This is a genomic window from Nonomuraea sp. NPDC049695, from assembly GCF_040674955.1.
GTDB classification, from domain to species: Bacteria; Actinomycetota; Actinomycetes; order Streptosporangiales; family Streptosporangiaceae; genus Nonomuraea; species Nonomuraea helvata.
Genome location: NZ_JBFANV010000053.1, coordinates 1 through 56260, shown reverse-complemented (window position 1 = coordinate 56260; position 56260 = coordinate 1). Strand labels below are relative to the sequence as shown.

General features: G+C 70.3%; 54 protein-coding genes and 2 pseudogenes (1 of these 56 cut by a window edge). 23 read left to right on the top strand and 33 right to left on the bottom strand.

The genetic code is table 11. The features are described 5' to 3' along the window. Positions 1–443: the 3' portion of an SDR family oxidoreductase gene (locus AB0J64_RS35570; protein WP_364037105.1), read on the top strand. 289 nt of this gene lie to the left of the window's left edge; only the last 443 of its 732 coding nucleotides appear in the window; the start codon falls outside the window, past its left edge; its stop codon occupies positions 441–443. Positions 444–660: 217 nt separating this feature from the next. Here AB0J64_RS35570 and AB0J64_RS35565 read toward each other — a convergent pair whose 3' ends face one another. Together AB0J64_RS35565 and AB0J64_RS35560 are read right to left on the bottom strand one after the other, a co-directional pair. Continuing rightward, positions 661–2064, bottom strand: coding sequence for an aldehyde dehydrogenase family protein (locus AB0J64_RS35565; RefSeq protein ID WP_364037102.1), 1404 nt, complete (start codon positions 2062–2064; stop codon positions 661–663). Positions 2065–2191: 127 nt separating this feature from the next. Further along, positions 2192–2812 carry a disulfide bond formation protein DsbA gene (locus tag AB0J64_RS35560; protein ID WP_364037099.1) on the bottom strand — a complete coding sequence of 207 codons (621 nt, stop codon included), beginning with the start codon at positions 2810–2812 and terminating at the stop codon, positions 2192–2194. Between the two features lie 90 nt (positions 2813–2902). On the opposite strand from AB0J64_RS35560, the gene pepN reads away from it, so the two are divergent. The 3 genes from pepN (at position 2903) to AB0J64_RS35545 (ending at position 7851) form a co-directional block, all read left to right on the top strand. Next, on the top strand, positions 2903–5467 hold the full coding sequence (pepN, locus tag AB0J64_RS35555; protein ID WP_364037096.1) for an aminopeptidase N: 2565 nt from the start codon (positions 2903–2905) through the stop codon (positions 5465–5467). Positions 5468–5572: 105 nt separating this feature from the next. Further along, complete coding sequence (locus AB0J64_RS35550; RefSeq protein WP_364037093.1) at positions 5573–6853, top strand: protein kinase; 1281 nt, start codon at positions 5573–5575, stop codon at positions 6851–6853. A 47-nt stretch (positions 6854–6900) separates the two neighbouring features. Beyond that, on the top strand, positions 6901–7851 hold the full coding sequence (locus tag AB0J64_RS35545; RefSeq protein WP_364037090.1) for a hypothetical protein: 951 nt from the start codon (positions 6901–6903) through the stop codon (positions 7849–7851). A gap of 40 nt (positions 7852–7891) precedes the next feature. Here the strand turns inward: AB0J64_RS35545 and AB0J64_RS35540 are convergent, their stop codons facing one another. Both AB0J64_RS35540 and AB0J64_RS35535 read right to left on the bottom strand, forming a co-directional pair. Continuing rightward, on the bottom strand, positions 7892–8254 hold the full coding sequence (locus AB0J64_RS35540; protein WP_364037087.1) for a DUF5130 family protein: 363 nt from the start codon (positions 8252–8254) through the stop codon (positions 7892–7894). 7 nt (positions 8255–8261) lie between these two features. Continuing rightward, on the bottom strand, positions 8262–8552 hold the full coding sequence (locus AB0J64_RS35535) for a hypothetical protein (protein WP_364037084.1): 291 nt from the start codon (positions 8550–8552) through the stop codon (positions 8262–8264). A gap of 205 nt (positions 8553–8757) precedes the next feature. Between AB0J64_RS35535 and AB0J64_RS35530 the strand changes: the two genes are divergently transcribed. Continuing rightward, positions 8758–9585, top strand: a complete 828-nt coding sequence (locus tag AB0J64_RS35530) for a nuclease-related domain-containing protein (RefSeq protein WP_364037081.1) — start codon at positions 8758–8760, stop codon at positions 9583–9585. Here the strand turns inward: AB0J64_RS35530 and AB0J64_RS35525 are convergent. Then, positions 9582–10280, bottom strand: coding sequence for a TetR/AcrR family transcriptional regulator (locus AB0J64_RS35525; RefSeq protein WP_364037078.1), 699 nt, complete (start codon positions 10278–10280; stop codon positions 9582–9584). The two genes, AB0J64_RS35530 and AB0J64_RS35525, sit on opposite strands and share 4 nt — an antisense overlap. 94 nt (positions 10281–10374) lie before the next feature. Between AB0J64_RS35525 and AB0J64_RS35520 the strand changes: the two genes are divergently transcribed. From AB0J64_RS35520 to AB0J64_RS35505, 4 genes are all read left to right on the top strand, one after another. Beyond that, a complete protein-coding gene (locus AB0J64_RS35520; RefSeq protein ID WP_364037075.1) occupies positions 10375–11157 on the top strand; it encodes a thioesterase family protein in 783 nt (260 codons plus the stop codon). Between the two features lie 115 nt (positions 11158–11272). Beyond that, positions 11273–13111, top strand: a complete 1839-nt coding sequence (gene ilvD, locus AB0J64_RS35515; RefSeq protein ID WP_364037072.1) for a dihydroxy-acid dehydratase — start codon at positions 11273–11275, stop codon at positions 13109–13111. A gap of 94 nt (positions 13112–13205) precedes the next feature. Beyond that, positions 13206–13700 carry a WYL domain-containing protein gene (locus tag AB0J64_RS35510; RefSeq protein WP_364037069.1) on the top strand — a complete coding sequence of 165 codons (495 nt, stop codon included), beginning with the start codon at positions 13206–13208 and terminating at the stop codon, positions 13698–13700. Between the two features lie 66 nt (positions 13701–13766). After that, a complete protein-coding gene (locus tag AB0J64_RS35505; RefSeq protein WP_364037066.1) occupies positions 13767–14639 on the top strand; it encodes a serine hydrolase in 873 nt (290 codons plus the stop codon). Here the strand turns inward: AB0J64_RS35505 and AB0J64_RS35500 are convergent. From AB0J64_RS35500 to AB0J64_RS35490, 3 genes are read right to left on the bottom strand one after another with little or no spacing between them, the layout of a single operon-like run. Next, complete coding sequence (locus tag AB0J64_RS35500) at positions 14636–14842, bottom strand: zinc ribbon domain-containing protein (protein WP_364037063.1); 207 nt, start codon at positions 14840–14842, stop codon at positions 14636–14638. The two genes, AB0J64_RS35505 and AB0J64_RS35500, sit on opposite strands and share 4 nt — an antisense overlap. 4 nt (positions 14843–14846) lie before the next feature. Continuing rightward, positions 14847–15647 carry a GNAT family N-acetyltransferase gene (locus AB0J64_RS35495; protein ID WP_364037060.1) on the bottom strand — a complete coding sequence of 267 codons (801 nt, stop codon included), beginning with the start codon at positions 15645–15647 and terminating at the stop codon, positions 14847–14849. A gap of 46 nt (positions 15648–15693) precedes the next feature. Next, positions 15694–16200, bottom strand: coding sequence for an HNH endonuclease (locus AB0J64_RS35490; RefSeq protein ID WP_344992955.1), 507 nt, complete (start codon positions 16198–16200; stop codon positions 15694–15696). A gap of 284 nt (positions 16201–16484) precedes the next feature. Between AB0J64_RS35490 and AB0J64_RS35485 the strand changes: the two genes are divergently transcribed. Further along, positions 16485–18542 (top strand): prolyl oligopeptidase family serine peptidase, encoded by a 2058-nt coding sequence (locus AB0J64_RS35485; RefSeq protein ID WP_364037057.1) that lies wholly within the window; start codon positions 16485–16487, stop codon positions 18540–18542. A 10-nt stretch (positions 18543–18552) separates the two neighbouring features. After that, on the top strand, positions 18553–19344 hold the full coding sequence (locus AB0J64_RS35480; RefSeq protein ID WP_364037054.1) for a helix-turn-helix transcriptional regulator: 792 nt from the start codon (positions 18553–18555) through the stop codon (positions 19342–19344). 28 nt (positions 19345–19372) lie between these two features. Here AB0J64_RS35480 and AB0J64_RS35475 read toward each other — a convergent pair whose 3' ends face one another. Next, complete coding sequence (locus AB0J64_RS35475; RefSeq protein ID WP_364037173.1) at positions 19373–19957, bottom strand: helix-turn-helix domain-containing protein; 585 nt, start codon at positions 19955–19957, stop codon at positions 19373–19375. Between the two features lie 94 nt (positions 19958–20051). Between AB0J64_RS35475 and AB0J64_RS35470 the strand changes: the two genes are divergently transcribed. Further along, complete coding sequence (locus AB0J64_RS35470) at positions 20052–21020, top strand: NADP-dependent oxidoreductase (protein WP_364037170.1); 969 nt, start codon at positions 20052–20054, stop codon at positions 21018–21020. A 22-nt stretch (positions 21021–21042) separates the two neighbouring features. Here the strand turns inward: AB0J64_RS35470 and purU are convergent, their stop codons facing one another. Continuing rightward, entirely contained in the window at positions 21043–21897 is an 855-nt protein-coding gene (gene purU / locus AB0J64_RS35465; protein WP_364037051.1) for a formyltetrahydrofolate deformylase, read from the bottom strand. A gap of 224 nt (positions 21898–22121) precedes the next feature. Here purU and AB0J64_RS35460 point away from each other — a divergent pair, with 224 nt between their 5' ends. Next, entirely contained in the window at positions 22122–23072 is a 951-nt protein-coding gene (locus tag AB0J64_RS35460; protein ID WP_364037048.1) for an inorganic phosphate transporter, read from the top strand. Between the two features lie 13 nt (positions 23073–23085). Continuing rightward, positions 23086–23718 (top strand): DUF47 family protein, encoded by a 633-nt coding sequence (locus AB0J64_RS35455; RefSeq protein WP_364037045.1) that lies wholly within the window; start codon positions 23086–23088, stop codon positions 23716–23718. A gap of 51 nt (positions 23719–23769) precedes the next feature. Here AB0J64_RS35455 and AB0J64_RS35450 read toward each other — a convergent pair whose 3' ends face one another. Beyond that, a complete protein-coding gene (locus tag AB0J64_RS35450; protein ID WP_364037042.1) occupies positions 23770–24657 on the bottom strand; it encodes a TIGR03620 family F420-dependent LLM class oxidoreductase in 888 nt (295 codons plus the stop codon). Positions 24658–24690: 33 nt separating this feature from the next. Between AB0J64_RS35450 and AB0J64_RS35445 the strand changes: the two genes are divergently transcribed. After that, a complete protein-coding gene (locus AB0J64_RS35445) occupies positions 24691–25050 on the top strand; it encodes an ArsR family transcriptional regulator (protein WP_364037039.1) in 360 nt (119 codons plus the stop codon). 22 nt (positions 25051–25072) lie between these two features. Next, on the top strand, positions 25073–25585 hold the full coding sequence (locus AB0J64_RS35440; protein WP_364037036.1) for an NUDIX domain-containing protein: 513 nt from the start codon (positions 25073–25075) through the stop codon (positions 25583–25585). Here AB0J64_RS35440 and AB0J64_RS35435 read toward each other — a convergent pair. The 8 genes from AB0J64_RS35435 to AB0J64_RS35400 all read right to left on the bottom strand — a co-directional run bounded on the left by AB0J64_RS35435 (position 25531) and on the right by AB0J64_RS35400 (position 33721). Next, complete coding sequence (locus tag AB0J64_RS35435) at positions 25531–26259, bottom strand: MBL fold metallo-hydrolase (protein ID WP_364037033.1); 729 nt, start codon at positions 26257–26259, stop codon at positions 25531–25533. The two genes, AB0J64_RS35440 and AB0J64_RS35435, sit on opposite strands and share 55 nt — an antisense overlap. 39 nt (positions 26260–26298) lie before the next feature. Then, positions 26299–27108: a hypothetical protein gene (locus tag AB0J64_RS35430; RefSeq protein ID WP_364037031.1), complete on the bottom strand. Its 810-nt coding sequence runs from the start codon at positions 27106–27108 to the stop codon at positions 26299–26301. 16 nt (positions 27109–27124) lie between these two features. Then, positions 27125–27742, bottom strand: a complete 618-nt coding sequence (locus AB0J64_RS35425; protein WP_364037028.1) for a helix-turn-helix domain-containing protein — start codon at positions 27740–27742, stop codon at positions 27125–27127. 36 nt (positions 27743–27778) lie between these two features. Then, positions 27779–28231, bottom strand: coding sequence for a hypothetical protein (locus AB0J64_RS35420; RefSeq protein WP_364037025.1), 453 nt, complete (start codon positions 28229–28231; stop codon positions 27779–27781). Positions 28232–28253: 22 nt separating this feature from the next. Next, complete coding sequence (locus tag AB0J64_RS35415) at positions 28254–29819, bottom strand: tetratricopeptide repeat protein (protein ID WP_364037022.1); 1566 nt, start codon at positions 29817–29819, stop codon at positions 28254–28256. A 322-nt stretch (positions 29820–30141) separates the two neighbouring features. Then, positions 30142–31362 (bottom strand): DMT family transporter, encoded by a 1221-nt coding sequence (locus tag AB0J64_RS35410; protein ID WP_364037019.1) that lies wholly within the window; start codon positions 31360–31362, stop codon positions 30142–30144. Positions 31363–31685: 323 nt separating this feature from the next. After that, a complete protein-coding gene (locus AB0J64_RS35405; RefSeq protein WP_364037016.1) occupies positions 31686–32174 on the bottom strand; it encodes a GNAT family N-acetyltransferase in 489 nt (162 codons plus the stop codon). After that, on the bottom strand, positions 32171–33721 hold the full coding sequence (locus tag AB0J64_RS35400; RefSeq protein WP_364037013.1) for an XRE family transcriptional regulator: 1551 nt from the start codon (positions 33719–33721) through the stop codon (positions 32171–32173). The genes AB0J64_RS35405 and AB0J64_RS35400 overlap by 4 nt, the downstream gene beginning before the upstream one ends. A 277-nt stretch (positions 33722–33998) precedes the next feature. On the opposite strand from AB0J64_RS35400, the gene AB0J64_RS35395 reads away from it, so the two are divergent. The 4 genes from AB0J64_RS35395 (at position 33999) to AB0J64_RS35380 (ending at position 37609) form a co-directional block, all read left to right on the top strand. Then, positions 33999–34283, top strand: a complete 285-nt coding sequence (locus tag AB0J64_RS35395; RefSeq protein WP_364037010.1) for a hypothetical protein — start codon at positions 33999–34001, stop codon at positions 34281–34283. 486 nt (positions 34284–34769) lie between these two features. After that, complete coding sequence (locus tag AB0J64_RS35390) at positions 34770–35693, top strand: mechanosensitive ion channel family protein (RefSeq protein WP_364037167.1); 924 nt, start codon at positions 34770–34772, stop codon at positions 35691–35693. A 9-nt stretch (positions 35694–35702) separates the two neighbouring features. Beyond that, positions 35703–36083, top strand: coding sequence for a globin (locus AB0J64_RS35385; protein ID WP_364037007.1), 381 nt, complete (start codon positions 35703–35705; stop codon positions 36081–36083). Positions 36084–36100: 17 nt separating this feature from the next. Next, positions 36101–37609, top strand: a complete 1509-nt coding sequence (locus AB0J64_RS35380) for a glycoside hydrolase family 13 protein (protein WP_364037004.1) — start codon at positions 36101–36103, stop codon at positions 37607–37609. On the opposite strand, the gene AB0J64_RS35375 is transcribed toward AB0J64_RS35380, so the two are convergent. After that, a complete protein-coding gene (locus AB0J64_RS35375) occupies positions 37604–38767 on the bottom strand; it encodes an MFS transporter (RefSeq protein WP_364037001.1) in 1164 nt (387 codons plus the stop codon). The genes AB0J64_RS35380 and AB0J64_RS35375 overlap by 6 nt on opposite strands. Then, complete coding sequence (locus AB0J64_RS35370) at positions 38764–39135, bottom strand: thioesterase family protein (protein WP_364036998.1); 372 nt, start codon at positions 39133–39135, stop codon at positions 38764–38766. Before AB0J64_RS35370 ends, AB0J64_RS35375 begins: the two co-directional genes overlap by 4 nt. 226 nt (positions 39136–39361) lie before the next feature. Between AB0J64_RS35370 and AB0J64_RS35365 the strand changes: the two genes are divergently transcribed. After that, on the top strand, positions 39362–40246 hold the full coding sequence (locus AB0J64_RS35365; protein WP_364036995.1) for a DMT family transporter: 885 nt from the start codon (positions 39362–39364) through the stop codon (positions 40244–40246). Positions 40247–40425: 179 nt separating this feature from the next. Here AB0J64_RS35365 and ettA read toward each other — a convergent pair whose 3' ends face one another. The 4 genes from ettA to AB0J64_RS35345 all read right to left on the bottom strand — a co-directional run bounded on the left by ettA (position 40426) and on the right by AB0J64_RS35345 (position 45708). Further along, complete coding sequence (gene ettA, locus AB0J64_RS35360; RefSeq protein WP_364036992.1) at positions 40426–42090, bottom strand: energy-dependent translational throttle protein EttA; 1665 nt, start codon at positions 42088–42090, stop codon at positions 40426–40428. A gap of 541 nt (positions 42091–42631) precedes the next feature. Then, a complete protein-coding gene (locus tag AB0J64_RS35355) occupies positions 42632–43927 on the bottom strand; it encodes a GGDEF domain-containing protein (RefSeq protein WP_364036989.1) in 1296 nt (431 codons plus the stop codon). Between the two features lie 440 nt (positions 43928–44367). Beyond that, positions 44368–45183, bottom strand: coding sequence for a single-stranded DNA-binding protein (locus tag AB0J64_RS35350; protein WP_364036986.1), 816 nt, complete (start codon positions 45181–45183; stop codon positions 44368–44370). Between the two features lie 63 nt (positions 45184–45246). Then, the gene (locus tag AB0J64_RS35345; RefSeq protein WP_364036983.1) at positions 45247–45708 is read right to left on the bottom strand and encodes an SAM-dependent methyltransferase; all 462 of its coding nucleotides are present in this window, start codon (positions 45706–45708) and stop codon (positions 45247–45249) included. Between AB0J64_RS35345 and AB0J64_RS35340 the strand changes: the two are divergent. Further along, a pseudogene (locus tag AB0J64_RS35340) lies at positions 45595–46225 on the top strand (transposase family protein); the annotation flags it as partial. The gene AB0J64_RS35345 and the pseudogene AB0J64_RS35340 sit on opposite strands and share 114 nt — an antisense overlap. A 58-nt stretch (positions 46226–46283) precedes the next feature. On the opposite strand, the gene AB0J64_RS35335 reads toward AB0J64_RS35340, so the two are convergent. Together AB0J64_RS35335 and AB0J64_RS35330 are read right to left on the bottom strand one after the other, a co-directional pair. Beyond that, a complete protein-coding gene (locus AB0J64_RS35335; RefSeq protein WP_364036980.1) occupies positions 46284–47717 on the bottom strand; it encodes a DEAD/DEAH box helicase in 1434 nt (477 codons plus the stop codon). A 343-nt stretch (positions 47718–48060) separates the two neighbouring features. Continuing rightward, on the bottom strand, positions 48061–48267 hold the full coding sequence (locus AB0J64_RS35330) for a cold-shock protein (protein WP_364036977.1): 207 nt from the start codon (positions 48265–48267) through the stop codon (positions 48061–48063). 205 nt (positions 48268–48472) lie between these two features. Between AB0J64_RS35330 and AB0J64_RS35325 the strand changes: the two are divergent. Beyond that, positions 48473–48601: pseudogene (locus tag AB0J64_RS35325) on the top strand (IS5/IS1182 family transposase); the annotation flags it as partial. Between the two features lie 158 nt (positions 48602–48759). Here AB0J64_RS35325 and AB0J64_RS35320 read toward each other — a convergent pair. The 6 genes from AB0J64_RS35320 to cobT form a co-directional block, all read right to left on the bottom strand. Next, the gene (locus AB0J64_RS35320) at positions 48760–50382 is read right to left on the bottom strand and encodes a GTP-binding protein (RefSeq protein ID WP_364036974.1); all 1623 of its coding nucleotides are present in this window, start codon (positions 50380–50382) and stop codon (positions 48760–48762) included. Further along, positions 50379–53012 (bottom strand): dynamin family protein, encoded by a 2634-nt coding sequence (locus AB0J64_RS35315; RefSeq protein ID WP_364036971.1) that lies wholly within the window; start codon positions 53010–53012, stop codon positions 50379–50381. Before AB0J64_RS35315 ends, AB0J64_RS35320 begins: the two co-directional genes overlap by 4 nt. Continuing rightward, positions 53009–54241 carry a uroporphyrinogen-III C-methyltransferase gene (gene cobA, locus AB0J64_RS35310; RefSeq protein WP_364036968.1) on the bottom strand — a complete coding sequence of 411 codons (1233 nt, stop codon included), beginning with the start codon at positions 54239–54241 and terminating at the stop codon, positions 53009–53011. Before cobA ends, AB0J64_RS35315 begins: the two co-directional genes overlap by 4 nt. A gap of 80 nt (positions 54242–54321) precedes the next feature. Then, positions 54322–54597: an arginase family protein gene (locus AB0J64_RS35305; protein ID WP_364036965.1), complete on the bottom strand. Its 276-nt coding sequence runs from the start codon at positions 54595–54597 to the stop codon at positions 54322–54324. A 312-nt stretch (positions 54598–54909) separates the two neighbouring features. Next, complete coding sequence (locus AB0J64_RS35300; RefSeq protein WP_364036962.1) at positions 54910–55347, bottom strand: arginase family protein; 438 nt, start codon at positions 55345–55347, stop codon at positions 54910–54912. Between the two features lie 11 nt (positions 55348–55358). Beyond that, positions 55359–56260, bottom strand: a 902-nt coding sequence (gene cobT, locus AB0J64_RS35295; protein WP_364036959.1) for a nicotinate-nucleotide--dimethylbenzimidazole phosphoribosyltransferase, incomplete at its 5' end; no start/stop codon positions are given.

Sequence of the window (56260 nt, the reverse complement as noted above, 5' to 3'; positions counted from 1 at the left end):
CGGAGGTCACGGACGAGGAATACGAGCGGGTGTTCGCGGTCAACACCCGGGCGGTCTACCTCGCCATGCAGTGGGCCGCGCGGGTGATGCGCGACGGCGGGCGCATCGTCAACATCTCCACGCTCAACACCCAGGTGCCCGCGCCTGCCCTGACGCTCTACTGCGGGAGCAAGGGGGCCGTCGAGCAGTTCACCAAGGTGGCGGCGCGGGAGCTGGGCGTGCGGGGGATCACCGTCAACGCGGTCTCGTCCGGCGCCACCGACACCGACCTGCTGCGGGGCACCAATCCGCCGGAGGCGCTGACGCAGACCGCGGCGCTCACGGCGCTGCAGCGGCTCGGGCAGCCCGACGACATCGCGGCCGTGGTCGCCTTCCTGGCCGGGCCCGACTCGCGCTGGATCACCGGCCAGAACCTGACCGCCAGCGGCGGCCTCCTCGTCTGACCGTCCCCGGGCGCGCCCCGCACCTCCGGCGCGCCCGACTCTTCGATGGCACAGCGCCCTGCGCTGCCACCGTGTCTCACCGAACGTGGCCATCGGACGACGTGTGGCCGGCGCCGGCAGGCGGGCACGGGCAGAGGGCGGTGGGCGCGGTGACAGTGGGTGCGTCCGGTCGCGGAGCCGTCATGGTGGGCGCGGCGACGGTTGCCTGCGGCGGTGGTTACAGCTGCATGGCCTTGGTTTCGAGGTACTCCTCCAGGCCTTGCTCGCCCAGCTCGCGCCCCACCCCCGACTGCTTGTAGCCGCCGAACGGCGCCAGCGGGTTGAACCGGCCGCCGTTGATGGACACCTGCCCCGTCCGCATCCGCCGCGCGACCGCGACCGCGCGGTCCTCGGCGCCCGACCAGACGGCCCCGGCCAGGCCATACTTCGTGCCGTTGGCGATCTGGACGGCGATGTCCTCGGTCGTGTACGGGATCAGCGACAGCACCGGCCCGAAGATCTCCTCCTGCTCGATCGCCATCCCGGGCTCCACCGCCGCGAACACCGTGGGCTCGACGTAGTAGCCACGCTCGTGCGGCCGCTCGGTGCCGCCCGCCACCAGCCTGGCGCCCTCCTCCTGGCCCCGGTTGATGTAGCGCACCACGCGGCCGCGCTGGGTCGCGGACACCAGCGGGCCGATCCTGGTCGACTCGTCGAACGGGTCACCGACGCGGTAACCGCGCGCCGCCTCGACCGCCAGCCCGACGGCCTCGTCGTACTGGTCGCGATGGACGATCATGCGGGTCCACGCCGAGCAGGTCTGGCCGGCGTTGACGAAGCAGTTGGCCACGCCGACCTTGACGGCCAGCGCCAGATCGGCGTCGGGGAGGATGATGTTCGCCGACTTGCCCCCGAGCTCGAGCGCGACCCGCTTGACGGACTCCGCGGCCAGCGAGGCCACTCTGCGGCCGGCGGCGGTCGAGCCGGTGAAGGAGACCATGTCCACCTCGGGGTGAGCGGCCATGGCCTCGCCGATGACCGGGCCACGCCCGCTGACCAGGTTGAACACGCCCGGGGGCAGGCCCACCTCGGCGAAGATCTCCGCCAGCGCGTACGCCGCCAGCGGCGCCACCTCGCTCGGCTTGAGCACCACGGTGCAGCCCGCGGCCAGCGCCGGGCCCACCTTGCACACGATCTGGTGCAACGGGTAGTTCCACGGCGTGATCGCCGCCACCACCCCGATCGGCTCCTTGACCACCATCGAGTTGCCGATGCGCGACTCGCGGGGATGGCTCTCGGCCAGCTGGGCGTAGGAGGACAGCACGGTGGCCGGCATGAGCGTCTGCACCTTGAGCGCGAAGCCCAGCGGCGCGCCCATGTCGGTCGCGATGGTCTTGGCGATCTCCTCGGAGCGCTGCTTCAGCAGCTCGGCGGCGGCGCCGAGGAGCTTGCCGCGCTCCGATGCGGCCATGTCGGCCCAGCCGGGGAAGGCTCTTCTGCCAGCTGCCGCGGCGGCCTCGACATCGTCGGGGGACCCTGCGGGCACCCGGTCGATGATCTCTTCCGTGGCCGGGTTGACGACCTCGATGAACTCGTCCGACGCGGAAGCGGTGCAGGAGCCGCCGATGAACAGCTGACGCATACCCACCATCCTGTCAGCACGTCAGGACGCGGCGTAAGGGCTCATCTCGATCAGAGGGTAAGTCTCTTACACCGCAAGCAGCGTTCTTCCGTCAGCGTACGATGATTGACCCGGGAAATAAGACGAGTTAGTCGAATTGCGGCCGCTTGGTCCGGCTGCGCTTCAGCTCGAAGAAGTCGTCGAAGGACGTGACGGCCAGCACGCCGTCCCAGAGCCTGCCGGCATCCTCGCCCCGGATGATCTTGGTGATCACGGGACCGAAGAAGGCGTTGGTGCCGACGCGGATGACCGGCGTGCCGACCTCCTGGCCGACGAGGCCGATGCCCTCGTTGTGCGAGGCGCGGATGGCGTCGTCCCACTCCTCGGAGTCGGCGGCGGCGGCGAGCTCCTTCTCGAGCCCGGCGGCCTCGAGCGCGCGCTCCCTGACCTCGCGCAGGCGCTCCGGCTCCTTGCTCAGGCCCTGGTTGTGGAGGAGGGTGCCGAGCTCGGTGTAGAGCGGGCCGATGACCTGCTCGCCGTGCTTGGCCGCGGCCGCGGCCACCAGGCGGACGTTGCCCATGGCACGCTTGGTCGACTCTCGGTACTCGTCGGGGATGTCCTTGTCCTCGTTCAGCACGAAGAGGGACATGATGCGCCAGCGCGGCTCAATGGGGCGCACCTTCTCGACTTCGAGAAGCCACCGTGACGTCACCCATGCGAAGGGGCAGGCAGGATCGAACCACAGGTCCACGGGAATCTTTTCAGTCACGTGGGGCCATAACCTGAGGTGGACCAAGGCATATTCCCATCACGGGTACATACCGGCAAACTTCGATGAAGTGGTGAAAAGGAGCGCAACTTGGCAGGCAACCTGACCCGGGACGAGGCTCGTGAGCGTGCCCGGCTGTTGAAGGTCGAGTCGTACGAGGTGGCACTCGACCTGACGGAGGGAGACGAGCGCTTCGAGAGCGTCACGACGGTCCGCTTCACCAGCAGCCACCCGGGCGAGTCCACCTTCATCGACCTGCACGGCGCCAACGTTCGCAAGGTCACGTTCAACGGCCAGGACCTCGACGTGTCCGCGTACGACGCCGACAAGGGGCGCTTCCCGCTCCCCGAGCTGGCCGAGTCCAACGAGTTGCGCGTGGACGCCGACTGCAGCTACATGCGCACCGGCGAGGGCCTGCACCGCTTCGTGGACCCCGTGGACAAGAAGGTCTATCTGCACAGCCAGTTCGAGACGGCCGACGCGCACCGCATGTACGCCTGTTTCGACCAGCCCGACCTCAAGGCCACGTTCCAGCTCACCGTGCTGGCCCCCGCCGACTGGGAGGTCGTCTCCAACGCCGCCGCCTCCAAGGTCGCGGAGCTGCCCGAGCAGAGCGGCAAGCACGGGACGGTGCCGGCGGCCAAGCGGTGGGAGTTCCCGCCCACCCCGGTCATCTCGACCTACATCACCGCGCTGGTGGCCGGGCCGTACCACAAGGTGACCTCGGAGCACGACGGCATCCCGCTGGGGATCTACTGCCGCGCCTCGCTGGCCGAGCATCTCGACCCCGAGAACATCCTCGAGGTCACCAGGCAGGGCTTCGACTTCTTCCACCGGGTGTTCGGGGTGCGCTACCCGTTCGGGAAGTACGACCAGTGCTTCGTGCCCGAGTTCAACGCCGGCGCCATGGAGAACGCGGGCTGTGTCACGTTCCTGGAGGACTACGTCTTCCGCTCCAGGGTCACCGACGCGGTGGTCGAGCGGCGCGCGGAGACGATCCTGCACGAGATGGCGCACATGTGGTTCGGCGACCTCGTCACCATGCGCTGGTGGGACGACCTGTGGCTGAACGAGTCGTTCGCCACCTACATGTCCGTCCTCGCCCAGGCCGAGGCCACGAGGTGGGGCAAGGGCGCGTGGACCACGTTCGCGAACGTGGAGAAGTCCTGGGCCTACCGCCAGGACCAGCTCCCCTCGACCCACCCCATCTCCGCGGACATCCCGGACATGCAGGCGGTCGAGGTCAACTTCGACGGCATCACGTACGCCAAGGGCGCCTCGGTGCTCAAGCAGCTCGTCGCGTACGTCGGGCTGGACAACTTCCTGGCCGGCGTACGTGACTACTTCGCCGAGCACGCCTGGGGCAACACCGAGCTGAAGGACCTGCTCAACGCCCTGGAGCGGACCTCCGGCCGCGACCTGTCGTCCTGGTCGAAGGAGTGGCTGGAGACGTCCTGGGTGAACACGCTGCGCCCCTCGTTCGAGGTGTCCGGCGGCCGGTTCACCAGCTTCGAGGTGCTGCAGGAGGCGCCCGCCGAGCACCCCACGCTCCGCTCGCACCGGGTCGCGATCGGCCTGTACTCGCTGGTGGACGGCGAGCTGAAGCGGACCAAGCGGGTCGAGCTGGACGTGGTCGGCGCCCGTACGAGCGTGACGCAGCTGGTCGGCGAGGAGCAGCCGGACCTGGTGCTGCTCAACGACGACGACCTGACGTACGCGAAGATCCGCCTCGACGAGCGGTCGCTGCGGACGCTGGTCGACGGCGGCATCACGGCGTTCGCCGAGTCGCTGCCGCGGGCCCTGTGCTGGTCGGCGGCCTGGGACATGACCCGCGACGGCGAGATGGCCACCCGCGACTACGTCAAGCTGGTCACCTCGGGCGCCGGCACGCTCAAGGACATCACGGTCCTTCAGGCGGTGCTGCGCCAGGCGCGCCTGGCCGTGCAGCAGTACGCCGACCCCGCCTGGGAGTCCGAGGGCCTGGCGGTGCTGGCCACGGAGCTGCGCTCGCTGCTCGGCTCCGCCGCTCCCGGCTCCGACCAGCAGCTCGCGTTCCTGCAGGCGTTCGCGCCTGTGGCCGTCTCCGACGCGGACCTCGACCTGCTGCAGCGCATCCTGGACGGCTCCGAGGTCCCCGAGGGGCTCAGCGTGGACGCCGACCTGCGCTGGACGCTCACGGGCGCGCTGGTCTCCGGCGGACGGCTGGGCGAGGCCGACATCGACGCCGAGCTGGAGCGGGACCCTACGGCGAAGGGTGAGCGTTCGGCCGCGCAGTGCCGGGCCGCGATCCCGACGGCCGAGGCCAAGGCCGCCGCCTGGGAGCGGGTCGTGGGCGGCAAGCTGGCCAACCACATCGCGCGCACGACGATCCTGGGGTTCCAGGATCCGCTCCACCCCGAGCTGCTGGAGCCGTACCGGGAGAAGTACTTCGCCGAGGTGGGGCGCATCTACCGGGAGTGGACGTTCGACCAGGCGTCGACGTTCGCGGTGGGGTGCTTCCCCGCGCTGCTGATCGAGCCCGAGACGGTGAAGGCGGCCGAGGACTACCTGGCGGCCGAGCAGCCGCCGCAGGCCCTGCGGCGGCTCATCCTGGAGGGCGCCGACGGCGTCAGCCGGGCCCTGCGCAACCGGGAGAAGGACGTCGCCTCCGCCTGACGCGCCGCTTTCATGGGTCCCCGGCGCTGACGGGGGCCCATGTGCCCGGGAGCGGGTTCAGAGAGTTGACGATGGCATCTGAGGTGCGATGTTAGCCTCGGTTACGTGCTAGGCGCCGGGACCACCCTCAATGATCGCTACGTGCTCGCCGGCCGCCTGGGCGGCGGCGGCATGGGCGAGGTTTGGCGTGCCGACGACACGGTCCTCGGGCGTGCGGTGGCGGTCAAGGTGCTCATGCCGGCGCTGAGCGAGAGCCCCACGTTCACCCAGCGCTTCCAGAACGAGGCCCGTGCCATGGCCACCCTCCGGCACCCGGGCGTGGTGGACGTCTACGACTACGGCGTCTGCGAGGTCGAGGGCCGCCAGGTGAGCTTCCTCGTCATGGAGTACATCCAGGGCGAGTCGCTCGACCGCGTCCTGCGGCGCGGCCCGCTCGGCTCCGCGGCCACCATGCGGCTGATCGCGGAGGTCGGCGACGCGCTGGCCGCGGCGCACGCGCAGGGCATCGTCCACCGTGACGTCAAGCCGGCCAACCTCATGGTCAGGCTCGACGGCAGCGTGGTGCTCACCGACTTCGGCATCGCCCACTCGGTCTCGGCCGGCCACCTGACGGCCACGGGCACGATGCTCTGCTCGGCCGGCTACTGCGCTCCGGAGATGGCCACGGCCAGCGACGTGACGCCCGCGGTCGACGTCTACGCCCTCGGGGTGGTGGCGTACGAGTGCCTGACGGGGCAGCTCCCGTTCCAGGGCGATACGCCCGTACAGATCATCTTCAAGCACCTCAACTCCCCCGTGCCGCGCCTGCCCGACGACGTGCCTCCCGGGCCGCGTCAGGTGGTGTCGCGGGCGCTGGAGAAGACGCCCGACCGGCGCTGGATGACGGCCACGCTGATGGCGGAGGCCGCGCGCAGGGCGCTGGCCGCCCCGGACACGCCGCCCACGCCGCGCACCCGCCGCGCGATGCGGGCGGTGCTCACCATGGCCGCGGCCGTGGTCGTGTCGGCGGCCGTGGCGGGCTCGGTCTGGCTGCGGCCCGCCCAGCCGACGACCAGCGAGGAGGTGCCGCTGCCCGCGGACTCCCCCGCGGTCACCGTCTCCCCGCCGCCGCCGTCGAACGCCACCCGGCCCGCCACCACTCCCCCGGCCAGGCGCGTCCCGACCTCCAAGCCGACCCGCGCCACGCACGTGCCGAGCCCCAGCGCCACGGTGAGCACGACCCCGACCAGGACGCCCACGACCAAGCCCACGCCGACCGCCTCGGAGCCCCAGCCGACCGAGCAGCCGACCACGCCCGGCCCCGAGGAGCCGCCCCCGACCGTCGAACCCACGGTCACCGGCCCGGCGGGAGATATCCAGTGCGTCCGCTCCCCGTGCCCCGGGTGAGATCCGGCGGATCCCTGACCGCTCACCGGCCATGAGAGAGTCGTCGGGTGGACTCGACCCGTGACCTGTTCATCGCCCTTGCCCGCCGCTACGCCTTCGCCGACCTCGGCGCGCTCGCGCCGGTGACGGAGGTCGCCGAGGTGTGCGAGTTCGGCCACCGACTGCTCTCGCTCGACGCCGAGGACTTCGCGGCCGAGGCCAGGAGCGTCCCGGCCGACCTGCGGCGGCGTGCGCGGGCGTGCCACATGCCGCAGACGCCGCGCGAGCAGCCCCGCGGGGCGCTCGACTCCCTGCGGCCCGCGTACGGCCTGCTGCTCGAGGTGATCGCCGTACGGTGGCACCGGCGCGAGCTGAGCCCGATGATCGCCGCGGTCCACATCGCCAGTGAATACCTGCCGCTGCTGGCCTTCGAGCCCCACCTCGGCCACGCCGGCGACCCCGCCCGCTGGCCCGACGGGCTGAGCGCGCCGGGGAGCCGCTTCGGTGTGATCGGCGATCGGGAGTGCGACCACACCAAGTCCGAGCAGTCCGCCACCAACCGGACGCTGCGGGTGGCGACGGAGCCGGGCGAGGGCTGGCGCGCGTACTTCGACCGGCAGCACAGCCAGGTGGCCGGCGCGCTCGCCGTCTGCGTCGCCACCTGCCGCAACCCGTGCACGGCCATGGACTGGATCCCGCCCGTGCCGCGCGCCGATCTCCAGGTCCGCGCCCGTACGGCCCTCACCTTCGCCGACACCCCGCTCGTACGGCTGCGGCACGCGGCTCCGGTGGGGCACGGGTTCGGGGTGCCGTCGCCGGAGGAGGTGCTCGACGCCTGGGAACGCAGTCGCGCCGCGCTCGACAAGAACGCCGTCGGGGCCTCGGCCCTCAAGGACGACGGGTTCCCGCTGCCTGGGCTGCCCGCGCTGTTCTCGGCCATCGCGGGCGCGCCGATCGAACCGGCGACGCTGCTGCAGGGCGTCAGCGAGCACATCGTGAAACTGCTCGAACGCCCCTGACCGCCCGCTCCGCCTGCCGCCTCCACGCCCACAGTGGGGGTCAGTGGCGGGCGGTGGCTTGTTCGGCGAGGGCGGCGATGCCGTACAGGAGGCCGCCCACCAGGTCGCCCACGCTGAACGCCGTGGCCATCGACATCGCCGTCAACCGGCAGGCCCCGTCCGGCAGCCGCCTTCTGGCCCGCTCGCCCGTCACGATCTCCAGGGCACGCCCGCGCAGGTCCACGAAGATCACCACGGCGCCGTCGGCCTCCTCGCCCAGGGCGGCGTGCAGGCGTTCGGCGAAGTGGCGGCGCGAGCCCACCGGCTCTCCGAGGAACACGCCGAACCGGAGCCCGCTGCGCCGCTCGGCGGCGTGCAGGGCCCGTCTGACGTCGTCGGCCTGGGCAAGGCTCAGTCCTCGCATCGTCACCTCACCATCCGGCGGAGGCCCCGCCGACGTGTCTGCCGGGCTCGGCCGTCTCGGCGGCGGCCACCCAGTCGTGCTCAGGAACCTCCGCCCAGTGCGCCATCCGGTCGGCGAGCACCAGGCCCGAGGTGCTCACGCCGCGCTCGCTCCTGGACGGGCCGCCCAGCCACACCGGACCCGACTCGGCCCGGCGCTGGGTACCGCGCCCCGGCAGCATGACCAGCAGGCTGATCAACACGAACAGCCCCAACGAAACCCCGATGAGGAAGAGCAGAATCTCACCCGCGCTGTGCACACAAAGAACGTAATCCCGATGAGCGCACCGGGCCAGACCCACCCTGGGAGTGTCCACCAGGTAAGATCAAACGTGAGACGGCTTCTCTAGAGAAGAATGTAGAACATACCCGCATAACGCGCGTGGAACACGATGAGCTGGGCCATAAAACTATGGACAGGGCAACACTAGGAATCTTTCCGATCTCCGAGCTACGGTGAGTTACGTGGACTCCGACAAACAGCGAGAAGACGGTCACAACGCGTCACCGATCTGGGTGAGCGACCGGCCTGAGAGCGAGCAGACCGCGGCCGCGCAGCCTTCGGCGCCCACCTCCACGTACGCGCCCGTCGAACGGGCGTCCGTACGTAACCTGCTGCAACAACCGGGCTTTCGCCGCATGCGCAACCGCGCGCTGCTGGCGATCGCCGTCGCCGTGGTGGTGGGCTTCCTTGTGGGCGACTGGCGGGTGGGCGTGACCGCGGGCGTGGTCGCGGCCATCGTGGACGCGTTCTATCGCGCGCGTTCGCACTCGTCCGTGCCCGCCTGGCGGCGCACGTCCGTGGCGGAGCGCCGCACGGAGGCGCAGCTGCGCAAGCTCGAGCGCAGCGGCTACCGCACGCTCCACGCCAGGGCGATCCCCAACAGCGAGGCCCAGATCGACCATCTCGTCGTCGGCCCGACCGGTGTGTACGCGGTCGACTCCGAGAAGTGGGACAAGCGACTGCCCGTACGCGTCCAGATGGGCAAGAAGCTCTTCCACGGTCCCTTCGACAAGAAGGCCCGCCTCACCGAGGCCAAATGGGAGGCGTCGCAGGCCAGCGAGCTGATCACCAAGTCCTTCGGCCGCGAGGTGGCGGTCGTGCCCTCGCTCGCCATCTACGGCCCCCCGGTGCCGTGGAAGATCATGACCATTCGCGGCGTGGACGTCTACCAGGGCGACCGCGCCCGCAAGTGGATCACCAAGCGGGAGCGGGCGCTGACCAACAGCGAGATCGACCGGATCTACGACATCGCCGCCCAGGTCCTCCCCGCCCGCTACGGCGACGACTAGATCTCCGGCTCCCCGGCGTCCGGCACCAGCCGGGCGCCGAAGTCGTCCAGGGCCCCGGCCAGCTCCGCGCTCGGCGGCAGCTTCTGCGGCAGGCGCGAGTACAGCGCGGTGCCGAAGCCGGCCATGCGGACGATGTGGTCGATGAGCGCCTCCCTGTCACGCGGCCACGGGAACGACGGCTGGGCGATCAGCAGGGAGACGCAGCCGTGTACGGCCGACCAGAGGCCCAGCGCGAGCTCCTCGGGATCGCCCTCGAGCACGCGGGTCTCCACGCAGGCCGAGACCGCGTTCACCATGTGACGGAAGCACTCGGCGGCGGCCGGGGGCACGCCAGGTCCCGTCGAGGCCCGCATCATCAGCACTCTGTACTGCACGGGGTGGTCCAGGGCGAAGCGGGCGTACGCGCGCCCGCACTTGCCCAGGGCGATGAACGGGTCGCCGCCCAGGTTCTCGGTGAACATCCGGCCGAACTCGCCCCAGACCCGCATGCACACCGCCTCGACGAGCGCGTCCTTGTCGGAGAAGTGCATGTAGACCGACGGCGTGGACACTCCCGCACGCATGGCGACCGCGCGCAGCGTGAGCGCGTCCTCGCTGCCCGACTCGGCCAGCAGGTCCTCCGCCGCCCGCAGGATCTCCTCCCGTAGCAGCACTCCCTCTCCGCGTCGTGCGCGCACGCGTCTGGTGGTGGTCATGGATCTTAGGTTGACGCCGTTAGGTTAACGATGTCAACCTGATCTCCCGCGGAGAGGAGCACGAAAAATGGGGAATTTTCGAGAAGCGACCGCATTGACCGCTCGCGGCGACGGCGCGTTCGAGGCCGTGCTGGACGCCCAGTGGAGCGTCGGCAACCGGCTGCACGGCGGCTACCTCCTGGCCGTGCTCGCCAGGGCCGCGACCGAGAGCGGGGCGGGCGCGGGCCATCCGCACGTGACGGCGGTCAGCGGCGCCTTCATCGAGCCGCCCGAGCCCGGCGAGGCCCTGGCCCGGGTGGAGCCGCTGCGGGTCGGCCGGAGCGTGGCGCAGGTCAGAGCCGCTCTGGTGCAGGACGGCCGTACGCGCGTCGAGTCGCACATCACGCTCGGCCTGCTGGACGACTCGGACCCCTGGTGGTCGGCGCACGAGCCGGTCGAACTGCCCCCTGAGGACGAATGCTTCCTGGCCCCGACCGATCCCCCGGGCACGGACCTCACGGTGCCGTTGATGTCCGTGATCGAGGAGCGCATCGTTCCCGAGCACCTGTCCTTCGCGTTCGGCGCCCCCACCAGGCGCGGCGTCATCGCGAGCTGGCAGCGGCTGGCCGACGGCTCGGACTGGGACCCGCTGAGCCTGCTGGTGGCGCTCGACCCGGTGCCGCCCGTCTCGTTCGACCTGGGCCTGTCCGGGTGGGTGCCGACGATCCAGTTGTCGGCGTACATCCGCAGGCTGCCCGCCCCCGGGCCGATCAGGGTGCGGATGTCGGCCACGGACGTCGGGGGCGACCGGATGGACGAGGCGGCCCAGATCTGGGACGACAAGGGGCGTCTGGTGGCCCAGTCGACCCAGCTCGCCGCCGTACGGCTCCCCGCCTAGCCACACTCTTCAGGGCTCGATCCGGTAACCAGCCGTCCGATGTGTGGACGCGTGTCTCAGCCGCCGGGCAGGTGGCCGTAACATGTGAAGACTCGCTAGCGATGGGAGATGCCCAATGCCCGCCCTCAGGTCACGTACAGTCACCCACGGCAGGAACATGGCCGGTGCCCGGGCCCTGCTCCGGGCGACCGGCGTAGCCGGGAGCGACTTCGGCAAGCCGATCATCGCGGTGGCCAACAGCTTCACCCAGTTCGTGCCGGGTCATGTGCATCTCAGGGATGTCGGCGACGTGGTGTCCGCGGCGATCAGGGAGGCCGGGGCGATCCCGCGGGAGTTCAACACGATCGCCGTGGATGACGGCATCGCGATGGGCCACGGCGGCATGCTCTACTCGCTGCCGTCGCGCGAGCTGATCGCCGACGCCGTGGAGTACATGGTCAACGCCCACTGTGCCGACGCGCTGATCTGCGTGTCCAACTGCGACAAGATCACCCCGGGCATGCTGCTGGCCGCGTTCCGGCTGAACATCCCGACGGTCTTCGTCTCGGGCGGCCCCATGGAGGCCGGCAAGACGCCCGGCAAGAAGCTCGACCTGATCGACCCGATGATCGCCTCCGCCGACGACTCCGTCTCGGACGCCGAGCTGCTGGAGATGGAGGAGAGCGCCTGCCCGACCTGCGGCTCCTGCTCCGGCATGTTCACCGCCAACTCCATGAACTGCCTGGCCGAGGCCATCGGGCTCGCGCTGCCGGGCAACGGCACGATCCTGGCCACGCACAAGGCGCGCAAGAAGCTGTTCGAGGACGCCGGGCGGCAGCTCGTCGAGATCACCCGCCGCTACTACGAGGACGGCGACGAGTCGGTGCTGCCGCGCTCGATCGCCACCCGCGACGCGTTCGAGAACGCCATGACGCTCGACGTCGCGATGGGCGGCTCGACCAACACGATCCTGCACATCCTGGCCGCCGCTCGTGAGGCCGAGGTGGACTTCGGGCTCAAGGAGATCAACGAGATCTCGCGGCGCGTACCGTGCATCTGCAAGGTCGCTCCGGCCACGAACAAGTACCACATCGAGGACGTCCACCGCGCCGGCGGCATCCCCGCCATCCTGGGCGAGCTCGACCGGGCCGGGCTGCTGCACCGCGACGTGTCCACGGTGAACGGCGGCACGCTGGCCGACATGCTGACCTCCTGGGACGTGAAGTCGCCGACGGTGCTGCCCGAGGCCGTCGAGCTGTGGCACGCGGCTCCCGGCAACGTCCGCACGGTCAAGGCCTACTCGCAGGACAACCGCTGGGACGACCTCGACCTCGACCGCACGGCCGGATGCATCCGCGACCGTGAGCACGCCTACACCGCGGACGGCGGTCTGGCCGTCCTCTACGGCAACATCTCGCGTGACGGCGCGGTGGTGAAGACGGCCGGGGTCGACGAGTCGATCTGGAAGTTCAGCGGCCCCGCGGTGGTGTTCGAGTCGCAGGAGCAGGCGGTCGAGGGCATCCTCGGCGGGCGCGTCAAGGAGGGCGACGTGGTGGTCATCCGCTACGAAGGCCCCAAGGGCGGCCCCGGCATGCAGGAGATGCTCTACCCGACGTCCTTCCTGAAGGGCAAGGGGCTCGGCAAGGCCTGCGCGCTGATCACCGACGGCCGCTTCTCCGGCGGCACCTCCGGCCTGTCGATCGGCCACGCCTCCCCCGAGGCGGCCGAGGGCGGGGCGATCGCGCTGGTCGAGGACGGCGACATCATCGACATCGACATCCCCAACCGGTCGATGGAGCTGCGGGTGCCCGAGGCCGAGCTGGCCGGGCGGCGCGAGCGGCTCCTGGCGGACCTGGGCGGATACCGGCCGCGCGACCGCAACCGTCCGGTGAGCGTGGCGCTGCAGGCGTACGCGGCGATGACGACGTCCGCGTCCACGGGCGCATCGCGCGATCTGTCCCAGTTGTCGCGATAACTGAGGTGACAACGACCTGTGCGGCAGGCGATAAGGTTCTTACCTGCCGCACAGGCTTTCGAAAAATGTCGGTCCTCATCCCTATTCTTGGGGTATGACGACAGTCGTGAAGCACGATACTCGCCCGCTGACGACCGCCGAGATCGCCGCCCTCGCCCTCTCCCTCGCTCACCTCGGAGCGGGCCCCCAGGCCGTCACCGCACGGCGTGGCCTGCAGCACGCGTTCGAGCACCTGGAGCTCGACGACGACGTCATCGCCACCACGCTCACGACCCTGACGGAGCCGCTGCCCCTGGAGGTCGCCTCCAGGGCCAGGCTCATGGCCGACGCCATCACCAGCCGCCTCATGATCCGCCTGCACTACCGCGACGCCTCGGGCACCGTCTCCACGCGCGACGTCGAGCCGGTGACGTGCCTGGTCCACCGCGAATACTGGTATCTGGTCGGCGTGTGCAGGATGCGCCGGGCGATCAGGGCGTTCAGGTTCGACCGGATCATCGCGGTCGAGCCCACGCTCACGCCGTCCCGCCCGCACCTGGCTGACCGGTTCCTCCCGTTCCAGCGCAGAAAGCGCCCCAGGGCCGCGTAGGAACTGGCCTCCGCTTGACCAGCCGCGCCCCCGGCCTTTGGGATGCTGAGTGGCAGGCTCCCGCACATGCGTGTTCGGAGGCTCTCGCTCTCTGTCCTGCTGGCCGTGGCCGGCTGTGCCACCCCGTCGATCGCCGTACCGCCCCCGGCCGCTCCCGTCCGGCAGCCGGTCGGCGTCGTCGTCGAGAGCGTGCTGCCCGTTGCCGCGCGGCGCGCTCTCGACCAGAGCCTGGATCGCTACCTGCGTGACCGTCCCGGCCGCGCGGCGCTGGCCGTCTACGACCGGACGACGGGCACCAGGTACGCCTTCCGCGAGCGCACGCCGTTCATGCTGGCCAGCGTGATGAAGGTGGACATCCTGCTGGCGTTCCTCCTCACCAAGCGCGGCGAGCTGAGCGACTACGAGCGCGACCTGGCCTCCCGGATGATCCGCGACAGCGACAACGACTGCGCGGGAGAGCTCTACATGACCATCGGCGGCCGGGAGGGGTTCGCCAGGGTCCTGCGCCGGCTCGGCGTCGAGCACACGGAGCCGGGACCGAGCCTCTACTGGGGAACGACCCTCAGCCGCCCCTCCGACCAGGTGAAGGTGCTGGAGCACCTCACCGACCCGGAGGGGCCGCTGCCGGCCACCGACCGGCGCTACGCGCTGAAGCTCATGTCGTCCGTGCAGCCGTCGCAGGCGTGGGGGGTCAGCGCGGCCGGAGGCGAGGTGGCGCTCAAGAACGGATGGCTGCCCGCCGACGCGCACGACGGGCTGTGGACGATCAACAGCGTGGGCCGGCTCGACGTACGCGGGCACGAACTGCTCATCGCGGTGCTGTCGGAGCGCAGCCCGACCATGGAGACGGGAATCGCCACGGTCGAACGGCTCGCCCGGCTGGCCGTGGACGCGCTGACGGGGTCCGAGGAGACCGTCAGCGCGTCCAAGGTGTTCTAGGAGGCGCAGCACCCTCCGCCGCAGCAGCCACCGCCGCTCGCCTTGGGCGCGGCCGCGCCGCCCGTCATCGAGACCGTGGACAGCAGCTTCACCGTGTCGCCGTGCCCCTCGGGGCAGGTCGCCGGGTCGTTGGAGGCCGACATGGGACGGGAGACCTCGAACGTGGAGCCGCAGGCGCGGCAGCGGAAGTCGTAACGCGGCATGTGACTAAGAATAGGTCAGGTGCGCGTAGTCGGACACGGGCTCGTAGCCGATCGACTGGTAGATCGCGTTGCTCGTGGGATTGTTGAGGTCGGTGAAGAGCACCACCTCGTCGCAGCGCTCCGCCAGGCCGACGTGGCTGGCATAGGCCGTGACCGCGGCGCCGTACCCGTTCCTGCGGCACGAGGGCGGCGTGTAGACCGGGCCGATGCGGCAGACCCCGCCGGCCGCCGGAGAGAGGGCCGCCAGCGAGACCGGAGCCCCGCCCGCCTCCCAGACGAACAGCTCGCGGGCCGCCAGCCGCTGCGCGACCCGGTCGGCCACGTCGACGTCCCCGCCTGTCGACACCTCCTCGCCGAACGCCTGGTACCAGCTCACCAGCAGCGGGAAGTCCGCGGGCAAGGCCGGCCTGCCGTGACCTGGCACGTCGGGGAGGGCCAGCGTGCCGAGGCGGTAGAGGCGCTCCGGCACCACCTGCTCGGGCGCTCCCAGCAGCCGCTCGACCTCCGACGTCAGCTCCATGGGGCCCACGACAACGGAAAGTCCGCCGCCGAGCGCCTCGACGAGCGGTGCGACGGCCTCGACGGGCATGGTGGCGAGTCCGACGGGGTGCGGCGGCGTGTGGAAGAACGCGCCCCGTATCTCGCCGTCAAGCGTCCACCAGCCGAACCGGGGATCCTTGACGGGCATGCCGGCCCGCAGGTTGGCCAGGACGGTGAGCGCGACCGTGTTACGCACCGGGTCGCCGAGCAGGAACGGCTCGGCGACCGCGGCGTACTCCTCGACGTCTGAGGTCAAGCTCCACATGCCTGCTCATGATGTCAGGCAGCGGCCCTCAGGGACAAAGCGGTTTTCAGGCCGCAGCCTCGAGGTAAGGGGCCCATTGCGGGTCTCCGGCGAGCGAGGCGCCGATGAGCCTCCAGTGGGCGCCCCTTGGCACCGACGGGTCGAAGCGGAGCGTCCAGCCCAGCTCCTCCAGGTACTTGTCGGCCTTTCTGTGGTTGCAGGTGGTGCAGGAAGCGACGCAGTTTTCCCAGGTGTGGGTGCCGCCCCTGGACCGCGGGATGACGTGGTCGATGGTCTCGGCCCGCTGCCCGCAGTAGGCGCAGCGGTAGTCGTCGCGCCGCATGAGGGCGGCCCGGGTCAGGGGGATGCGGGACCGGTAGGGAATGCGGACATATCTCCGGAGCCTGATCACCGAGGGGACGTCGAGCGTGCGGCTCGCGGAGCGGAGCACCGCTCCTCTGCCGTCGCGGTGGACGACGTCGGCCTTCTCCCGCAGCACGAGCACCACGGCCCGGTGCAGCGAGAGGGTGGTCAGGGGCTCGTAGGTGGCATTGAGCAGCAGGACCTGGCGCATCATCGGGCCTCTTCCTGCTGCGCGCGTATCAAAGGGGACATGCCGCGGCATGTCCCGGCTGTCGGCCCCTCCTGGGGCACTACTGCTTCCGTCACGTGGACCTCCGCCGGACGGTCCAGCGGATGGTCACCACGGCACCGTCCTGTCACCAAGTCTGGCGTCTGCAGCGTGGTCCCCGCCACCCCAAAAACCTCTAGCCGGAATGGACCAGAGGGACACGCGATACGTTTTATGCCCGCTTCACCAGCGCTTTACGCATGTCCTTTGGCAGTAGGGTTCCGAGCATGAAGCTGGAGCCGTACCCGACCGCACGCCGCGAAGACACCGTCGACATCCTGCACGACACGCCCGTGCCCGATCCATATCGGTGGCTCGAGGATCCAGACAGTCCAGAGACGAAGGGATGGCTGCTCGCGCAGGCCGAGCTGTTCGGCCGGCAGCGCGGGGAGCAGCGGTTCAAGAGCCGCATCGCCGAGCTGCTCAGATCCGGCTCGGTGGGCGCGCCCGCCTGGCGCGGCGGGCGCCACTTCTTCTCCCGCCGCACGCCCGACCAGGAGCACGCCGTCTACTACGTCGTCGAGCCTGACGGCACCGAGCGCGCGCTGATCGACCCGATGGCCATCGACCCGTCGGGGCTGACCACGCTGGACGCCGTGCAGCCCGACAAAGAGGGGCGGCTGCTGGCGTACCAGATCTCCGTGGGCGGCGACGAGGAGTCGATCCTCTACGTGATCGACGTCGCGACCGGCACGCGCATCGAGGGGCCGATCGACCGCTGCCGCTACTCCCCCATCGCCTGGCTGCCCGGCGGGGAGGCCTTCTACTACGTACGCAGGCTGCCCAGCACCGAGGTGCCGGAGAACGAGACGCAGTTCCACCGCCGGGTCTACCTGCACCGCGTCGGCACCTCCACCGAGGACGACGTGATGATCTTCGGCGAGGGCCTGAAGATGACCAACTACTACGGCGTCTCCGTCTCGCGTGACGGGCGCTGGCTGCAGGTGTCGGCGCACGAGGGCACCGCGCCGCGCAACGACGTCTGGGTGGCCGACCTGACCGCGTCCCCGATCGACCGGCCCGAGCTGCAGGTCGTCCAGGAAGGCGTGGACGCGCAGGTGGGGCTGGTGTTCGGCCGCGACGGCAGGCTCTACGTCCACACCGACCGCGACGCGTCCAGGGGCCGCGTGTGCGTCACCGACCCGACGGCGCCCGGCTTCGAGACCTGGCGCGACCTGATCCCCGAGGACCCCGAGGCGGTGCTGAACGACTTCGCGATCCTCGACGACCTGGAGCGCCCGGTCATGCTGGTCGGCTGGACCCGCCACGCGATCAGCGAGATCACCGTTCACGACCTGGAGACCGGCGAGCGCGTCGGCGAGGTGCCCACGCCGGGGCTCGGCTCCATCGGCAGCATCACCGAGCGCCCCGAGGGCGGCCACGAGGCGTGGTTCGGCTACACCGACAACACCACGCCGCCCACCGTCCAGCGCTACGACGCCAGGACCGGCGAGACCACGCTCTGGGCGGCCTCCCCGGGCGCGGTCGAGGTGCCCCCCGTGCGCGCCTCGCAGGTCGTCTACCGGTCCAAGGACGGCACCGACATCCGCATGCTCGTCATCTCCCCCGCCGACGACACGCCGGGACCGCGGCCGACCATCCTGTACGGCTACGGCGGCTTCGGCCTGTCCCAGACCCCCGGCTACTCCGCGTCCGTCCTGGCCTGGGTCGAGGCCGGCGGCGTCTACGCCATCGCCAACCTGCGCGGCGGCGGCGAGGAGGGCGAGGAATGGCACCGGGCGGGCATGCTCGGCAACAAGCAGAACGTGTTCGACGACTTCCACGCCGCCGCCGAGCACCTCATCGCCACCGGTGTGACCACACCCGAGCAGCTCGGCATCTCCGGCGGCTCCAACGGCGGCCTGCTGGTGGGCGCCGCGCTGACGCAGCGTCCCGAGCTGTACGCGGCCGTCGTCTGCTCGGCGCCGCTGCTCGACATGGTCAGATATGAGAAGTTCGGGCTCGGCGCCACCTGGAACGTCGAGTACGGCACCGCGGAGGACCCCGAGCAGTTCGGCTGGCTGCTGAGCTACTCGCCCTACCACCACGTCAAGGAGGCGGTGTCGTACCCCGCGACGCTCTTCACCGTCTTCCAGTCCGACACGCGCGTGCACCCGCTGCACGCGTGGAAGATGTGCGCGGCGCTGCAGCACGCCTCCGCGGGTGACCGCCCGGTGCTGCTGCGCAACGAGGCCGAAGTGGGGCACGGCGCGCGGTCGGTGAGCAGGATGGTCGACCTGTCGGCCGACACGCTCTCCTTCCTCGCGCGGCACACGGGGCTGTAATCTCGGCGGCATGAGCGAGCTGGGGCTGGCCATGGTCGAGGCCAACCCCAGCGCTGCGCTGCGGCCCTACGTGACGCGGCTGTGCGCGTACCGCGAGCATTACGCGGCCCCCGTCGTCCGCTCGCAGCCTGCCATGCCGGGGGCCGTGCTCATCCTCGCGTTCGGCGCGCCGATGGAGGCGGGCGGGCGGCAGGTCACGTCGTTCACCGGCGGGCTCGGCGACCGCTTCACGGTCACGCGCGCGGTGGGGCCCTGCGAGGGCGTGGAGGTGATGCTCACGCCGTTCGGGGCCAGGAGACTGTACGGCGTGCCGATGCGGCACCTGACGAACCTCGTGCTGCCTCTCGACGACCTGCTGGGTCCGTGGGCCGGCACGGCGCTGGACCGGCTGGCCTCGACACCGTCGTGGCGGGAGCGGCTGGCGCTGGTCGACTCCTTGCTGTGCGCGCGGATCTCGGCCGCGCCTTCCGTACGGCCCGAGGTGCCGTGGGCGTGGGCACGCCTGCTGGAGTCGGGAGGCCGCCTGAGCGTGGCGTCGCTGGCGGAGTCGCTCGGCTGGAGTCGCCGGCATCTCGTCACCCGGTTCCACGACGAGGTCGGGCTGCCGCCCAAGGCCGCGGCGCGGGTGATCAGGTTCGGCCGGGCTCTGCGCCTGCTGCGGTCGGGCCGGGACATCGCGGCGGTCGCGGCTGAATGCGGCTTCTACGACCAGTCCCACATGAACCGCGAGTTCCGGGTGCTGGGCGACACGACGCCAGGTCACATTCGTCCACGACCCGTGTCTGCCGGCCCGGCATCCTGAGGCTCACCGCGGGGCGGGGACGGGGTGCTCAGCCGGGTGCCAGGGACCGCGGGGCGGGGACGGGGAGCGGGTGGGCGGCCTCGGGGCGCAGGCCGTCGAAGACCAGGCTCAGATAGCGCCTCCAGAGCTCGGGGGCCGCGTCGCCGAGCGGGGCCACCGCCTGGACGACGGCATTGATCAGCAGCAGGACGTCGTGCCCGGTGACGTCGCCCCGCACGGCCCCCGCCCGCATGGCCCGCGCCGTCAGCGACTCGGCGACCGCGGCCAGCCGCTCGCTCGCGGCCCTGACCGGCGGCTCCTCGCGCATTTCCGCGGTGAGCGCCACACAGAACGACCGCAGACCCGCCCCGGCGGCCATGAAATCCAGCACCGCCTCCCCGGGACCCGCGCTCTCGAGCAACTCCTTGCCCGTGGCCACCAGCGCGTCGAGCTGGTCGCTGAGGATCGCGGCCATGAGCTGCTCCTTGGTGGCGAAGTGCCGGAACACCGTGCCCTTGCCGATGCCCGCCCGCGCCGCGATGCGCGCGATCGAGACCTCCATGCCGTGCTCCGCGAACTCGGCCGCCGCCGCGTCCAGCAGCCGCCGCCTGTTACGCACCGCGTCCGCCCGCATGTTCGCCACACCAGGACCCTACCGCAACCGGACCGCGCGGTCATATTATGGTCAACCTGACCAAGCGGTCCGTTTGGAGGTTCCGGTGCAGGCAATGGTGGCGAGGGGTTATGGCGGAGTGGAGGTCCTGGAGGTGGCGGACGTACCGGTCCCGCTGCCGGGCCCCGGCCAGATCCAGGTGCGGATCGCGGCGGCCGGGCTCAACCCGGCCGACCTCAGGATCGTCAGCGGGGCGTTCAAGGAGTCCGTCCCGATGCGGTTCCCGCACGTCCTCGGAAGCGACTTCGCCGGTACGGTCACGGCCGCCGGACCGGCGGTGGAACGATTCTCCCCAGGTGACGAGATATTCGGACTCGGCCAGGCGCGGGCGGCCGCCGGCATGGCGAGCCTGGTGTCCACGCCGCCGTCATTCACGACGGGCACGATGGCCGAGTACGCCGTCTTCGACGCCGACACGCCCGCCCTCGCGCTCCGGCCGGCCGAGCTCTCCGCCGAGCACGCCGCGAGCCTGCCCATCGCCGCACTGACCGCCCTTCCCCTCCTCCGCGCCGGGGATTTCGCGCCGGGGACGACGACCCTGGTCATCGGGGCGGCCGGCGGAGTGGGCGGCGCGGTGGTGCCGCTGCTGGCGGCGCAGGGCGTCCACGTGATCGCCACCGCTCTGCCCGCGGACGAGGGCTACGTCCGCGGTCTGGGCGCCTCGGAGACGATCGACTACCGCTCGGCCGACGTCGCCTCCGAGACCCTGAGCCGCCACCCCGGCGGCATCGACGCCCTGGTCAATCTGGCCCTTCCGGGGCCCGCCCTGCCTGCCGTGGCCCGGGTCGTACGTCCGGGAGGCCGACTGCTGAACATCGCCTTCCCCGCCCCCGGCCCGGCGACCGGCTTCGAGACCGTCTACACCAACGCCCGTGCCGGCGACCTGGAGGAGGTGACCGCCCTCGCCCTGAAAGGCGTCCTGCCCTCAACCGTCACCCGCCGCTATCCGCTGGCGGAGGCGGTGCGGGCGTACAGGGACCTGGAACACACGCACGTGAGAGGGAAGCTGCTGGTCACGGGGTAACCCCGGAGCGGGCGTGCGCGCGTCAGCGCGGGAAGATGATCGTCTTGTGTCCGTCGAGCAGCACCCGCTGCTCGGCGTGCCACTTGACCGCCCTGGCCAGGGTCACGCACTCCACGTCGCGCCCGATCGCCGCCAGGTCCTCGGGAGCGTGGCTGTGGTTGACCCTGGCCACCTCCTGCTCGATGATCGGCCCCTCGTCCAGGTCGGACGTCACATAGTGGGCCGTGGCGCCGATCAGCTTGACGCCGCGGTTGTGGGCCTGGTGGTACGGCTTGGCGCCCTTGAACGACGGCAGGAACGAGTGGTGGATGTTGATCGCCCGCCCGGCCAGCTTCTCGCAGAGCTCCTGCGACAGCACCTGCATGTAGCGGGCCAGCACCACCAGGTCCACCTGGTAGTGCTCCACCAGGGCCAGCACCTCGGCCTCCTGCTTGGGCTTGGTCCCCGGCGTGACCGGCAGGTGGTGGTAGTCGATCCCGTACGACTGCGTGAGCGGGCGCAGGTCGGGGTGGTTGGAGACGACCGCGACGATCTCGATGTCCAGGGCCTTCGACCTGACCCGGTAGAGCAGGTCGTTCAGGCAGTGGTCGAACTTGCTGACCATGATCAGCACCCGCGGCTTCCTGGCCACGTCGCGGAGCTTGAACTCCATCGCGAAATCCGGCGCGAGCGCCGCGAAGGCGCCGTTGAGCTCGTCTTCGCCGAGCGGCCCCGCGAACTGCACGCGCATGAAGAAGCGCTGCGCGACCCCGTCCCCGAACTGCTGGCTCTCGATGATGTTGCACCCTCGTCCGGCGAGCAGGCCGGAAACGGCGGCCACCACACCGGGCCGGTCGGGGCAGGACAGGGTCAGGATGTATTCGGCGGAGCTGCTCATGCCTTCACTCTCGCAGGGTCGGGGGTCGCCGGCCGCCGCTTGACCGGTTGTGGCCATGTGCCGGGCGTGCGGCCATCACAGAGAGTACCCGACGGCGCTCCGCGGCCGATCGTCCATCATCCACCCCGATCCCGGGTAGTTATCGGGCATCACGGGTTGATGGAGGGGCGCCCGGTCCTTCCGTCATGAGGGGGTGCCCGTGAGCCGGGATGGAGCGCGTTTCTTTGGGTGCCGTCGTACTGATCGTGGTCGCTGGCCTCTTCGCCGTCGTGTCCGGGATCAACGACGGGGGCGCGCTCCTCGCCACCGGGCTCAAGCTGCCCACGATCCGCCCGGCCACCGGCGTCCTCGTGGTCGTGCTGCTCGTCGCGACCGCCCCGCTGGTCACGCACCAGGTGGCGGTGACGTTCGTGACCAGGCTGGCCTCGTTCCACGCGCCCGGCGGGGCGACGGCGATGACCATCGCGGTGATCTCGTCGCTGGCGGTGGTGGCCTGGCTGAGCGCGAAGGGCCGCCCCACCAGCCTCACGCTGGCCATCGTGGGCGGGCTCACCGGGGCGGGGCTGGGCTGGGGGCTGCCGGTCTCGGCCGGGTCGGTGCTGCTGGTGCTGGCGTTCGGGGTGACGGCGCCCCTGGTGGGCGGGTCGCTGGCCTGGGTGCTCATCCGGGTGCTCCTGGTGACCACCTCGGCTCACGGACTGTGGCGCTGGCACCAGGCGGGGTTCCTGTTGCAGACCGTCGCGTACGCGGCCAACGACGGGCAGAAGATGCTGGCCGTCTTCATGGTCGCATTCGGCTTCTCGGACGCGCCGCTGCCGTACACGTCGCTGGCGGCCGCCCTCTTCGCGCTCGGCACCCTGTACGGGCTCCCCAAGGCGGGCCGCTCACTCGGCCGCGAGCTCATCGCCTCCAGACCCCCGCACGGAGTGGCGGCCGAGCTGGCCGCCGGTGTGTCGGTGATCGCGTGCGCGGCCGTGGGTATGCCTGTGAGCATGAGCCAGACCATCGCCGGTGGGCTCATCGGCGCGGGTGTGGCACAGGGCAGCGGCAGGGTCCGCTGGTACGCCACAGTCAAGATCGTCGTCGCCTGGTGCCTGACGCTGCCGGCGAGCGCGCTGCTGGGCTGGACGCTGGCGGTGCTCGTGCAGGGGTTCGCGAGCATGGGAGTCTCATGAAGGGACGGCGAACGTGAAGCGGCTGCGGCGAATCCGCGACCTCCTGACCGGTCGCATGGACAGCGCCCTCACGGAGGCCCTGCTCGGCCAGCTCAAGGCCACCAAGGAGGGCGCCTGGCTGGCGATGGCCATGATCGGCGGTGAGGTCGGCCGGACGGGGGCGCACGAGCAGATGCGCGTGATCGAGCACCTCGGCGACGAGGAACGCGCCCGTCTCATCGAGGACCTCAAGACCGCCGTGGTCACGCCCATCGACCGGGAGGACCTGTTCCGCCTGTCGCGTGCGATCGACGACGTGCTGGACTCCTTGCGGGACTTCGTCCGCGAATCCCACCTGTATCGGGTCCCTGACCAGATCCGCTTCACTCCCCTGCTCGACCAGGTCATCGTCGGCATCGAAGCCTTGGAGAGCTCCGTCCGCGACCTCGCCTCCCGTCCGTCCGTGGTGGTGCGCGACGCCTTGGAGGCGAAGAAGGCCGGCGGGGCCATCCGGCGGATGTACCAGTACGAGATCTCGCGCATCTTCTCGGGGGAGCTGACGGCGGACGCCATGAAGGAGCGGGAGCTGGTACGCCGCCTCGAAATCGTCGGGGTGGCCATCGGCAACGCCGCGGACGCCATCGCCGACGGCGCGATGAAACGCTGACAGGCTCGAGCTCTGTGCTCCATGACGTACGCAGCGCGCCACCGAAAGGCGCTAAAGACCCAGAGGTCCCGCAAGGTCGGTCAGTTGGCTCAGGGCGTGGGCGAGGTCGGGGGCCTCCGGGGAGAGCGGCTGGATGGCCACGTGGTCGGCGCCCGCGTCGAGGTGGGCCTGGACGCGCTTGGCGATGGCCCCCGCGTCGCCCCAGGCCACGATGGTGTCCGCCAGGCGGTTGCTGCCTCCGTCGGCGAAGTCGTCGTCCGTGAGGCCCAGCGTGCGCAGGTTGTTGAGGTAGTTGGGCAGCTTCAGGTAGAAGGCGAGGTGGGCACGGGCGATCTCACGGGCGCGGGCGGGGTCGGACTCCAGGACGACCGCTTGCTCGGGGATCAGCAGGCGGTCCGGGCCCAGGATCTGACGCGCCTGGGAGGTGTGCTCCGGAGGGACGAAGTAGGTGTGGGCGCCGTCGGCCTGGTCTCTGGAGAGCTCCAGCATCTTGGGCCTCAGGGCGGCGAGGATCCTGGGGGCCGGGGATGCGGGGGTGGGCAGGGCCTGGCCGGCCTGGTCCATGGCCGCCAAGTAGGAGCGCATCGCGGTCAGAGGCTTGGCGTAGTCGTGGCCGCGCCCGGCGACGAGGGCGCCGTGGCTGACCCCGATGCCCAGCAGGAAGCGGTCGGGAAAGGCGTCGGCCAGCGCGACCCGCCCTGCCTCCATGGCCGTGGCGTCGCGGGCCCAGAGGTTGGCGATGCCGGTGCCGACCGGGAGGCGCTCGGTGGCCGCCAGGATGACGGCGGACATGGCGAGCGGCTCCTTGCTGCCCACACTCTCGTTGACCCAGAGCGAGCCGTAGCCCAGCTCCTCGACCCGGGCCGCCGCGCGCCGCGCCTCCTCGGCGGGGGCCTTGCTGATCATGGGATGCCACACTCCGACGCGCCCGATGTCCACGGCCGCTCCCCTCGCGTAGGATGTTCGATCGAGATGGAACACTACATCGGTGTTCGACCGCAGTCGAACAGGACACGCAATCTGACGCACACGTCCCCGCTCGAGGTCTCACTGCAGGAGGCCCTCGACGCGCTGGGCGATCCGATCCGGCGCCGCATCGTGCGGGAGCTGGCGGGCGTCCCCGACTGGGCGCGCGCGTGCGGCACGTTCGCCCACCTGCCCGTGGCCAAGTCCACGCTCAGCCACCACTTCTCGGTGTTACGCAACGTGGGGCTGCTCGAGCAGCGCGACGAGGGCTCCCGGCGGCTCAACCGCCTCCGCCGCGACGAGTTCGACGGCCGCTTCCCCGGGCTGCTCGCACTCGTCCTGGACGAGGAGCGACCCGACGCCTGAAGCGCCGTGTAGCGTCTGTGCGGTGAGCGCCGCAGAGACAGCCTCAGAGGCAGCGGGCAGCAGCGACCGTCCCGCCGCTCGCGTCGTCTGCCTGGATCGCGATGGCAGGGTGCTGCTGCTGCACTGGTACGACACGGTCAGCCGCACGGACGTCTGGGAGCCGCCCGGCGGCGGCATCGACCCCGGCGAGACGGCGCTGGAGGCGGCCAGGCGGGAGCTGACCGAGGAGACCGGGCTGCCGGGATCGGCGGTGCAGGAGCGGTTCGTCGAGGTGGCGCGCGACTCCACGTGGCTCGGGGTGCGCTACGTGAAGACCGAGCCGTTCTTCCTGGCCACGTTCGACGAGGCCCGGCCGGCAGTGGCCCCGAAAGAGTTCACCGAGGAGGAGCGCGAGACCTATCGCGGTCACGCGTGGGTCGAGGAGCTGCCCGACGGGGTCGAACCGCCCGAACTGGCCGAGGTGATCGAGAAACTCACGCGTCAGGCCAGGCACACCGTGGTGCCCGCCGCGGCGACGGACACGTCGCCGCCGTAGAACTTGGCCGCCGCCGCCAGCGCGGGCTTGGACGGCGTGTCGGGCCACAGGTGGGTGAGCAGCAGGCGGGCCACGCCCGCCGACGACGCGGTACGTCCCGCGTCCAGCGCGCTGGACAGATACGGCGCATCCTCGTCCGGCACCCGTTCCGGATATGTCGCCTCGGCCACCAGCAGATCCGCCCCCTCCGCCAGCGCCATCAGCGCGGCGGACGGCCCCGTGTCACCGGTGTAGGCGATCACGCGGCCTTCCGCGCTCAGCCGCAGACCGGCGTTCGGCACGTGGTGCGGCAGGTCGAAGGCGTCCAGCCGGAAAGGGCCGATCTCGTACGGCACGCCGGCGCTCAAGTCGTGCGCCACGAAGCTGTCCGCCAGCATGCGCCGCTTGTCCAGCGCCAGCACGGCATCAAGCGCGCCCGGCGGGGCGTACACCGGCAACGCCGGAGCCGGGACGTCCGCGAGCGCGCGGGCGCGCAGCAGGGGGTTCAGGTCGGCGCAGTGGTCGGGGTGGCCGTGGGTGACCAGCACCGCGTCCACCTCGTCGGCCCGCATGCGTTCGAGGAGCCGCGGCAGGGTGGCATAGCCGGGGTCGATGAAGACGCGGAACCCCTCCGCCTCCACCACGTATCCGCTGCAGGCCTGCCCGGCCGCGGGCCAGGCCCCGCACCCACCCAAAACAGTAAATATCACGATAACCCTCTTGCGAAGTAGGAATCAGGCGCGTGCCCTGCGAGGATGGGCCGGCCCGTCGCGGAAGTGGCCGAGCTCCTCCAGCGTCGTCACCAGGAGCTCGCGGAGCAGCGTGCCCGCCACCTTCTCATGCTCGGGCTCCATGGGCAGCCCCTTGCCCACCCTCTCCTGGTACACCTCGCGCTCGCGCAGGTCGGTGTAGGGCAGCGCGGTCATCCCGACGGCCACCGCGACCCGGGTGCCACCCCGGGGCAGGACGGCCACGGTATGCGTGCGCAGGCACGTCTCGTCCGGCGCGCCGTACCAGCCGCTCTTGACCCCGGCCCCAGGCGACCGGACGGCCTCACGGACGCCGAACGCCTGCGACGCGCTGACCTGCCGCATCCACCCCAGGATGGTCTCCGCGACCGAGTCGCCCGCGACGGCGGCCTGGGCGAGCACCGCGTACGCGGTCGCCACCTCGTCGGCGGCCACCTCGACCGAGCCGAACCGGGAGGGGTCGCCGTTGGGCGGCGACCACGCGACGCCGGTGCGCTGCCGGAGGTCGTCGAGGATGACGCGCGGGCCAACGGCGAGCCACAGGTTGAGCGTGTCGGCGTTGGAGGACACGACCACGGCGGGCTCGGCGTGCCGTCGCCACTGGTCGGCGTCGGGGATGCGAGCCGCGCTGACCCACGCGTACAGAGGCTTGAGCAGGGACGCGCAGCGCAGCCGCGCCAGGCCCGAGGTGACGCTCACCGTGCGGGCCGGCGGCCCGCCATAGCCGCGCCTGATGCCCGCGGCCTGGACGCTGGCGGCGGGATCGAGGTCCTTGAGCAGCTCGTTGAAGCCCACGCCTCTAACCGTATGCCTAAGGGGCGCTCCCCCAGCGACCTTCGTACCACTCCATGCCGGGCGGTTCGCCGGGCAATTCGGTCGCGCCCGGCGCGCGCAGGCCGTCGAGCGCGATGGTCAGCAGGCGCTCCTTGGCGTGCGGGTGCTCACCCCCGGGCGCCGGGCGGCTGAACTGCTCCATGAGCAGCGAGATGTCGAGCGTGGTCACGTCGCTCCTGAGCACGCCGGCCTCGCGGGCCCTGGTGATCAGCCGGTCGGCCAGCTCGGTGGCCTTCCTCGCCGTACGCCACATCTCCTCCGTGGTCGTGATGGTGCCCGCGACCGGCGCGAGGGCGCCCGCCCGATAGCCGACGCACGTGCGTACGTACAGGGACAGGCCCTCCCAAGGATCCGGCTCGGCCAGCCCGGCCTCGGCCGCCTCCACCCCGCGCTCCATGGCGATCACGCACAGGCGCTGGAACAGCTCCTCCTTGGTGCGGTAGCGGCGGTAGAGGCTGCCCATGCCCACGCCCGCCGCCTTGGCGACGGCCGAGACCGGCGCGTCGAACCCTTGCGTCGTGAACACCTCGTGCGCCGCCCGCAAGAGCCGCAGGTCGTTCCGTCTCGCCTCGGCCTGCCGCCCGCGCGTGCTCATGCCGTCAGGATATGGGGACCCGATAGTTCATCAGTGTCAGGCGCCGAACCGCGCCCAGGAGACCACGAGCGCCGCGGGGATCAGCGCGATCATGCCCACCCCCGTCGCCACCTTCCACCGCCGCGCCACCCGCGGCTCGGTACCGAACGCCGCCACGGCCCCCGCGCCCGCGAAGGCCGCCCCGGCCGTGACCGCGTGCGCGAAGGAGGACGTCCACGACGGCAGCGCCTCGCCGACGAGCCTGAACACCACCAGCACCCCGGCCGCCACCAGCGCCACCCGCCGCCCCGGCCGCACGTCGACCCGCTCCAGCGCGAACGCCGACCCGGCGAGCAGGGCCAGCGTGATCACCACCACGGTCCCGACGGCCGGCACCAGGCATCCCCAGTCCTCGCAGCCGATGCCCGCCCAGGCCAGGCGTACGGTGGCCCACCACAGCACCCCTAACGCGGCGCACACCGCAGCCGCCCGCCCTATTCGCCCCCACATAATCCAATAGTGCCGAAGAAAGTCACGAGAGGCGGCCGGCTCGGCGCTCGTCCAGCTCCGCCTCGGCGTCGCGGCCCAGGGCACGCAGGGCGACGGCGCGGTTGGTGTAGAGGTCGGGCTCGGGCTGCAGCTCGATGGCCCGGGAAAGGTCGTCCACCGCCCCTTCCATGTCCCCGGCCGCGTACCGCAGCACGCCCCGGTTCCCCCAGGCGGCCGCGAGCGTCGGCGCGCGATCGACCGCCGCGTCCAGCGCCTCCCGCGCCTCCCCGAGCCGCCCCGCCGCCGTCTCCAGCTGCCCCAGCACCGCCAGCAGGTGCGGGTTCCCGGGCGCCAGGACGAGCCCGGCCGCGACGTCGGCCCTGGCCTCCTCGTCCCGTTCCACGGCGGCCAGCAGCCCGGCCCGGTTGATGTACGCGTCCAGGTAGGCGGGGTCGAGCTCGATCACCCGGCCCAGGTCCGCCAGCGCCTCCTCGATGTCGCCCCGCACGGTACGCAGCTCCGCCCGGTTGTAGTACGCCTCCGGCAGCGGCGGCCCGGCCCGGATGGCCCGCTCGAAGTCGGCCAGGGCCTCCTCGTGCCGGCCGAGCTTGAACAGCAGGTTCCCCCGCTCCAGGTGGTAGTCAGGGAAGGCCGGGTCCAGCGCGATCGCGGCCGTGTAATCCTCCAGCGCCTCCTTGACGTGCCCGAGCGCGGCCAGGAGCTGCGCCCGGTTGGCCAGCAGCACCATCCTGTGCAGCGGATGCCGGTCCCCCAGCTCGCGTGCCAGCTCGACGGCCGACTCGACCAGCGACAGGGCGGCGCCCAGCCGGCCCTCGCGCAGCTCGATCAGCGCCAGGCCGTTGCGGTCGAAGCCCAGTTTGAACGCCCGTTCCAGGGGGTCCGGCAGCAGGGTGGAGATGGCGATGGCCTCGTTGATCCAGCGCCTGGCCCTGCCCAGGTCACGGCGGGCGGGGTCGGGGTCGCGGGCGTCGAGCATGGCGGTGCCGTACGCGCCGGCGGCGTGCACGGCCGGGTCCTGGCTGGCCGAGCGCACCCGGTCCCACACCACTCGGGCGTCATCGGTGCGGCCGAGCCCGCCGAGCGCGGTCGCGGTGCGCTGGGCGAAGCGCCACCAGCGCCCGCCGCCCGGCTCGGTCCGTGACATGCCACGCTCCCCCAGCTCGGCGGCGGCGTGCAGGAAGCCGTCGCGCATGCACCGATCCACCAGGGCCCACAGTTCGTCGGCGCCCCGGGTGTCGGGCGGTGGCTCGGGGCCGCCGGAGTACAACGTGATCGCGAGCGTTTCCGGCGGGATGCGCCGCATCATGACGTCGAGCAGCTCGGTGTCCGTGGGGTCGGCCTCGGCGCCGTTGCACACCGCGATCGCCTGCCCGGGGCGTACGGCGTCGCGGAAGAACTCCGTGAGCCCGTTGGCCAGCCGGAGCGTACGGCGGGGCGCGGGCACGAGGATGCGTTCGTCGTCGGACAGGCCGGCGTCGATCGTGACCCGACCGGCCGGCACCACGCCGGCCAGCTCGGGCGCCGCCGCCCTGATCTCGATGTCATGGGCCGCCACCAGGTCACCGTCCCGTTCCAGAGCCCGCGGCACCAGGTGACGCAGAAGGGCGGCGGCGACAGTGTAAGGGCCACGCGGCCGGCGATGTCCGTCGATCAACGGTGTCATCAGCCGCGCGGCCCTCACATGAGCGGGTGGTTCGCCCTGGACTCTGAGGTGGGACCTCGCCTCAGTCACCCCTTGTGAATGACGCTGGAGGTCCCCGCTAGCCGTGCGGTGCCTGGCTTGCGGACAACGATGCGCTTCATGACGTACCTCTCACATAGAGTTAATCCACCATTATTAGGAGCTTTATGGGGAATAAGTGAGAGGTTAAAGGATAAAAAGCGCTGGCCTTTTGATTGATACTTGTCACCTATTGGGAACGAAACCAGCGGGGCAATGCCTTCGTCCGGGCCTGCTCGGCTTCTTCCATCAGGTCACACAGGCACCGCCCGAGCAGGGTGACCGACTGGCAACATCCCACGCCGGGCAGGTTCCGGGCCCGCACGATGATCGTGGCCCGCTCGATCAGCCGCTCGAGGCTGGGCTCCCCGCCGCCTTTGAGTGAACGGGTGTGCCAGGGGCACGATGCGGCGTTCACGCAGGCACTTTTGTCGATGTACGGAGCGGACCCGCCGTCGAGCCGCAATTGATCCTCACGCTTGATCCTCAGGTCGGCCAGCGCCTTGGCCGCCCGCGCCGTGATGGCGCGCAGTTCCCGGTCGCCGCGGGAGCGCTCCTGCCTCGGGGACGAGGTCCTGGAGGGAAGGGCGAGCAGCATCGCGCCGCCCATCAGGCTCCCGCCGATGACCATGCTCCAGCCCACCTGCTCGTGGAACCAGATCACCGAGATCGCGGCCACCCAGAGAGGCTGCGACGACATCAGGATCGCGCTCGGCACGGCGGGCACGTGCGCCTGCCCGTACGAGCGGGCCAGGAACCCCAGCGCGCACGACACCACGGCCAGATGCCCGAGTATCAGCCAGTCGGGACCGCTCGTCGGCACGGAGATCCCGTCCCGCACCGCGACGACCCCGGTGAGCAGGCCGATGGTGAAGAGCTGGATCACGGTCAGCGCGTACGCGTGGAAGCCCCCGCACTTGGACAGGTGCGCCAGCAGCAGCGTGTGGCCTGAGTAGAGGGCGGCGGCGGTGAGCGTGACCCCGAGCGCCAGCACGGAGATCTCGTGGTCCTCCACCCCGCGCAGCAGCGTGAACATGGTCATGCCGGCCAGCGCGAGCACCACCCCGGCCCAGACCCGCCGCTGCACCTTCGCCTTGAACAGGATGAGCGACAGGATGGGCGTGATCACCACGCTGCAGCCGACGGCGAAGCCGGACAGTGAGGACGGCAGGCTGTGCAGCGCGACGGCCTGCCCCGCCTGGCCGACTCCGAACATGACCCCGAGAACGACCCCGTTGATCCACGTCTTACGCGGCAGCCCCCGAAGGCAGCCCGGCCGGATGAGCAGGAGCGTGAGCGCGGCGATGAGGTAGCGCTCCGCGAGCAGGTCCTCTACTGCTAACCGGTGGATGAGATCTTTCATCAGCGGGAAGGCCGACCCCCAGGCGGCGCTGACGAACAACAGAAGCACAGCTCCCAAGAGGGGGCGGGGAGCGGGCACGACTGCCATGGCCAAAGCATCTCACTACTATTCGCAGCCGCAGATGTACAGGGCGCAGCCGGTGAGGTTCCTCTACAACTCGGTGTTAAGAGCCTCACCCGCAGGTTCGTACATCCATATCCGCGGCAGAGAGAAGGGGGTCGTTTTCGGAAACGACGGTCGCTGCCCGTTGCGGCAAGTGACGGAAGGAACACCGGCGGAGAGTCACGCCGGGAGGGTCCGGGAGTGAGCACCGGGGAAGGCGGCTGCACGGCCCCGGAGGGGTGAGGTTGGGGCCTGCGTGCGAAGGGATCTCAGAGTTCGATGACCGCGGGAGGGATCAGCCGTTTCTCTCCGTAGACGACGGTCAGGTCACCGACCCGCTGTCTGGAGAGCTCGCGCCATCCCCGGCGCGCGTAGAGCGCCAGCGCGGCCCCCTGGTTGAGCGTGGTGTCGCCTCTGACGCGCTCGTAGCCGAGCTCCACCGCGCGCTCTTCCAGCGCGTGCAGCATGGCCGCGCCGAAGCCGCGCCGCTGGTATTCCGGATGGACCCGCAGCCGGCAGACCTCGGCCGTGCACGTGTCGACCGGTTTCAGCCCGCCCATGGCCACCACCCGCGAGGCGATCTCACCGACCAGGAAGTCGCCGCCGCAGGCCACGTAGATCTCCTGGATGCGTGGGAAGTCGTCGTCGTAGTAGACGCCGTCGCCCGGCATCAGCCCCACCTCGGCGAGGCAGATGCGGTGGAGCGCAAGAATCGTGTCGAGATCGGACCAGCGATAGCGTCGGATCCCCAACTTCATGCACCGCCCCCCTTCAGCTGGGCCCTGGGCCTGCGCAACTCGGCCCTGAACTCCTCGAGTTTGGAATTGCCGGCGTCACGCTTTGTGATCGCCTGTTCGAGCGCCAGGGCGGGACGCATGATGAAGTCGGTCAGATATTCGTCACCGATCATCCGCAGCGCCTTGATGCCGATGTCCAGCGCGGAGTCGAGCTCGCCTTCGATCATGCGGCACTGGGCCTGGTCGAGCCGGATCAGCGTCTGGTCGAGGATGTGGTCCTGGTACTGCTCCAGCGCCTGGTCGAGCACCACCTCGGCCTCCAGCGTCTGCCCGAGCTTGGTGAGCACGTCGCCCTGGTAGAAGTAGAGCTGCTTCTCCGTGTAGCCGAAGGCCATGTCCTCCTGGTGTTCCGGCCGCATGAGGGAGAAGGCGGTCCTGGCCCTGGCCAGCGCGCGTTTGGCCTGGTCGACGACCTCTTTCTTGCTCTCCGTGCCGGAGAGCATGGCCAGCGCCCTGGCCTCCACGACCGGTGCCATGGCCTGCGCGGGGCAGGGCGTGGCGCCGGCCAGGTCGCGGCTCTTCTTCGCCAGGTTGAGCGCCTCGCGGGCGTCCCCGAAGTAAAGGGGGACGAGTGACTCGCGGGCGGTGATCCACGCGCGCAGCGCGCGGTCGCCCGTCTCGTCGGCCGCGGTGCGCCCGGTCCTGAAGAAGGAGCGGGCCAGCCGGTGGTCACCGAGATTGATCATGATCATCCCGCTCAGCCCCGCCAGCTGGGCCGCCATCCGCAGCAGGCGGTCCTGGAGGTCGATGGGCTGGCGGCGGGACATCGCCGTACGTACGGCGCTCATTTCGAGCAGCACGTCGCACAGCAGCCGCAGCGGGGCCGTCGTCGTGTATTGACGGCCGAAGCTGAGGGTGGCCTCTTCCCACTGATCGAGCATCGCGGCCGAGACGGTGGCCGACACGAGCGTCTCGTCCATCCGGCGTCTGATGCCCTCGCACGCGCCCAGCACGGGCCCGTCGAGCGTGGTGGAGGAGCTGGTCTCGGGGTTGAGCAGGTTGAGCATCGTGCGGCGGAGGATGTTCTCGTCCTCCTCGGCGTCCGGCTCGGTGACCATCGGCCTGAGCAGCAGCTCACGCTCCGTCGGCAATAACGGCCGCTCGGCGACCTCGAGGTCGGGCACCACCTGCAGGCGGTGCCCGCGGCCGCAGATGCACGGCCCGTCGTAGCCGAGCTCGTTCGGCTCGACCCGGTAGACGGTGCACAAGTAGTGCATGTATTCGGGCCCCGGACGCTTGAGGCCGCTCTCGTAGGCGGACAGCAGCGTCTCACCGATGCCGGGCATCGACTTCTCGTCGCGCTCGAACAGGGCTCTGATCTGCTCGACGACGTCTGCCAACGCGATGCCGTACGACAGGCGGTGTGCCTTGATGCGACTGGTGCCGAACTGCGACGTGCACTGCTCATGGATCTCGTCAGCTATCTGGGCCGAAGTGCGCCCGGCGGCCAGGCCCTTGGCTCTGATCCTCCGGGCTATCTCCGTTTCCCTGTGCTGTCTGCCGGCCATCCCGGCCCCTCTCGCGCGTGTCTCGACCGGTCCACAACTGGTGACTCAGCGTAGCGTCCACGTCGCTGTGCGCCTACCCATGAGTGTGAACCAATGTCGGCAAGATGGAAACGCCCGTGCCCAAGCCTACGGTTGAGGATCGTCCTCCGAGGGACTGTTTCTTACATCCCACGAGGGAGAAGCAACTCCCTGTGATCGCGGACCGCCGTTGCGCGCGCCATTGACATGAGCGATGTTTGGCGCACCAGCCAGATTCCCAGAGAGGGAGGGACTAACGGTGGGGGACGACAACTTCGAGCATCTGAAGCGTCTCGTTTCAGAACTCGGCGCTCATGGACTGCTCGCCCGAGTGGTCCAGACACAGGGCGGCCGCATGTTCGCCAGGGTCATCAACCCGAACGCGACGAGCCTGTCGGAGAACGTCACCTGTCGGTCCACGAGCACATCCGACATGCAGGACTGGTGGTACTGCTGGTCCTGGGGCGAGCGGATGCACAAGGCCGACGACCCGGCTGGCGCGGCCACCAAGGTCGCACGCGTGCTGGCCGCCGTGGGGGAGTGACGACGCGGTGACCCGGGTGGAGCGCAGCCACCACGGCTCACCGCACCCACGACGGCGTCAACGGAGCCGGCGGGGCGGCCGGTGCGGAGGGCATCCCCTATGCGGGAGCCCTGGTCGCCCCGTCGGTTCCGGCCCAGGCGCGGCCCGTGTGCCGCGCCCGCACAAGAGCCACCCGCCCGGTCCGCCGGGCGGGTGTTCGGGGGATCCCTCCCGGAACCGGCACGGGACATGCTTCCGGGTGCGTGTCCCGTCCCGAGCCGTCCGTCATCGGAGCGTCCGCTCTCTCCCTCCGCGGCCCAGAGAGCAGGCGACCCCGTCTTCCCCGGCGTGATGTGACGGCGGGCGGTCCGGCCGGCTGTATTTTTGGATCGAAACGGTCCAAGCAGCCGACCGAACCGCTTCCGGAGGGGGATCCACCCAGTGCTACCGCTGGTGACACAGTTGCCACCGCTCGCTTTCCCGGGTGTCCTGTCAGACGTGGACAAGATGACCCAGGCAGTGGCGGGGGCCTGCCAGAACGACCCGTTCTGCTCCTCGATTGCCGGGCTGTTGAACAATGCGATCTGGGCGCCTCTGGTGGCCAGCGCGATCTCCATCGTCCTGATCGTCCTGCTCGCGTTCGTGCTCCGCAATCTCGTGCACCGGGTCATCACCAGAGTGGTCAACCGGGCGGCCACGGGTGGGTCGATCACCAGCAGGTTCCGCAAGAACGCGGCTCCCGACGGCATCGACGCACTGCTGCACGAGCGGCGCAAGCAGCGGGCCGAGACCATGGGCTCGGTGCTCAAGCACGTCGCCTCCATCGTCATCCTGGGCACCGCGGTGCTGACCGTGCTCGACCGCCTGACGATCCCGATCGCGCCCCTGCTGACCAGCGTCGGCATCCTCGGCGTGGCCATCGGCTTCGGCGCGCAGGAGCTGGTCAAGGACTTCATCGCGGGCATGTTCATGCTGCTCGAGGACCAGTACGGCGTGGGCGACGTGATCGACGCCGGCGCCGCGGTCGGCACGGTGGAGGCGGTCACCCTGCGCGTCACCAGGCTGCGCGACGCCGACGGCCGCGTCTGGTACGTCCGCAACGGCACCATCACCAGGGTCGGCAACGAGTCGCAGGGCTGGTCGCGGGCCTACGTCGACGTCCCGGTGGCCTACGACACCGACCTCACGAAAGTGCGGGCCCTGCTCGAGCACGTGGCCGAGGAGATCTGGGCCGACACCGAGTTCCGCGAGAGCAAGATCGTGGAGCACCCTCAGGTGTTCGGCGTCGAGCAGCTCTCCGACAGCTCGCTGGTCTTCCGCATCAGCGCCAAGACGCTGCCCTCGGCGCAGCCCGAGGTGTCGAGAGAGCTCAGGATCATGGTCAAGGCCGCGCTCGACACCGCCGGCATCGCCTTGGTCGCCACCGCATAGTCTATGAACGTGAGCGAGACCTCCTTCTACGACGCCGTCGGTGGCGAGGAAACCTTCCGACGCCTCGTGCACCGCTTCTACGAGGGGGTCGCGGAAGACCCGTTGCTGCGGCCTCTCTACCCGGAGCCCGATCTGACGGCCGCCGAGGACCGGCTGCGGGGCTTCCTGATCCAGTACTGGGGCGGGCCCAACACCTACAGCCAGGAGCGCGGCCACCCCAGGCTGCGCATGCGGCACATGCCGTTCGTGATCGGCGAGCCCGAGCGGGACGCGTGGCTGCGGCACATGCGTGACGCGGTCGACTCGCTCGACCTGCCGGAGGAGCAGGAGACCAGGCTCTGGGACTATCTGGTCTACGCGGCCCACAGCCTGGTGAACTCACCTACATAACGGGCATGACACGCCACATGGAAATCCCCTGGTGGCGTGATGCCGTCGTCTATGAGATCTACGTCCGAAGCTTCGCCGACGCCTCAGGAGACGGCGTCGGCGACCTGGCCGGGGTGCGCGAGCGCCTGCCGTACCTGCAGCGGCTGGGCGTCGACGCCATCTGGCTGACACCGTTCTACCCCTCCCCCATGGCCGACGGCGGCTATGACGTGGCGGACTACCGCGGCGTCGATCCGCTGTTCGGCACGCTGGCCGACTTCGAGTCGCTGGTCGCGGACGCGCACGACCACGGGCTGCGGGTGCTGGTCGACATCGTGCCCAACCACAGCTCGTCCGAGCATCCCTGGTTCCAGGCGGCGCTGCGCGGCGAGCGGCGCGACCGGTACATCTTCCGCGACACCATCAACAACTGGCAGTCCACGTTCGGCGGGTCGGCCTGGACGAGGGTGCCGGACGGGCAGTATTACCTGCACCTGTTCGCTCCCGGGCAGCCCGACTTCAACTGGCGCAATCCCGAGGTGCACGCCGAGTTCCTGGACATCCTGCGGTTCTGGCTGGACCGGGGCGTCGACGGGTTCCGCATCGACGTGGCGATGGGGCTCTACAAGGCCGAGGGGCTGCCCAACGTGGGCGACCAGTCGTTCAAGTCGATCTCGCCGGTGTGGGGGCAGCCCGAGGTGCACGACGTCTACCGCGACTGGCGCAGGCTGCTGGACGGCTATCCGGGCGAACGGATGGCCGTGGGCGAGGTGTGGACGGACAGCTCCGAGGACCTCGCCCGCTACGTACGCCCCGATGAGCTGCACCAGAGCTTCAACTTCGCCTGGCTGCAGGCGCCCTGGTCGCCGACGGCGTTCAAGAAGGTCATCGACGACACACTGGCCGCCGTGCCGTACGCGACGTGGGTGCTGTCCAACCACGACGTCGTACGCCACCGCACCCGCTACGACGCGGCCGACCCCGGCACGGGCCTCGCGCGGGCCAGGGCGGCGCTGCTGACGATGCTGGCCCTGCCCGGCTCCGCCTACCTCTACCAGGGCGAGGAGCTGGGGCTGCCCGAGGTGATCGACCTGCCCGACGAGGCCAGGCAGGACCCGGTCTTCTTCCAGTCGAAGGGGGAGCTGCCCGGGCGCGACGGGTGCCGGGTGCCGCTCCCGTGGACGGTGGACGCCCCTTCGTACGGGTTCTCGCCCGGCGGGGTCGAGCCGTGGCTGCCGCAGCCCGCCACGTTCGCGGAGCTGAGCGTCGAGAAGCAGGAGGGGGACACCGACTCGACGCTGGAGTTCTACCGCCGGGCCCTGGCATGCCGCCGTGACCTGGCACAATCAATTCCTTATACCTTGGAGTGGCTGGATTCCCCCGAGGGTGCGCTTTTCTTCACCCGCGGGCCGCTGACCTGCGCGATCAACTGCGGTCTCGGGCCGGTGCACCTGCCCGAGCACGACGCCGTGGTGCTGTCGAGCGGGCCGCTCAAGCGAGGCCTGCTGCCGCCCGACACAGCGGTGTGGCTGCGGCGCGACTCATGACCCTCGCGGGCGCTCGCCGCGGAAGGGGATGACGGGCAGCGACAGCAGCGCGCACGTCAGGCCCGCCGTGAAGCCCGCCCAGAACCCCACGTGCTCGATCACCACGCCGGCCAGCGGCGTGGCGGCCAGGGAGACGGTGTTCTGGATGGTGTTGTGGGTGCCGAGCACCCTGCCCGCCCAGGCGGGCCCGGCCAGCTCGCCGGCGGCAAGGTAGGCGAGCCCGTTGCCGGCCACGGTCATCACCGCGGCCAGCGCGAGCATGGCCGGCCCGAGCCAGGTGCGCGCGAGCGTGCCGGCGACCAGCAGCGCGAGCACGCCCAGGTTCGCGACGGTGATCAGCAGCAGGGGTCGCATGCGCAGGCCGGTCCTGTCGGACCAGCGCCCGACCGCGATGCGTACGACGGCCCCGCCGATGGCCGCCACCCCGAACAGCTGCCCGGCCGCCACACTGTCCCAGCCGTACAAGCGCACCAGGCAGGTCACTCCGTACGTGCTGACCACGATCTGCGGGACCACGTGCAGGGCGCTGGTGGCGTGCACGCGCCACAAGGCCCGCTGCCGGTACGGCGTGCCCACCGGCGCCGTGCCGGACCCGGAGAGCTCGTGCGGCGGCTCGGCCAGGAAGAGCGCGGCCAGCACGGCGGCCAGCAGGCTGACGACGGCGCAGACGGTGAGCACGCCGGGCAGGCCGTGCGCCCGCGCGACGGGCGGCAGCAGGAACGCGCCGACGGCCATACCCAACGTGAAGGAGACCTGGCGCAGGCCCATGGCGACGCCGCGCTCCGGCGGCTCGAACCAGCGCAGCACGATCCGGCCGCCGCCGACCATCGCGGCGGAGCCCGCCGCGCCGGCCATGGCCAGCAGCGCGATCACCGCCCACGTCTGGCCGACGACGGCGACCGCGCCGAACAGCACGGCCGCCAGCCCCACGCCCGTGCCCAGGACCAGCCGCTCGCCGTGCCGGTCGGCCAGCGCGCCCCAGGCGACGAGGGCCAGCAGGATGCCGATGGCCGGGGCGTTCGCGATGATGCCCGCCACCGGCAACGGAACCCCGAAATGTCGCTGTATTTCGGGCATGACGAGGGGCAGGCCGAAGAGACCTAAGGTGACGCCGGCGTGCGCGTTGACGCCCAGTGCCAGCATCAACCAGCGCTTCACGAGAAGCGTTTGAGATAGGCCAGCTCGCTCTCGGTGAGCCTGCGCGGCCCGGCCCGCTCGACGTCGTAGGCGGCGAGGACCGACGTTGCGGTGACGTACACCTCGCTGTCGTCGCGGATCTCGTACTGGAGCGAGAAGCGCACCGACCTGATCTCGGTCACCCACGTCTCGACCCGCACCGGGTCGGCGCGGAACCCGAGCGGGCGGCGGTAGTCGATCTCGTGGCGGGTCACCACCAGCCCCTTGAACGGTTCCTCGCCCGCGATGTACGGGTCGATGTGGAACATGCCGAAGCGGGCGTCCTCGAGGTAGTCGAGGAAACGCACGTTGTTCACGTGGCCCTGGGAGTCGACGTCGGCGAATCGCACCGTCCGAGGGTAGACATGTCGCTGGGGCTGGGAACGTTCAAGCACGTCCGCCACCGTACCCGCCCGGGACATGTGGCCTTGCGGCAGGCTGACCCTACATTTCTGGATTTTACGAATTTAGTTCGCCCTCCGAAGAGATCTCCCTGCCCGCGCGCCTGGTTGCCGGGGTCTGCGGACGACGACAGTTCGTTATAGCCCGAATCGTTGCCCCGATACCGTTTCGTCCATGCAAGAGGTCGTGGAAACGCGGATGGACAGGCGGGCGCTCGCCGCCGCAGGAGTGACGGTCGTGCTGTGGGCGTCGGCCTTCGTGTCGATCCGCAGCGCCGGGCAGTTCTACTCTCCTGGCGCCTTGGCTCTGGGGCGGCTGCTGATCGCGGCGCTGGCCCTCGGTGTGATCCTCGTGGCGCGAGGCGAGGGGTGGCCCGCGCGCAAGGCGTGGCCCGGCATCGTGGTGTCAGGGGTGCTGTGGTTCGGCGTCTACATGGTCGCTCTCAACTGGGGCGAGACGGAGGTGGAAGCGGGCACCGCCGCAATGATCATCAACATCGGCCCCCTGCTCATCGCGCTGCTCGCCGGCTGGTTCCTGCACGAGGGATTCCCCCGCAAGCTGCTGATCGGCATGGCCGTCTCACTCGCCGGCGCGGCCGTCGTCGGGCTCTCCAAGTCCGAGGGCGGCGCCTCCTCGATCCTGGGCGTGGCGCTGTGCGTGGTGGCCGCCCTGTCCTGGGCGGTGGCCATCCTGGCGCAGAAGCCCGCGCTGCGGCACGCCTCCGCGTTGCAGGTGACCACCTTCGGTTGCGCGATCGGGGCGATCGCCTGCCTGCCGTTCGCCGGGCAGCTGGTGAGCCAGGTGGCCCAGGCGCCGACGACGGCAACGCTGAACGTCGTCTTCCTCGGCGTCTTCCCCACCGCGCTGGCCTTCACCACCTGGGCCTACGCCCTGTCCAGGACCACGGCGGGCAACATGGGCGCCACCACCTACCTCGTCCCCACGCTGGTGGTGTTGATGTCGTGGGCGCTGATCGGTGAGATCCCCGGCTGGCTCACCCTCGCCGGAGGGGCCCTCTGCCTGATCGGGGTCGCCATCTCCAGGCGGAGGCGCGGATAGCGCGAGGGCGCGGATCGGTTCCGATGTCCGAGGTGCGGCACCTCAACATGGGCATCCGCCTTGGCTTGGTGCAGGCTGAGCGTAGGCTCTGTCCACTGGATCGACGAAGGCGGGGCGGCAACTGATGCCGCCCCGCCTTCTGTCGTACAGGATGTGGAGTTCTGTCTTTCAGACGGTCCTCAGTCGCGGTGGAGCTTCCGGTACGTGACGCGGTGGGGGCGGGCGGCGTCAGCACCGAGGCGCTCGATCTTGTTCTTCTCGTAGTCGGCGAAGTTGCCCTCGAACCAGAACCAGTTCGAGCCTTCCTCCCACGCCAGGATGTGCGTGGCGATGCGGTCGAGGAACCACCGGTCGTGCGAGGTGATCACCGCGCAGCCCGGGAAGTCGAGCAGGGCGTTCTCCAGCGACGACAGCGTTTCCGTGTCGAGGTCGTTGGTGGGCTCGTCGAGCAGCAGCACGTTGCCGCCCTGCTTGAGGGTGAGAGCCAGGTTGAGCCGGTTGCGCTCGCCGCCGGAGAGCACCCCCGCCTTCTTCTGCTGGTCAGGGCCCTTGAACCCGAACGCCGCGATGTACGCCCTCGACGGCATCTCCACGTTTCCGACCTTGATGTGGTCGAGCCCGTCGGAGACGACCTCCCAGACGTTCTTGTTCGGGTCGATGCCGCCGCGGCTCTGGTCCGCGTACGAGATCTTGACCGTGTCGCCGACCGTGATCGAGCCGGTGTCGGGCGTCTCGCCACCGGTGATCATGCGGAACAGCGTGGTCTTGCCGACGCCGTTGGGGCCGATGATGCCGACGATGCCGTTACGCGGCAGGTCGAACGTCAACCCCTCCATCAGCAGCCGATCGCCGAAACCCTTCGTCAGCTCGTCGGACTTGATCACCGTGGTGCCCAGGCGCGGGCCCGGCGGGATCTGGATCTCTTCGAAGTCCAGCTTGCGGTACTTGTCCGCCTCAGCCGCCATCTCCTCGTACCGCTGGAGTCGGGCCTTGCTCTTGGTCTGGCGGGCCTTCGGGTTGGACCGGACCCACTCGAGCTCGTCCTCCAGGCGCTTCTTCCGCTTGACGTCCTTCTGGCCCTCGACCTTGAGGCGCTGTGCCTTGGCCTCCAGGTAGGTCGAGTAGTTGCCCTCGTACGGGTACGCGCGGCCGCGGTCGAGCTCCAGGATCCAGTTTGCGACGTTGTCGAGGAAGTAGCGGTCGTGGGTGACGGCCAGCACCGTGCCGGCGTACTTCTCCAGGTGCTGCTCCAGCCACTGCACGCTCTCGGCGTCGAGGTGGTTGGTCGGCTCGTCGAGCAGCAGGAGATCGGGGGCCTCGAGGAGCAGCTTGCACAGCGCGACCCGGCGACGCTCACCACCGGACAGCTTCGTCACGTCGGCGTCGGGCGGCGGGCAGCGCAGCGCGTCCATGGCCTGCTCGAGCTGGCTGTCGAGGTCCCACGCGTTGCGGTGCTCGAGCTGGTCCTGCAGCTTGCCCATCTCTTCCAGCAACTCGTCGCTGTAGTCGGTGGCCATCTGCTCGGCGATCTCGTTGTAGCGCTGGAGCATCGCCATCGTCTCGGCGACGCCCTCCTGCACGTTGCCGAGGACGGTCTTCTCCTCGTTGAGCGGCGGCTCCTGCTGGAGCATGCCCACCGTGAAGCCCGGCATGAGCTTGGCCTCGCCGTTGGACGGCTGCTCCAGGCCGGCCATCATCCGGAGCAGCGTCGACTTACCGGTGCCGTTCGGCCCCAGGACACCGATCTTGGCTCCGGGCAGGAACGACAGCGTGACGTCGTCAAGGACAACCTTGTCGCCGTGCGCCTTGCGCACGCGCTGCAGCGTGTAGATGTACTCCGGCATGCCCTCTAGCTTAGGGGCTCCGAACCCAGGCTTCTGCCGCTCCTCCCGCTACACCCCTGCAAGAGCCCCCAAGGCCCGCCGCCGGCCCCATGCCTGGGCGCTAGATGTGCCGATGGCGGGAGAGCGGCCCTTTGCTCAGTACGACGCCTGCGAGAGGGGACATGGGCAGGGAGCCGACATCCCGCCGTCGGGCATGGGGACGGAGCCGACACCCCGAGGTCGGATATCGACCCGGAGCCGACACCCCGCCGTCACACATCGATCCAGAGCCGACATCCGGCCGTCAGACATCGATCCAGAGCCGACATCCGGCTGTCGGGCATCGGCACGAGATCGGCATCTCGCCATTGAGGATCGGTGCGGACAACGCCCGGCCCGAGTCCGCGGGCCCGCCTGAGGTCGGGAGCCGGTGCTCGTGGGCGACGGAGTCGGGAGGCGGCGCGCTTGGGTGGAGTCAGAAGGCGGCGTGCTTGTGGGAAAGAGAGGCAGAAAACGGCATCCCTAGGCAATCGCCCCAGGAAGCGGCGTACCAGGGGACGGGTCAAGGGGCGTGGTCGTTGGGGAGGGAGCTTGGGGGCGGTGTCTGGACGACCGGGATGCAGACGCGGTCCCGTCCCAGCTCCTTAGCCCGGTACAGCGCCAGGTCGGCGGCGGCCAGCAGGTCGATCAGGTCGTCTCCGTGAATGCTCATCAAAGCCACCCCGGCCGAGATGGTCACCCTGATGAGGTTGTCGTCGACGGGGATCGCCATGTGGCCGATGCGGGCGCGGAGGCGTTCGGCGACCTGGCGGGCCTCGCGCCCGTCGGCGCCGGGCAGCAGGACCACGAACTCCTCGCCCCCGAACCTGCCCACCACGTCATAGTCCCGTAGCTGGGTGCGCAACGTGGACGCCACACCCACCAGCACCTGATCGCCGACCAGATGGCCGTGGGCGTCGTTGACCCGTTTGAAGTGGTCGATGTCGATGATCAGGACCGCCAGGGTGCCGCCGGTCCTGCGGGCCCGGACGATCTCGGTGTCGGCCTCGCGCTGCCAGGCGGCGGCGTTCAGCAGGCCCGTCTTGGCATCGGTGCGGGCGGCGGCCTGGAGCTGGGCATGGAGCAGGCTGCGCTGCAGCAGCACCACCGGCGGCAAGGCCAGGATCAGCAGGGACAGGTTGAGGCCGCAGCAGATCGAGACCGTGACGCCCAGGCAGAGCTCGACGATGTCCAGCATCAGGCTCTCGCGGTTCCACAGGACCTCCCGCCACGCGATGTCGGGGTCGGCGGTGTGGGCGGCGATCGCGATGAGAGCGATGTTGAGCAGGGCGAACAGCACGGCCGCCGCCACCGCGTAGAGGATCGGCGGGCCGCTGCCCTGCGACAGCACCCACGGGTCATTGACGAACCGGTGAAACGCGACGGAGGCCGTACACCCGGCCAGCCCGATGGCGGCCGAGGTGAAAACCCGGCGGTAGAGAACGGTAGCCCGCACCCGCACCTGCAGCAGGACCTGCAGCACGATCGGCGCGAAAATGGCGTAGAGCGGCGGCAGAAGCAGCGCCACCGGTAGCCACCACGCCGACAACAGGTCCCGCGAGACCCCGGCGGGCATGCCCAGCCTCCGGGTGGCCTCGATGCAGACCGCGCCACACGCCATGAGAGCGCCGAACGTGAGCATGTCACGCCACTGGAAGACGGTGGTCACGGCGCAGACCATGATCGCTGCCAGATCGAGAGCGACGATCGCGCACAAGTAGACCACGAGAGGGCGACGTTGCCCCAGCAACGGCCAGCGGCCCGCCAGGGTTGACACACCGTCGCCAGACCTGATCGAGGCGTGACTGGTCGCCGCCATCTCGTCTCCCCTCTGCCTAACGATGTGTAACACAATAATTGCGGAGTGTGCGATGTGCGATGGGAACGGATACGTTGGCAATGACTACACACACCTGCTCATGCCAAGGGCAGGCCGTGTTGGACAGCCGTGCTGGAAAGGAGCAACCATGGTGCGGGGCGTGATCTGGACCTGAACAGATGCTCTGGCCATCTGCCGTGAGTAACAACACCATCGGCCGGCCGCCCTCGGGGTCGTCATCAACGGGAACCACGGCCGGTGCCCCCTCCTCCCCCCTCCACCCAACCCTTCTCTGCGTTTCTGTGTCCCTGCGCTGCATCCCCCAGCGCTGCTCTTGTCGCGGCCCCCTCCAGGTCGTTCCGCGCCGCTGCGATGTCCTGTGCCGATGGTGCGGGGGCACCGGGTGGGCGGATCGATGCCCCCTGCGCGGATGACGTGCTCTACGCCGCTACTCGTTCCGCCATCGCCAGTTCGTCGGCGTCACTGTCTCCGCCGCCATCCATCTCGGACGTCGTCTCGTCAGCCGCGGCACCCAGGATGCGTACTGTGCCGTCTCCCGAGGAAGGTGCCGGGCTGCCCTCTTCCTCCGAGGAACCTGCCGGGCTGCCCTCTCCGTTCAGCGAACGCAGGGTGCTGACCTCCTCGTTCAGGGAACGCACGGTGCTCCCGGCCGCACCCGGCGACGGCGGGGTGTCGCCTTGCGCGGTCAGAGTGCGTACCGCGTCGTAGTCCGTCCCCAGGGAGCTGTCGGTCTCCAGGGTGTGGAACGGATTGGCCTCCGTGGTGGATCGAGAGCGGGGCAGGCTCCGGAGGCTGCGGGTGCTGCCCATGGCCCAGTCGCGGGTCTCCTCGTCCAGGCGGTCGCGCATCTCCTTGCTCATCGACACAGTCCCCGAACGGTCCGGCTTGGCGAAGACGCCGGTGCCCCAGCGCAGGTCGTGCCCCACGGCGCTGGCCTCTATCTCGGGCACGAAACGGCGATCACCCTCCGGACCGAACTCACGGATGCGCAGCCTGCCCGAGACCACCACAGGGTGTCCTGCCCGGACGGAGGCGGCGACGTTGTCTCCCAACGCCCGCCAGCAGCGGACCGTGAAGCACACCCTCTCGCCGTCCGTCCACTGGCCCGTCTTCTTGTCGAAGTAGCGGTGGGAGGAGAACACCTTCAGCGAGGTGACCCTGCTGCCGTCCTCGAAGCTGTACTGCCTCGGCTCTGCTGCGACGTTGCCGGTGAGCGTGATGTAGATGTCGTTCATCCCGTGCCTCCCATGCGGCGGGCCGGCTGCCCGCGATCTGGGAACAGGGTGCCGGGGGAAGGACTACTTCCGGGCTCTGGAACGCGGTTCTGTGGAGGACGTTGGGTTTTCCACAATCACATGCGAGACGACCAGGTAACTCCCCGGCACGGTCTCCCGCATGAGCCGTTCCACGATCCCGTACGAATTCTCGAATACCGGGAGGAAGTGCAGACTCGCCCCCAGCAACACGGCAACCGGCTCATCGAAGTCGAGCAAGCTCGACGCCTGCTCAAGGATGCTCTCCGGTCGGCGTAGATCCTCGTAATTGCGGCTTTTCACCTGATGGCGCCGCTCGGCAGGGTTGCACGCGGGCGCAGGTTGGCATGAGACGAGGCTCCCGTAAGACAACAGTCGACCAAGATCCGATGCAACGGCGGTACCTACGCCCACCCGGCCGCCGGGTTCGCCATCGGCACCACAACCGCCTGGCGCTACGTCCGCGAGGCCGTTGGCCTGCTCGCAATACTCGCCGACGACGTACATGGCGCCGTCTTACGCGCCACCCGGCTGGCCTACTCCATCCTCGACGGCACCCTCATCTCGATCGACCGCCTCGCCGACGAACATCCGTACTACTCCGGCAAACACAAGTGCCATGGCGTGAACGTCCAGGCCCTGGCCGATTCGTCCGGCCGGCTGATATGGGCCTCGCCCACCCTGCCCGGCGCCACCCATGACCTGACGGCAGCGCGTACCACCGGCCTGATCGACGCACTGGCCACGGCAGGTGTGAAGACCTTTGCGGATAAGGGATACCACGGCGCGGGCGGCACAGTCTGGACGCCGTTCAAGCGCCACCGGCATCGCCCGCGACTCGCGCCACCAGCGGGCGATCAAGCGCTCCCACGCCCGCATCCGCGCCATCGGTGAGCGCGCGGTCGCCACCTTGAAGACCTGGAAGATCCTGACCAAGCTGCGTTGCTGCCCACACCGCGCCACCGCGATCGTCCAAGCCGTCCTCGTCCTGCAAGCCATCGAAGAAGGCCGCTACTCAGGATGAAAAAAGGATCAACGATCGACGTCTCCGAGGTCCTGTTCCGCCGGGCGGTCATCCACTGCTACCCGAATCGTCGGCCGTTCCGTCCCGCCCGACGATTTACAACCGGTGTGGTGATGGTCACGGGGATCCCTGAGGGAGCCTGGGCGCCCGTGATACGTCTTAGTTCGGCCTCGCCCGGACGGACCTCACTGGTCTGCGGGACGATACCGGCGTCAGCCATCAGGCGGGTCATGTCACGGCGCTGGTTGGGCAGGACGAGGGTGACGACGCTGCCGGACTCGCCGGCGCGGGCGGTGCGGCCGCCCCTGTGCAGGTAGTCCTTGTGGTCGCTTGGCGGGTCGACGTTGACAACGAGGTCGAGGTTGTCGACGTGGATGCCGCGGGCCGCTACGTTGGTCGCCACCAGCACCGTGACGTGGCCGGTCTTGAACTGGGCGAGGGTGCGGGTGCGCTGGGGCTGGGACTTGCCCCCGTGTAGCGCGGCGGCGCGTACGCCGCTGTTCAGTAGGTTTTCGGTGAGCCGATCCACGGCGTGCTTGGTGTCCAGGAACATGATCACCCTGCCGTCGCGAGCAGCGATCTCCAAAGTGGTGGCCTGCTTGTCGTCGCCTTGGACGTGCAGCACGTGGTGCTCCATCGTGGTGACCGCGCCGGCCGAGGGGTCAACCGAATGGACCACCGGGTCGGTCAGGTAACGGCGTACCAGCAGGTCGACGTTGCGGTCCAGAGTGGCGGAGAACAGCATCCGCTGGCCCGCGGGGCGCACCTGGTCGAGCAGGTGGGTGATCTGCGGCATGAAGCCCATGTCGGCCATCTGGTCGGCCTCGTCCAGCACGGTGATGCCGACCTGATCCAGGCGGCAGTCGCCGCGCTCGACGAGATCCCTGAGCCGTCCCGGGGTCGCAACGACGACCTCGGCACCACCGCGCAGCGCATTGGCCTGCCGGCCGATCGACATACCGCCGACGACGGTGGCCAGCCGCAGCTTCAGTGACCGGGCGTATGGGGCGAGCGCGTCGGTGACCTGTTGGGCCAGCTCCCGAGTGGGAACGAGGATCAGGGCCAGCGGCTGACGCGATTCGGCACGCTGTCCGGAGGTGCGGACAAGCAGGGCCAGGCCGAAGGCGAGTGTCTTGCCTGACCCAGTACGCCCCCGCCCAAGGACATCCCGGCCGGCCAGGGAGTTCGGCAGCGTGGCCGCCTGGATCGGGAACGGTTCATTCATGCCCAGGCTGGTGAGCGTCTTCATCAGCGCGGGCGGCATGTTCAGTTCAGCGAATGTCGCGGCTGCGGGCAGGGCCGGGGTGACGGTGACCGGCAGTGCGAACTCCCCCTGAAGCGCGGCGGGACGCCGCCCGTAACCACCGGAACGCCTGGGGGTGCCTGAACGGCCTAGAGCCGGCGAGCCGAATCGGTCACCCCTGCCGGGGTTGGCAGAGCCGCCCGTGCGGCTGGGGGAGTAGCGGTCGTGCTTGCGAGTTGCATGGTTCATGCAGAACCTTCCTCGATGCGGCACGTGTCAAGTGGTTCTCGGCGCGATGAGGGCACAAGAATGGCAAGCACGAGCCGAAGAAAGACGAGCCGGCGGGAAACAGCCTGGCCTCGTGTGTCGAAATGGTCGACATTCGCCGAAAAGAACGGCGGCTGCAGGGCAGAGGGCTGGAGCGGACTTATGCCCGAACCGAAGCCATTAGTGGTCCATCGGTGTGCGGCGGAAGAACAGACATGCTGTTTTTCGCGGTTTGTGAGGCCGTCACGGCACATTGGGCACCACAAGAGCAACGCGGTGGGGCCCACCCCTACGGCGCGGGCCCCACCTGCGTGGTGCGTCAGTGTCAGGCGGAAACGATGTTCTCGGCCTGAGGGCCCTTTTGGCCCTGGGTGACATCGAAAGCCACCTTCTGGCCCTCGTGCAGCTCGCGGTAGCCGCCGTGGGAGACGATGTTGGAGTAGTGCGCGAAGACGTCGGCGCCGCCGCCCTCCTGCTCGATGAAGCCGAAGCCCTTTTCCGCGTTGAACCACTTCACGGTGCCAGAAGCCATGTTGATCTCCTTGATAGGTGCAAAGCCGAAATCCGCATCAGACGGATTCCGCGTCGCCGAGATAGGCCCACACCCGGAGAAGACCGGCAAACAAAAAATGCACCTGAGGCTACATACCGTCAGGTGCACACAAGTTCTTATGGGTACCACAACTGCAACTGAATCCACCGTAGCACACGTGCAGTCGTGCTGCGCGTACCCCGCCGCCGGCACCATCCGCACGCCGTTCAAACCCCACCGGCTGCGGCCGCCGCTGTCCCGCCTCCAGCGATCGGTCAGCCGTGCTCACGCTCGCATCCGCGCCCGCGGCGAGCACCTCGTTGCCACCTTGAAGACCGAACCCCCTGACCAGGGCTGCAACGACCTCTTTCGAGAGTCCAGAGACGGCCTATGTTCTTCTGTGGATGGAGGCGTCGTGGTCACCGGGGCTGTGGATGGCGACATCCGTTGTGCGAGGGTGACGGCGGTCGCAGCACCCACAGCCGGGTGGCGTCAGGCCGACAGGTCTCTCATGGCCGTGTAGAAGGCGTGGTGGCGGGCCAGTTCGCGCTCCACCGGCTCCACGACCATCGTCGCCGACACGGCCCCCACCCGCCGCCTCATCTCGCGCTCGAGCCGCTCACGCTCGCGAGAGGCCCCGAGCTCGACGAAGTTGCGGGACGCGATCCCCGACAAGGCTCCGAGTCCCAGCACCGACGCCATCATGAGCCCCACCCACGGCAACGTCGCGCTGTCGCCCAGCAGCTCCAGCGCCGGAGGCAACTGCCCGGGCATCAGCAGGCCGACCCCGAGCCAGGCCAGTCCGGCCACGAACGCCACCACCAGGACGTACTGCCACACCATCAGCACCCGCCACCATGCGGGCACCCGGTCGAGCTGCGGCGCCACCTCCGCGAGGTCCTCGGACAGGGCCTGCGGGAGCTGGCCCGCGCGGGACCTGGCCGCCTGGTGCACGGCGCTCCGCCACACGGGGTGCATCCCCACGGACAGCCCGTCGGCGAGCGCCTGCACGGCGTTGGCGACCTCGGCCGACTGCGCGCTCACCGAGCCGGTCGTGATGCCGCGGATCTCCTCCCCCACGTCCTGCAGCCGCAGGGTCTTCAGCGGGTCGGAGCGGAACTTCGAGAACCACCGCGGGTATGGCCAGCCGACCCACTGGCTCGATCGCTCCGCGTAGACGTTCTCCATGGCCTCGCCCACGGCCGGCACGCCCACCGCGTCGCACAGCGCGTCCGTCAGCCCCATGCGGCGGGCCTCGTCCACCGTGGACGGCGCCGACAGAGCCTCGCCCAGCGGCATCGCCTTGCTGAGACGCTGCTCCAGCCGGTGCAGGTCGGCCTCGAGCTTCTGGATGGCGGCACGCCGGCGAGCGACCGCCGTCGCGATGACGCTCCTGAGGCTCTCGATGCCCCGGCCCGTGACCGCGGAGGTGGGTACGACGCTGGGATGCTCGACGCCCTCGCGGCGCAGCAGGTCGTTGAGGTCGATGACCAGCTCGGCCAGCTCCTCCTTGGTGAGCTTGTCGGCCTGGTTGAGCGCGAACACGGTCACCGCCTCGTGCCCCGCGAGCTCCGTCACGTAGCGGCGGTGCGTGGACGCGTCGGCGTACTTCTGCGGGTCCAGCACCCACACCACCAGGTCCGCCAGGCCGATGAGCCGGTCGGCCTCGGTGTCGGTGAGCGCCCTGATCGAGTCGTGGTCGGGCAGGTCGAGCAGGATCAGCCCATGGAGCTGGCTGTCGCCCTTGTCGAGCGCGCTGGCCCGGGAGAAGCGGTGCCGCCACTGGATCTGCAGCCAGTCGAGCAGCGGCCCGGCTCCCTCCAGCCCCCACACGCAGGCGTGCGTGCGGGCCGTGGTCGGCCGGCGTACGCCGGTGGGCGACAGCTCGAGCCCCGAGATGGCGTTGAACAGCGACGACTTGCCGCTGCCCGTGCCGCCCGCCAGGGCGACCACGGTGTGCTCGGACGAGAGCTTGAGCCGTTCGCCCGCCTGCTGCAGCAGCGCGTTGGCCTCGTTGAGCAGCTTCCTGTCCAGCCGCCCGGGACCGTGCTCGACCACTTTGGTGAGCGCGGACAGCCGTGAAGCCGGCCCTGGCCTGGTCGTCATGGTCGTCATCGGACGACCTCGAGGTTGTACGACGCCTGGTAGAGGCGGGTCGCCGCGGACTCGTCTGGAATGCCCGCGGAGTCGAGGGCTTGCACGTAACGCATGGACTCCTCGTCGAACAGCATGCCGATCCTGGCGCGCAGATCGCTGAGCGCCTTGGCGCCGATGCCCCGCAGGGACTCCGCGCCGAGCAGGGCGTTGACCAGCCGGTGCGGCACCCCTTCGCCGTTGCTCCCGCTGAACATCGCCACTGTGAAGATCAACGCGAGCGCGTCGGGGTCGAACGACACCAGCTTCGACACCGACCGCTTGGCCACGCCGTCGGTGCGCACCAACTCGCTCAGGTGCTCCTGCCACGACGCGATGGCACGGCCGGTGTGACGTACGAGATTGTCGGACGGCCTGTCGAGGCCCTCACCGAGCTTGGCGCCCAGCTCGGAGCGGTGCCGCCAGCGCGCGGCCACCTCCTCGGAGGCGCGGTTGGCGGCGGCGACGATCACCGATTCGAGCCCGGCGCGGATCGCCGCCTTGAACGCCAGCACCCGCTCCGGGGCCTGCTTGGCCGCCCGGCCGCGCTTGCGCAGCTGCAGCGAGCGCATGAGGTCGCCGGAGCCGGCGAAGTCCTGCCAGCGGGCCAGCACCTCGCCGTGCAGCAGCGAGCCGTTCTTGGACGCCTTGTCGATCTCGCTGAGCGCGCTGCGGAAGGCCGCCTCCACGTCGCTGCGCAGCTCCGTCCTGAACGCGACCTCGCCCTCGAGGTGCCTGGCCAGCGCGGGTACGCGGGTGCGGAAGCTGTTGAGCACCCCGTTGAGCGTCTCGCGCACCGCCTGGGCCCTGCGCGCCTCGTCCACCGACAGCTCGGCCAGCCAGAGCCGCAGGTCGGTGACCTCGCTGTCGGGCAGCTTGCCGTCGGTGACCTTCGACTCGCTGATGACGAACCTGTCGATCTCGCCCAGGCCGTACTCGGTGAGCATCCGTACGAAATGCTTCAGAACGACCTCGGAGGACCTGGGCTGCATCCGCGACAGCACGATCGCGAGCCGGGCGCCGCGCTCCTTGGCCAGCTTCAGCAGGTTCCAGGCGGGGGCGTCGGCGTAGCGGGCCGCCGTGGTCACGAAGATCCACAGGTCGGCGGCGTCGAGCATGCGGTGGGCGATCTCGTGGTGCTCCTCGACGACCGAGTCGATGTCCGGGGTGTCGAGCAGCGCGACGCCCTGCGGGAGCTTCTCGGTCGCGACGACGACCACGCTGCCCATTCCGGCCTCGGGGGACAGCTGGTCGAGGCGTTGGAGGCCACCGAGCAGCTCTCCCTCCGCGAACCACTCCCGGTCGTCCGGGTGGCAGACCAGGACCGGGACGCCGGTGGTCGGGCGGCGTACGCCGGTGCGTGAGACGTTCTTCTCGGCCAGCGTGTTGACCAGGGTGGACTTGCCCGCTCCGGTGGAGCCCGCGATCACGATGAGGGCGGGGGCGGTGCTGGTCCTGACCCGGGGCAGCACGTAGTCCTCGAGCTGGGCCAGGAGTTCGGCCCGCGCCTGCCTGGCCTCCTCGACGCCGGGCAGGTCCAGGCCGAAGCGCAGCTCCGCGACGGTCTCCCTGAGCGTGTCGAGCGCCGCCATCAGCGCCTCGGCGGCCTCAGGTGGCAGCTCCTCCCGGCGCTGCTCCTTCCCCGCCTGGGGCTCGTCGTCCGTCGCCGTGGCTTGCGCCTGCTCGTCGTCCGTCGCCGTGGCTTGAGGCTGCTCGTCGTCCGCCGCCGCGGCTTGGGTCTCCTCGGCGGGCTCCTCTTCTGTGCTCGGCTCCTCCGCCTCGTCCCGCGCACCAGGCTCGTCCAGTACGTCCCCAGCGAGGGGCGCGTCGGGTACGGCGGAAGGCGCCTTGCGGGCTCCGGGACCGCCGAGCGCGGCAGGCTTCACGAAGAGGGAGGGCGGCTCGAGCTCAGGCTCGGGCTCCTCGGCGAGATCGTCGGACCCTGCGGAGACGACTTCAGCCACGCCGGCGACGGGCTCCTCGGACACGACGTCATCAGCCAGGGCGGCGGGCTCCCCGGACACCGCGTCATCGGCCGCGTCGGCGGGCTCAGGCGTGCGCTGGTCCGCCGTGTCGGCGGACTCGACGGACGCGGGCGAATCCGGCGCCACGGCCGACTCGAGGTCACTCGGCCCGGAAGCCCCCAGATCGGGGTCGGTCAGCTCGGAAGCCCCCAGATCGGGGTCGGTCAGCTCGAAGTCGGCCGTGTCGAAGTCCTTCGCCGCCGAGTCGGTCGCGTCGAAGTCCGTCACCGCCGAGTCGGTCGCGTTGGAGTCGGTCGCGTTGAGGTCCGTTGCCTCGGAATCGGTCGGCTCGAAGTCCGTCGCCTCCGAGTCCGTCGCCTGGGAGTCGGTCGGCTCGGTGGGCTCGGCGGAAGCCGGTGGCTCCTCCGAGGCAGCAGCAGCCGCCTCCGGAGCCTCGGTGTCCTCCGAAGCCGGAGGCTTCTTGGCAGCGCGCTCACCGCCCGCGGCCTTCCGTGCGCCCTTCGTGCCGAACGCGTCGAAGCCGTCGTCGTCCGGGCCCTCGGCCATGTCTTCGTCACGCACCGCGTGGAAGCTCAACGTCTGCTCCCCCGGCGCCTCTGGCCGCCCGTCATCCATGGCCGTGTTCACGGCAAGCGCTCCGCTCGAACCATCTCGACCTCCTGGCCGACCCTCACGACGTCGCCGACGATGACGATCGCCGGCGGCCGGATCCCAGCCGCGGACACGCGGTCGGCCACGGTGGAAAGCGAAGCGATGACCGCCCGCTGGGTCGGAAGGGTACCGTCCTGTACCACCATTGCGGGAGTCTCCGGGGAACGTCCGTCTCGAAGGAGCGCCTCGACGACGTGTGGCAGCCGTTCGACGGCCATCAGCAGCACCAGAGTGCCCTGGGAACGGGCCAGCGCGGGCCAGTCGACGGTGGACCTGGGATCGTCCGGTGCCACGTGCACGGAGATCACGTGGAACTCCTGGCTGACCCCCCTGTGCGTCACGGGGACGCCGGCGGACGCGGGGACCGCGACGGCGCTCGTGATGCCGGGAACCACCAGCACAGGGATGCCGGAGCGGGCGCAGGCGATCATCTCCTCGCCGCCGCGCCCGAACACGAACGGGTCGCCGCCCTTGAGCCGGACCACGAACTTGCCCTGCCTGGCACGGTCGATGAGCAGCTCGTTGATGGTCTCCTGGGACAGCGACCGGCCGTAGGGGACCTTGGCGGCGTCGATCAGCTCGACGTCGGGGGCCAGCTCGTCGAGCAGCGCCCGGGGCGCGAGCCGGTCGGCGACCACCACGTCGGCCTGCGCGAGCAGTTGCCGCCCGCGCACCGTGATCAGGCCGGGGTCGCCGGGACCGCCGCCGACGAGGGCCACACCGACCGGCTTGGTGCGGTTTCGCCGGGCGTCGACCGTGCCGTCGCGCAGCGCGCCCACGACCGCGTCCCTGATGCCGGCGGCCCTGCGCGGGTCGCCGCCCGCGGTGACCGCCACGCTGATCTCGTCGACCCGCCCCGTGGCGGGCGTCCAGGCGGCCGAGGCGTCCTTGTCGTCGGCCCGTACGCACCACACGCGCTTGGCCTCCGCCTCGGCGGCGACCGCGGTGTTGACGGATCTGTCGTCGGTGCAGGCCTGTACGAGCCAGGCCCCGTCGCAGTCGCCGACCTCGTAGGGCCGGGCGTGCCAGGTGACCCTGCCGGCGGCGATCAGGTCGTCGAGCGCCGGCGTCACGCTCGGCGACACGACCGTGACCTCCGCACCGGCCTCTAGCAGCGCGGGCACCCGCCGCTGTGCGACGCGCCCGCCGCCCACGACGAGGACCCGGCGGCCGGAAAGCCGCAGGCCGAGGAGGTAGGGACCCATGGGGGGAATCTCCCGTTCGCGAAGGTTTTTGTTAGGACGTAAACCTACCGGCTCTGACTGCGTCATTTGCTGCGCACGGGTTAACGACCGTCGAGAAGGGGCTGCCGCGGATCCCAGCGTGGCCCGCCCTGCTCGTCCTTACGGCGTCTGGCCATCGCTGACAGCGCTTCAAGGATAACCCGGTTCCCGAGGTACGCGGTGATGTCCGCGTGGTCGTAGGGCGGCGCCACCTCGACCACTTCCATGCCGGCCACGGGCAGTTCGTAGCAGATCCGGCGGACGGAGTCGAGCAGCTGCCTGGCGGTCAGTCCCCCAGGCTCGGGCGTCCCGGTGCCGGGGCGCGTGACTTTTTCCATGGGAGTAGCCCCTTCTCTCGAAAGCTCTTGCGAAACGACAGAAGCTATGGGTAAGTTCTCCAGCACTGACAGTCACAACGAGGCTGCCGGTGCTACCCACCGCCGGGAGGGCGGAGCTCGCGCAAGTCAGACCGGCTGCACGGGCTGGGGCGTGGAAACCTGCGCTTGCAGGGCCGGAAGGTGAAACGCCAAGCAACAGCGTCTGGAGTCACCGCATAGACGAGACACCCGAACGGCTGAAATCCCCGGGGCTTAGGCCGTGGGGAGCGCTCCAACTGCAGGAACCTGTCGCCAGCGTTGGCGTGCAGTAGTTCACCGAGGCGGGCCGGCCGCGTACGCCCTGGCGGTGCCGCGCGCGTCGGGCAGCGCGACCGTGTGGTCGCCCCCGAGCACCAGCGGGATCGCCCCCGAAGCGGCCACGCGGTGCACGGCCTCCTCGATCGCGGCCAGCGAGCCCTCGACGTCGCCCGAATAGCACTCGACGTCACCCGCGTCGAGCACCCGCAGGTCGCGCAGGGCGTCCACGCGCAGCGCCAGGCTGGGCCTGGAGCCGTCGTGCGGCAGATAGCAGGCCTGGCGCAGCGCCATCGGGCCGAACCTGGCGCCGGGGCGGTTGCTGGTGCCGCCGTCGAAGGGGGCGCCCACGATCACCACGTCCGCGTCCTCGTACGAGGCCGGGTCGCCGAGATCGCAACGGTCCACGCCGAGGAACGTGATGTCGGGGCCGTACATGGGGCCGTAACGGGACAATGGTCAACTCCTCACACGGGCTTCTCGGTCACTCCCGCGGAGTCGAACGTGGCCACGTCGTGCATGACCCGTACGGCCGCGCAGACCACCGGGTGCGCGAGCAGGCCGCCCGAGCCCTCGCCCAGCCGCAGCTCGAGGTCCACCAGCGGGCGCAGCCCGAGGTGGTCGAGGGCGACGGCGTGGCCACGTTCGGCCGAGCGGTGGCCGGCCACGCAGTGGTCGAGCGCGGCGGGGTCGAGCGCGGCGGCCACGAGGGCGGCGGCGCCGGCGATGACGCCGTCGAGGATCACCGGCACGCGGGCCGCGGCGCCGCCCAGGATGAAGCCGGCGATGGCCGCGTGCTCGAACCCGCCGACCGCCGCCAGCGCCCGCAGCGCCTCGCTGGGCGAGATCAGGGCGCCTGAAAGGCCGTTCGTGCGCAGGGCGTCGCGCACGACGTCCACCTTGTGCTGGTACATCTCGTCGTCGATCCCGGTGCCCCTGCCGGTCACCTCGGCCGGGTCCCGGCCGGCGAACACGGCGATCAGGGCGGCGGAGGCCGTGGTGTTCGCGATGCCCATGTCGCCGGTGATCAGGCAGCGGGCGCCGGACGCCACCAGGTCGCGGGCCACGCCGATGCCGGTCTCCAGAGCCCTGACCGCCTGGTCGACGCTCATCGCGGGGCCCTTGGACATGTCGTCGGTGCCGTACCCGATCTTGCGCTTGACCAGGCCGGGCCCGTCAGGCAGGTCGGCGGCGACGCCCACGTCCACCACCGTGACCGACACGCCGGCCTGGGCGGCGAAGGCGTTGGCGACCGCGCCGCCGGTCAGGAAGTTGGCCACCATCTGCACCGTGACCTCCTGCGGCCACGGGGTGACGCCGCGGGCGTGCACGCCGTGGTCGCCGGCGAAGATGGCCAGCGCGGCAGGCT

Bases quoted from the DNA above. Each gene is read 5' to 3' on its own strand.
- AB0J64_RS35565 (WP_364037102.1), bottom strand. From the start codon at position 2,064: ATGCGTCAGCTGTTCATCGGCGGCTCCTGCACCGCTTCCGCGTCGGAC.
- AB0J64_RS35540 (WP_364037087.1), bottom strand. From the start codon at position 8,254: ATGCGAGGACTGAGCCTTGCCCAGGCCGACGACGTCAGACGGGCCCTG.
- AB0J64_RS35525 (WP_364037078.1), bottom strand. From the start codon at position 10,280: ATGACCACCACCAGACGCGTGCGCGCACGACGCGGAGAGGGAGTGCTG.
- ilvD (WP_364037072.1), top strand. From the start codon at position 11,273: ATGCCCGCCCTCAGGTCACGTACAGTCACCCACGGCAGGAACATGGCC.
- AB0J64_RS35510 (WP_364037069.1), top strand. From the start codon at position 13,206: ATGACGACAGTCGTGAAGCACGATACTCGCCCGCTGACGACCGCCGAG.
- AB0J64_RS35505 (WP_364037066.1), top strand. From the start codon at position 13,767: ATGCGTGTTCGGAGGCTCTCGCTCTCTGTCCTGCTGGCCGTGGCCGGC.
- AB0J64_RS35500 (WP_364037063.1), bottom strand. From the start codon at position 14,842: ATGCCGCGTTACGACTTCCGCTGCCGCGCCTGCGGCTCCACGTTCGAG.
- AB0J64_RS35495 (WP_364037060.1), bottom strand. From the start codon at position 15,647: ATGTGGAGCTTGACCTCAGACGTCGAGGAGTACGCCGCGGTCGCCGAG.
- AB0J64_RS35490 (WP_344992955.1), bottom strand. From the start codon at position 16,200: ATGCGCCAGGTCCTGCTGCTCAATGCCACCTACGAGCCCCTGACCACC.
- AB0J64_RS35485 (WP_364037057.1), top strand. From the start codon at position 16,485: ATGAAGCTGGAGCCGTACCCGACCGCACGCCGCGAAGACACCGTCGAC.
- AB0J64_RS35480 (WP_364037054.1), top strand. From the start codon at position 18,553: ATGAGCGAGCTGGGGCTGGCCATGGTCGAGGCCAACCCCAGCGCTGCG.
- AB0J64_RS35475 (WP_364037173.1), bottom strand. From the start codon at position 19,957: ATGCGGGCGGACGCGGTGCGTAACAGGCGGCGGCTGCTGGACGCGGCG.
- AB0J64_RS35470 (WP_364037170.1), top strand. From the start codon at position 20,052: ATGGTGGCGAGGGGTTATGGCGGAGTGGAGGTCCTGGAGGTGGCGGAC.
- purU (WP_364037051.1), bottom strand. From the start codon at position 21,897: ATGAGCAGCTCCGCCGAATACATCCTGACCCTGTCCTGCCCCGACCGG.
- AB0J64_RS35445 (WP_364037039.1), top strand. From the start codon at position 24,691: ATGGAACACTACATCGGTGTTCGACCGCAGTCGAACAGGACACGCAAT.
- AB0J64_RS35425 (WP_364037028.1), bottom strand. From the start codon at position 27,742: ATGAGCACGCGCGGGCGGCAGGCCGAGGCGAGACGGAACGACCTGCGG.
- AB0J64_RS35420 (WP_364037025.1), bottom strand. From the start codon at position 28,231: ATGTGGGGGCGAATAGGGCGGGCGGCTGCGGTGTGCGCCGCGTTAGGG.
- AB0J64_RS35405 (WP_364037016.1), bottom strand. From the start codon at position 32,174: ATGAAGTTGGGGATCCGACGCTATCGCTGGTCCGATCTCGACACGATT.
- AB0J64_RS35400 (WP_364037013.1), bottom strand. From the start codon at position 33,721: ATGGCCGGCAGACAGCACAGGGAAACGGAGATAGCCCGGAGGATCAGA.
- AB0J64_RS35390 (WP_364037167.1), top strand. From the start codon at position 34,770: ATGACCCAGGCAGTGGCGGGGGCCTGCCAGAACGACCCGTTCTGCTCC.
- AB0J64_RS35380 (WP_364037004.1), top strand. From the start codon at position 36,101: ATGGAAATCCCCTGGTGGCGTGATGCCGTCGTCTATGAGATCTACGTC.
- AB0J64_RS35365 (WP_364036995.1), top strand. From the start codon at position 39,362: ATGCAAGAGGTCGTGGAAACGCGGATGGACAGGCGGGCGCTCGCCGCC.
- ettA (WP_364036992.1), bottom strand. From the start codon at position 42,090: ATGCCGGAGTACATCTACACGCTGCAGCGCGTGCGCAAGGCGCACGGC.
- AB0J64_RS35355 (WP_364036989.1), bottom strand. From the start codon at position 43,927: ATGGCGGCGACCAGTCACGCCTCGATCAGGTCTGGCGACGGTGTGTCA.
- AB0J64_RS35350 (WP_364036986.1), bottom strand. From the start codon at position 45,183: ATGAACGACATCTACATCACGCTCACCGGCAACGTCGCAGCAGAGCCG.
- AB0J64_RS35345 (WP_364036983.1), bottom strand. From the start codon at position 45,708: ATGTACGTCGTCGGCGAGTATTGCGAGCAGGCCAACGGCCTCGCGGAC.
- AB0J64_RS35335 (WP_364036980.1), bottom strand. From the start codon at position 47,717: ATGAACCATGCAACTCGCAAGCACGACCGCTACTCCCCCAGCCGCACG.
- AB0J64_RS35330 (WP_364036977.1), bottom strand. From the start codon at position 48,267: ATGGCTTCTGGCACCGTGAAGTGGTTCAACGCGGAAAAGGGCTTCGGC.
- AB0J64_RS35320 (WP_364036974.1), bottom strand. From the start codon at position 50,382: ATGACGACCATGACGACCAGGCCAGGGCCGGCTTCACGGCTGTCCGCG.
- cobA (WP_364036968.1), bottom strand. From the start codon at position 54,241: ATGGGTCCCTACCTCCTCGGCCTGCGGCTTTCCGGCCGCCGGGTCCTC.
- AB0J64_RS35305 (WP_364036965.1), bottom strand. From the start codon at position 54,597: ATGGAAAAAGTCACGCGCCCCGGCACCGGGACGCCCGAGCCTGGGGGA.